This window comes from Nodosilinea nodulosa PCC 7104, from assembly GCF_000309385.1.
Taxonomy (GTDB): Bacteria; Cyanobacteriota; Cyanobacteriia; order Phormidesmidales; family Phormidesmidaceae; genus Nodosilinea; species Nodosilinea nodulosa.
In genome coordinates, this window is the sequence record NZ_JH976537.1 from 4,636,365 (window position 1) to 4,694,035 (window position 57,671).

At 58.2% G+C, this 57,671-nt stretch carries 47 protein-coding genes, 1 other RNA gene and 4 pseudogenes (1 of these 52 only partly in view); 34 read left to right on the forward strand and 18 right to left on the reverse strand.

From position 1 onward, the window contains the following. The 3 genes and pseudogenes from LEPTO7104_RS34805 to LEPTO7104_RS0121565 form a co-directional block, all read left to right on the forward strand. On the forward strand, positions 1–240 hold a 240-nt coding region (locus LEPTO7104_RS34805; protein WP_017300670.1), incomplete at its 5' end, for an IS1 family transposase. Beyond that, positions 224–673, forward strand: a pseudogene (locus LEPTO7104_RS34810) (ISKra4 family transposase); the annotation flags it as partial. The gene LEPTO7104_RS34805 and the pseudogene LEPTO7104_RS34810, both read left to right, overlap by 17 nt. Positions 674–703: 30 nt before the next feature. After that, complete coding sequence (locus LEPTO7104_RS0121565) at positions 704–1,363, forward strand: NAD(P)H-dependent oxidoreductase (protein WP_017300671.1); 660 nt, start codon at positions 704–706, stop codon at positions 1,361–1,363. An 18-nt stretch (positions 1,364–1,381) separates the two neighbouring features. Here the strand turns inward: LEPTO7104_RS0121565 and LEPTO7104_RS0121570 are convergent, their stop codons facing one another. From LEPTO7104_RS0121570 to LEPTO7104_RS0121585, 4 genes are all read right to left on the reverse strand, one after another. Continuing rightward, complete coding sequence (locus tag LEPTO7104_RS0121570) at positions 1,382–1,945, reverse strand: NUDIX hydrolase (RefSeq protein WP_017300672.1); 564 nt, start codon at positions 1,943–1,945, stop codon at positions 1,382–1,384. Between the two features lie 68 nt (positions 1,946–2,013). Continuing rightward, positions 2,014–2,511, reverse strand: a complete 498-nt coding sequence (folK, locus tag LEPTO7104_RS38530) for a 2-amino-4-hydroxy-6-hydroxymethyldihydropteridine diphosphokinase (RefSeq protein ID WP_071527292.1) — start codon at positions 2,509–2,511, stop codon at positions 2,014–2,016. A 3-nt stretch (positions 2,512–2,514) separates the two neighbouring features. Continuing rightward, complete coding sequence (gene trxA, locus LEPTO7104_RS0121580; protein ID WP_017300674.1) at positions 2,515–2,835, reverse strand: thioredoxin; 321 nt, start codon at positions 2,833–2,835, stop codon at positions 2,515–2,517. A 182-nt stretch (positions 2,836–3,017) separates the two neighbouring features. Then, entirely contained in the window at positions 3,018–3,872 is an 855-nt protein-coding gene (locus LEPTO7104_RS0121585) for an alpha/beta fold hydrolase (RefSeq protein WP_017300675.1), read from the reverse strand. 218 nt (positions 3,873–4,090) lie between these two features. Here LEPTO7104_RS0121585 and LEPTO7104_RS0121590 point away from each other — a divergent pair, with 218 nt between their 5' ends. The 4 genes from LEPTO7104_RS0121590 to LEPTO7104_RS42430 all read left to right on the forward strand — a co-directional run bounded on the left by LEPTO7104_RS0121590 (position 4,091) and on the right by LEPTO7104_RS42430 (position 6,808). Beyond that, on the forward strand, positions 4,091–4,870 hold the full coding sequence (locus tag LEPTO7104_RS0121590; RefSeq protein WP_017300676.1) for a DUF1350 family protein: 780 nt from the start codon (positions 4,091–4,093) through the stop codon (positions 4,868–4,870). Between the two features lie 89 nt (positions 4,871–4,959). Next, complete coding sequence (locus LEPTO7104_RS0121595; protein WP_017300677.1) at positions 4,960–5,385, forward strand: ATP-binding protein; 426 nt, start codon at positions 4,960–4,962, stop codon at positions 5,383–5,385. 26 nt (positions 5,386–5,411) lie between these two features. Further along, on the forward strand, positions 5,412–6,221 hold the full coding sequence (locus tag LEPTO7104_RS0121600; RefSeq protein ID WP_051158524.1) for a TIGR00297 family protein: 810 nt from the start codon (positions 5,412–5,414) through the stop codon (positions 6,219–6,221). A 452-nt stretch (positions 6,222–6,673) separates the two neighbouring features. Continuing rightward, the gene (locus tag LEPTO7104_RS42430; protein WP_017300679.1) at positions 6,674–6,808 is read left to right on the forward strand and encodes a hypothetical protein; all 135 of its coding nucleotides are present in this window, start codon (positions 6,674–6,676) and stop codon (positions 6,806–6,808) included. A gap of 84 nt (positions 6,809–6,892) precedes the next feature. On the opposite strand, the gene LEPTO7104_RS0121610 is transcribed toward LEPTO7104_RS42430, so the two are convergent. The 5 genes from LEPTO7104_RS0121610 to LEPTO7104_RS0121630 all read right to left on the reverse strand — a co-directional run bounded on the left by LEPTO7104_RS0121610 (position 6,893) and on the right by LEPTO7104_RS0121630 (position 10,179). Next, positions 6,893–7,465 (reverse strand): ISAs1 family transposase, encoded by a 573-nt coding sequence (locus tag LEPTO7104_RS0121610; protein WP_225887101.1) that lies wholly within the window; start codon positions 7,463–7,465, stop codon positions 6,893–6,895. After that, entirely contained in the window at positions 7,425–7,763 is a 339-nt protein-coding gene (locus LEPTO7104_RS34815) for a hypothetical protein (RefSeq protein WP_017300680.1), read from the reverse strand. Before LEPTO7104_RS34815 ends, LEPTO7104_RS0121610 begins: the two co-directional genes overlap by 41 nt. A 31-nt stretch (positions 7,764–7,794) precedes the next feature. After that, complete coding sequence (locus LEPTO7104_RS0121620) at positions 7,795–8,673, reverse strand: IS982 family transposase (protein WP_017296738.1); 879 nt, start codon at positions 8,671–8,673, stop codon at positions 7,795–7,797. Between the two features lie 55 nt (positions 8,674–8,728). Then, the gene (locus LEPTO7104_RS38535) at positions 8,729–9,022 is read right to left on the reverse strand and encodes a transposase family protein (protein ID WP_071527293.1); all 294 of its coding nucleotides are present in this window, start codon (positions 9,020–9,022) and stop codon (positions 8,729–8,731) included. Between the two features lie 96 nt (positions 9,023–9,118). Then, a protein-coding gene (locus tag LEPTO7104_RS0121630) for an ISKra4 family transposase (RefSeq protein WP_155523727.1) occupies positions 9,119–10,179 on the reverse strand; the annotation gives its coding sequence in 2 pieces (ribosomal slippage) (positions 9,119–10,023 and positions 10,023–10,179; 1,062 coding nt in all). Between the two features lie 1,122 nt (positions 10,180–11,301). Between LEPTO7104_RS0121630 and LEPTO7104_RS34825 the strand changes: the two genes are divergently transcribed. Continuing rightward, the gene (locus LEPTO7104_RS34825) at positions 11,302–14,646 is read left to right on the forward strand and encodes an MHYT domain-containing protein (RefSeq protein ID WP_017300684.1); all 3,345 of its coding nucleotides are present in this window, start codon (positions 11,302–11,304) and stop codon (positions 14,644–14,646) included. Then, complete coding sequence (locus tag LEPTO7104_RS0121645; RefSeq protein ID WP_017300685.1) at positions 14,643–15,818, forward strand: adenylate/guanylate cyclase domain-containing protein; 1,176 nt, start codon at positions 14,643–14,645, stop codon at positions 15,816–15,818. The genes LEPTO7104_RS34825 and LEPTO7104_RS0121645 overlap by 4 nt, the downstream gene beginning before the upstream one ends. 104 nt (positions 15,819–15,922) lie before the next feature. Here the strand turns inward: LEPTO7104_RS0121645 and LEPTO7104_RS0121650 are convergent, their stop codons facing one another. The 3 genes from LEPTO7104_RS0121650 to hisD all read right to left on the reverse strand — a co-directional run bounded on the left by LEPTO7104_RS0121650 (position 15,923) and on the right by hisD (position 20,384). Continuing rightward, entirely contained in the window at positions 15,923–17,122 is a 1,200-nt protein-coding gene (locus LEPTO7104_RS0121650; protein ID WP_026072942.1) for an IS4 family transposase, read from the reverse strand. 183 nt (positions 17,123–17,305) lie between these two features. Continuing rightward, positions 17,306–18,952 (reverse strand): CTP synthase, encoded by a 1,647-nt coding sequence (locus LEPTO7104_RS0121655; RefSeq protein ID WP_017300687.1) that lies wholly within the window; start codon positions 18,950–18,952, stop codon positions 17,306–17,308. 103 nt (positions 18,953–19,055) lie between these two features. Next, positions 19,056–20,384, reverse strand: a complete 1,329-nt coding sequence (hisD, locus tag LEPTO7104_RS0121660; protein ID WP_017300688.1) for a histidinol dehydrogenase — start codon at positions 20,382–20,384, stop codon at positions 19,056–19,058. Positions 20,385–20,598: 214 nt separating this feature from the next. Here hisD and rpsT point away from each other — a divergent pair, with 214 nt between their 5' ends. The 5 genes from rpsT to LEPTO7104_RS0121690 all read left to right on the forward strand — a co-directional run bounded on the left by rpsT (position 20,599) and on the right by LEPTO7104_RS0121690 (position 31,310). After that, entirely contained in the window at positions 20,599–20,901 is a 303-nt protein-coding gene (gene rpsT, locus LEPTO7104_RS0121665; RefSeq protein ID WP_017300689.1) for a 30S ribosomal protein S20, read from the forward strand. Between the two features lie 63 nt (positions 20,902–20,964). Next, complete coding sequence (locus LEPTO7104_RS34830) at positions 20,965–21,807, forward strand: TatD family hydrolase (protein ID WP_017300690.1); 843 nt, start codon at positions 20,965–20,967, stop codon at positions 21,805–21,807. 174 nt (positions 21,808–21,981) lie between these two features. Then, a complete protein-coding gene (rpoB, locus tag LEPTO7104_RS0121680) occupies positions 21,982–25,290 on the forward strand; it encodes a DNA-directed RNA polymerase subunit beta (RefSeq protein WP_017300692.1) in 3,309 nt (1,102 codons plus the stop codon). A 102-nt stretch (positions 25,291–25,392) separates the two neighbouring features. Continuing rightward, entirely contained in the window at positions 25,393–27,267 is a 1,875-nt protein-coding gene (locus LEPTO7104_RS42435) for a DNA-directed RNA polymerase subunit gamma (RefSeq protein WP_017300693.1), read from the forward strand. A gap of 53 nt (positions 27,268–27,320) precedes the next feature. Continuing rightward, positions 27,321–31,310, forward strand: a complete 3,990-nt coding sequence (locus tag LEPTO7104_RS0121690) for a DNA-directed RNA polymerase subunit beta' (RefSeq protein WP_017300694.1) — start codon at positions 27,321–27,323, stop codon at positions 31,308–31,310. A gap of 54 nt (positions 31,311–31,364) precedes the next feature. On the opposite strand, the gene LEPTO7104_RS42440 is transcribed toward LEPTO7104_RS0121690, so the two are convergent. Further along, complete coding sequence (locus LEPTO7104_RS42440; protein WP_264308715.1) at positions 31,365–31,493, reverse strand: hypothetical protein; 129 nt, start codon at positions 31,491–31,493, stop codon at positions 31,365–31,367. Here LEPTO7104_RS42440 and LEPTO7104_RS0121695 point away from each other — a divergent pair. From LEPTO7104_RS0121695 to LEPTO7104_RS0121730, 9 genes are all read left to right on the forward strand, one after another. Then, the gene (locus tag LEPTO7104_RS0121695) at positions 31,492–32,037 is read left to right on the forward strand and encodes a hypothetical protein (RefSeq protein WP_017300695.1); all 546 of its coding nucleotides are present in this window, start codon (positions 31,492–31,494) and stop codon (positions 32,035–32,037) included. The two genes, LEPTO7104_RS42440 and LEPTO7104_RS0121695, sit on opposite strands and share 2 nt — an antisense overlap. A 42-nt stretch (positions 32,038–32,079) precedes the next feature. Further along, positions 32,080–32,456, forward strand: an RNA gene (gene rnpB, locus LEPTO7104_RS37525) — RNase P RNA component class A. Between the two features lie 51 nt (positions 32,457–32,507). Beyond that, positions 32,508–33,236 (forward strand): ribonuclease III family protein, encoded by a 729-nt coding sequence (locus LEPTO7104_RS0121700; RefSeq protein ID WP_017300696.1) that lies wholly within the window; start codon positions 32,508–32,510, stop codon positions 33,234–33,236. Further along, positions 33,211–34,266 carry a Gfo/Idh/MocA family protein gene (locus tag LEPTO7104_RS0121705; RefSeq protein WP_017300697.1) on the forward strand — a complete coding sequence of 352 codons (1,056 nt, stop codon included), beginning with the start codon at positions 33,211–33,213 and terminating at the stop codon, positions 34,264–34,266. The genes LEPTO7104_RS0121700 and LEPTO7104_RS0121705 overlap by 26 nt, the downstream gene beginning before the upstream one ends. A gap of 418 nt (positions 34,267–34,684) precedes the next feature. Continuing rightward, positions 34,685–35,029 carry a hypothetical protein gene (locus LEPTO7104_RS0121710; protein WP_155523728.1) on the forward strand — a complete coding sequence of 115 codons (345 nt, stop codon included), beginning with the start codon at positions 34,685–34,687 and terminating at the stop codon, positions 35,027–35,029. 117 nt (positions 35,030–35,146) lie between these two features. Beyond that, positions 35,147–35,791, forward strand: a complete 645-nt coding sequence (ccmP, locus tag LEPTO7104_RS0121715) for a beta-carboxysome protein CcmP (protein WP_017300699.1) — start codon at positions 35,147–35,149, stop codon at positions 35,789–35,791. A 653-nt stretch (positions 35,792–36,444) separates the two neighbouring features. After that, positions 36,445–37,110: a fasciclin domain-containing protein gene (locus LEPTO7104_RS34835; protein WP_225887025.1), complete on the forward strand. Its 666-nt coding sequence runs from the start codon at positions 36,445–36,447 to the stop codon at positions 37,108–37,110. A 416-nt stretch (positions 37,111–37,526) separates the two neighbouring features. Next, positions 37,527–38,171: a response regulator transcription factor gene (locus LEPTO7104_RS0121725; RefSeq protein WP_017300701.1), complete on the forward strand. Its 645-nt coding sequence runs from the start codon at positions 37,527–37,529 to the stop codon at positions 38,169–38,171. A gap of 115 nt (positions 38,172–38,286) precedes the next feature. Beyond that, complete coding sequence (locus LEPTO7104_RS0121730; RefSeq protein ID WP_017300702.1) at positions 38,287–39,489, forward strand: glutathione S-transferase family protein; 1,203 nt, start codon at positions 38,287–38,289, stop codon at positions 39,487–39,489. A gap of 11 nt (positions 39,490–39,500) precedes the next feature. On the opposite strand, the gene mutL is transcribed toward LEPTO7104_RS0121730, so the two are convergent. After that, positions 39,501–41,165, reverse strand: a complete 1,665-nt coding sequence (mutL, locus tag LEPTO7104_RS0121735; protein WP_026072944.1) for a DNA mismatch repair endonuclease MutL — start codon at positions 41,163–41,165, stop codon at positions 39,501–39,503. A 428-nt stretch (positions 41,166–41,593) separates the two neighbouring features. On the opposite strand from mutL, the gene LEPTO7104_RS0121740 reads away from it, so the two are divergent. The 3 genes from LEPTO7104_RS0121740 (at position 41,594) to nblD (ending at position 43,326) form a co-directional block, all read left to right on the forward strand. Continuing rightward, entirely contained in the window at positions 41,594–41,971 is a 378-nt protein-coding gene (locus tag LEPTO7104_RS0121740; protein WP_017300704.1) for a rhodanese-like domain-containing protein, read from the forward strand. Positions 41,972–42,007: 36 nt separating this feature from the next. Then, positions 42,008–43,021, forward strand: coding sequence for a 7,8-didemethyl-8-hydroxy-5-deazariboflavin synthase subunit CofG (gene cofG, locus LEPTO7104_RS0121745; protein ID WP_017300705.1), 1,014 nt, complete (start codon positions 42,008–42,010; stop codon positions 43,019–43,021). Positions 43,022–43,128: 107 nt separating this feature from the next. Then, entirely contained in the window at positions 43,129–43,326 is a 198-nt protein-coding gene (nblD, locus tag LEPTO7104_RS0121750; protein WP_026072946.1) for an NblD family protein, read from the forward strand. A gap of 172 nt (positions 43,327–43,498) precedes the next feature. Here nblD and mazG read toward each other — a convergent pair whose 3' ends face one another. Then, on the reverse strand, positions 43,499–44,335 hold the full coding sequence (gene mazG / locus LEPTO7104_RS0121755) for a nucleoside triphosphate pyrophosphohydrolase (protein WP_026072947.1): 837 nt from the start codon (positions 44,333–44,335) through the stop codon (positions 43,499–43,501). A gap of 57 nt (positions 44,336–44,392) precedes the next feature. Further along, a pseudogene (locus LEPTO7104_RS43710) lies at positions 44,393–44,572 on the reverse strand (type II toxin-antitoxin system ParD family antitoxin); the annotation flags it as partial. Positions 44,573–45,016: 444 nt separating this feature from the next. Between LEPTO7104_RS43710 and LEPTO7104_RS0121760 the strand changes: the two are divergent. Then, positions 45,017–45,301, forward strand: a complete 285-nt coding sequence (locus tag LEPTO7104_RS0121760; protein ID WP_040695588.1) for a hypothetical protein — start codon at positions 45,017–45,019, stop codon at positions 45,299–45,301. Positions 45,302–45,447: 146 nt separating this feature from the next. Further along, the gene (locus tag LEPTO7104_RS0121765; protein WP_017300709.1) at positions 45,448–46,002 is read left to right on the forward strand and encodes an REP-associated tyrosine transposase; all 555 of its coding nucleotides are present in this window, start codon (positions 45,448–45,450) and stop codon (positions 46,000–46,002) included. Positions 46,003–46,058: 56 nt separating this feature from the next. Here the strand turns inward: LEPTO7104_RS0121765 and LEPTO7104_RS42450 are convergent. Further along, positions 46,059–48,444, reverse strand: a pseudogene (locus tag LEPTO7104_RS42450) (tetratricopeptide repeat protein). A 51-nt stretch (positions 48,445–48,495) separates the two neighbouring features. Beyond that, positions 48,496–49,263: pseudogene (locus LEPTO7104_RS44015) on the reverse strand (NB-ARC domain-containing protein); the annotation flags it as partial. 379 nt (positions 49,264–49,642) lie between these two features. Here LEPTO7104_RS44015 and LEPTO7104_RS0121775 point away from each other — a divergent pair. From LEPTO7104_RS0121775 to LEPTO7104_RS0121795, 6 genes are all read left to right on the forward strand, one after another. Then, the gene (locus LEPTO7104_RS0121775) at positions 49,643–50,845 is read left to right on the forward strand and encodes an argininosuccinate synthase (RefSeq protein WP_017300710.1); all 1,203 of its coding nucleotides are present in this window, start codon (positions 49,643–49,645) and stop codon (positions 50,843–50,845) included. Next, positions 50,821–51,021 (forward strand): hypothetical protein, encoded by a 201-nt coding sequence (locus LEPTO7104_RS40320; RefSeq protein ID WP_155523729.1) that lies wholly within the window; start codon positions 50,821–50,823, stop codon positions 51,019–51,021. The genes LEPTO7104_RS0121775 and LEPTO7104_RS40320 overlap by 25 nt, the downstream gene beginning before the upstream one ends. 166 nt (positions 51,022–51,187) lie before the next feature. Beyond that, entirely contained in the window at positions 51,188–52,315 is a 1,128-nt protein-coding gene (locus LEPTO7104_RS0121780) for a polysaccharide biosynthesis/export family protein (protein ID WP_017300711.1), read from the forward strand. Between the two features lie 157 nt (positions 52,316–52,472). After that, on the forward strand, positions 52,473–54,776 hold the full coding sequence (locus tag LEPTO7104_RS0121785) for a GumC family protein (protein WP_017300712.1): 2,304 nt from the start codon (positions 52,473–52,475) through the stop codon (positions 54,774–54,776). A 91-nt stretch (positions 54,777–54,867) separates the two neighbouring features. Continuing rightward, positions 54,868–56,982, forward strand: coding sequence for a hypothetical protein (locus LEPTO7104_RS37220; RefSeq protein ID WP_017300713.1), 2,115 nt, complete (start codon positions 54,868–54,870; stop codon positions 56,980–56,982). 70 nt (positions 56,983–57,052) lie between these two features. Then, positions 57,053–57,671 carry the 5' portion of a hypothetical protein gene (locus LEPTO7104_RS0121795; RefSeq protein ID WP_040695592.1) on the forward strand. Its footprint extends 416 nt past the window's final position, so the window shows 619 of its 1,035 coding nt (coding positions 1–619); the start codon lies at positions 57,053–57,055; its stop codon lies off the right edge, out of view.

The window sequence follows — 57,671 nt, forward strand, 5'->3', positions numbered from 1 at the left end:
ATTCCGAGCAAACGGCATGAGGCCGTGGGCAAAGACAGCGGCTTGACGAGTTATATCGAGCGCCTGAACAACACCCTGAGGCAGCGAATTGCCCGACTGGTGAGGAAGACCCTGTCGTTCTCCAAGAAGCTCAAGAACCATATCGGGGCGATCTGGCTGTTCATCCATGACTACAATCGCCAAATCAGACAGAAGCTCGCAGAGCAAGGTGACCTCGTCTTTTCCTCTGGCCTGCACTAAAGTGCACTACCACGCTGGGGTGTGGAATTTGTTTAGTCAACTCACCACCGTTGAGACCCGTTGGGAAATCCTCGATTGGTATCACCTCAAAGAAAACCTCTACAAAGTCGGTGGGTCGCTCAAGCGCTTAGCGGCGGCGGAAACGCTGTTATGGCAAGGTGAGGTGGCGTCTGCCCAGGCCCTCTTTGCGGACTGTCGGCGCAAGCAAGCCCGCAACTTTGAAGCTTATCTGAGCACCCATCGGGCTCGCATCGTGAATTATGGAGCCTATCAGAGTGAGCAACTCTGCTCCATTGGTTCAGGAGCCGTTGAGTCGGCTGTCAAACAGATTGGGCGACGTCTCCAAATCTCGGGTGCCCGCTGGAATACGGCCTCCGTCAATGCAATGTTGAGTCTGCGCTGTGCCTACCTCAATGGTCAACTCGCAAGTTGACTATTTTGTCGAAAGTGGGATGCTCCCATTATGACGAACTCCTCAACTACTCCAGACCAAATTATCCAGCAGCTGAACTGGCGCTATGCTACCAAGCAGTTTGATTCAGACCGTAAGGTTCCTGACGATGTTTGGACTGCCCTAGAGCAAAGCCTTGTGCTGTCTCCTTCGTCTTTTGGGCTACAGCCCTGGAAATTTTTTGTAGTGCGCAACCCCAGCCTACGACAGCAGCTGCGCGAGCATGCCTGGGGCCAGGCCCAAGTTACCGATGCCTCCGATCTGGTAGTGCTAGCTATTAAAAAAGACGTTGGGGCTGCCGAGGTTAATCAGTTTGTAGATCGGATGGCTGCGGTCAGGCAGGTCTCACCAGAATCTTTATCCAACTATGGCGATATGGTCAAGGGTTTTCTGGCTCAGCCGCCCTATCCCATCGCTATGGACAGCTGGGCTACCCGACAGGTCTATATTGCGCTGGGGTTCTTGATGTACTCAGCTGCGATGCTCGGTATAGATACTTGTCCTATGGAAGGATTTGACTTAGCAAAGTTTAACGAGCTGCTGCACCTTCCTGAGCAAGGCTACTCGGCAGTAGTACTTTGTGCCGTGGGCTATCGGGCCAATGACGATAAGTATGCCGACTTAGAAAAGGTGCGCTACCCCATCGAAACTGTAGTAGGGTACTGCGACTAAAGCCCCCTGTTTAGTCTGCTAAAGGGCCGCCAGCTTCTCTAGGTAGGGTTTTACCAGGTAGAAGCTGGCGATTGACTTAGCATCTACTGCTTCTCCCGATAAAATGGCCTTTTCTAGCTGAGCTGGGGTAAACAGAACAACTTCTATGTCTTCATCCGCATCAGCCGCTGGAGGAGACTCGATGGCCTCTAGATCGGTGGCGAGAAAAGCATAAATAATTTCGTCAGAATAGCCGGGCGCCAGCGGAAAGTTGCCGATGGGAAGCCAGGTTTGAGCGGTATAGCCAATTTCTTCTTGAATCTCCCGGCGAATCGTGTCGGCAGGGGCTTCATCGGCCTCAATGGTGCCTGCCGGAAATTCTAGCAGCCTGCCCAATAGGGCAAATCGGTATTGACGCACCATGATCAGTTCACCCCCAGCCGTAACGGGCACAGCGAGGGCACCGCCAGGATGGCGGATGCATTCCCAGTCGCCCTCGGCTCGGTTGGGTAATCGCAGCCGATTGACCTCAAAGTTAAATTTGCGACCCTCATAAAATAGGCGCTGCTTTAGCAGTTGGGGCGGCTCTTGACCAAGAGGCATAGGTTAAGGCTCAGAAAGGGCACAAGCGATCACCCCATTGTAGCGAGCTTAAGACCTGTCATTTAAGGTCAACGAATGACTGTGTTGAGACGCTTTACCCCAGCGGGATCGACGGCATCACAAAGGGTCTTTACCGATTGGCCACTCACCGGGTCGCACCAGTTAGGGGCTATTTCAGCTAAGGGAATAAGTACAAAAGCTCGCTCGCGCAGTCTGGGGTGCGGAATGTGCAAATCTGGCTCAGTGATGCGGACTTGGCCGTAAAAGATGAGGTCGAGATCGAGGGTGCGAGGCCCCCAGCGTTGGCGGCGTACTCGGCCAAAGTGCTGCTCTATGTGCAGCAGTCGATGGAGCAAATTTTGGGGGGACAGGGTAGTCTTGATGAGGGCGCAGGCGTTTAGAATATCGGGCTGAACTGGCCCTATGGGCACGGTTTGATAGAGACTCGACTGGGCTACCAGTTCTATCGAGGGTGGGGTTTGAAGTTCAGCTAGGGCGGCCTGGAGGATGCGCTGAGAATCACCCAGATTGCTGCCGAGAGCGATCGCACAAGGTATTGTATCCATGGCCTAGCTCAGCTGGCCGCGGAGTCGAGCCACCAGTTGGTCAGCGGGCAACACCCCTTCAATGCGGTCTATGGGCTGCCCAGCTTTAAATAAGACCAGAGTGGGCAAAGCCGCTACTTGGTATTGAGAGGCAATATGCGGATACTTATCGGTGTCAATTTTGACGATTTTGAGCCGACCTTTAAGCTCGTTACTCACATTAGAGAGAATGCCCGCCATCATCTGACATGGGCCGCACCAGGTAGCGTAGAAATCTACTAAGACTGGAGTCTGAGCCTCGGCCAGGAGAGTTGAAAAACTTTGGAATTGCTGCTTGACTGCCATCAAATGCTCCTTAGGTAAATGCCTGCCACCCAGGCTACAGCAGGGCCTACTTATCTAGCATAAACGATGCCACTAAGCTCTTCGTAATCTCAATTTTATTGCTTGGATTATGCTGCCGTACTGCGGTTTGTCTACGAAGCTTGCTGACGCTGAAGCGAGTTTACGCGTTTAGGTAGCCCAGTTTAAGGAGCCATCTGACGCAAGAAGCGGTTGAGGGAAGCGGCTACTTTCTCTGGCCAGTCTTCTTGAGCATAGTGGCCGACTTCGGTTAAAGTCTCTAACTCTCCGTTGGGCAGATCCTGGACAGCGGCCTTGGCCAAGTCAACCGATAGCCAGGGGTCACTCACTCCCCATAAAACTAGTGTAGGGTGCTCCCAGGCGGGCAGGGCGGCGGCGATCGCACCGCTGACCTCATCTATGGCCATGCGGCGTACCGTGGTCATCAAGGCTCGACCTACGTCTGAGCTTTTGAGAAAAGGACGACGATAAACATCCAAATCAGCATCGGCTACCTGATAGGGGCCACCTCCCTCTAGGGTGCGATCGACCAATAAGGGATCTTGGGTAATCATATCTCCGGCCAGGGGCAGGCCCATCTGGCGAATCTTCCAGGGCAGCTTGGCCCCAGGGCCGATAGGAGCATTGATGATGACCAAGCGATCGACCCGATCGGGGTTCTGTAGAGCGTACTGAATGCCGACTGAGCCTAGAAATCCCTGGGCCACCAGGTGCACCTGCGGCAGATCTAGAGCGTCAAGAAAAGCGTCCAGGGCACTGACGTAGGCCTTGGGGGTGTAGGCAAAGTCGCGGCGGTCGGGCTTATCGGAAAAGCCGTGGCCAATCCAGTCGGGGGCGATCGTGCAAAATCCTTGCTGCGATAGGACGGGCATCACCTGCCGCCAGCTGTAGCTTTGGGACACTAGCCCGTGGAGCAAAAGCACCGGTAGCCGATCTGAGCTGCCAGCAGGCTCGTGCTGCCGATAAAACCAGGTCAGGCCGTCAACCGATATGGTGTGCTCTGCGATCGCGCTGCCCATAGCCTTTTCCTCCTTCGGTCAACCGAGCTTACCGCTCCCTGGAAACGGAAGGCAAGGCCCCTAGTGATAGGTATTCGCAGGAGCGCCGTCGAACTGTTGCTCGCGCCAAGGGCAAACAATAGCTACAGTATAGGGAAAGCATTGACTAGATCGGGGTAGCGTGAGCCGTCCTGATTCGTTTTCTGCCAAAGAACTAAAAGACAAACACGCAGGTCGTCATGAACTGGCAAGAGGTATCTGGCAACTGGATTTTAGTTCCCCCCAATCCCATCGCAATTGTTCATTTTTTAGGGGGCGCCTTTGTCGCGGCGGCTCCCAGCGTCACCTACCAGTGGCTGCTTGAAAACCTGGCCCGCCAGGGCTATGGAATAGTAGCCACACCTTTTGTCAATACGTTTGACCACACCGCCATTGCCCAGGAAGTGCTGATTACCTTTGATCAGGCGATGCGGTACCTCGATAAGCGAGTGCTTACTGACTGTGAACCCCTGCCCATCTACGGCCTAGGGCACAGTATGGGCTGCAAGGTGCATTTATTGATTAACTGTCTGTGGGAGGTGGAGAGAGCAGGCAATATCTACATGAGCTTTAATAATTACCCGGCCAAGCGGTCAATTCCATTTTTAGAGCAGGTAGTGCAGTTTAACCCAGCCTTTAACATCGAATTTGCCCCCGATCCGGAGACAACTCTAGCTTTGGTGCGCGATCGCTACCCAGTGCCCCGCAATTTGCTCATTAAATTTCGCAGCGACACCCTCGACCAGACTCGCCCTCTGTCGGAGGTGCTGGTAAGACGTTTTGCGGAGATGACCACGGTACAAATTCTTCAGGGTTCTCATACCACCCCCATCGCCCAGGAATTTGGCTGGCAGCCGGGAACGTCGTTTAGCCCAATTGATGCCCTTGGGCAGTTTGTGCAGCAGGAGTTCTATCGCGATCTGACTCGCCTGCGCCGCAATCTCCTAGACTGGCTCAACCTCTCCTCTAGGTCAGGGTAATGGAAGATGTAAAACTCTTTACTTCGGGGCTTTTGCCGGGGTGGGCTTAGGCCTATGATGCAAAGTGAGCGATCTAGCCATGGCCTGTTTTGACCTACCAGCACACTAGCCAGATTGAGACCCAAACCGACCCCACAGCCCTAAAGGCGGTCTTGGCATGGTTTGATCAGTTTCAAGCAGCGCCTATCCCACACCATATCTGGTTACAGTGCCAACTCGCCCTGATCGAAGGGTTTACCAATGCGGTCCGCCACGCCCATGCCGGACTGCCCCTGGCTACCCCCGTCCGCATTGAAGTAGCGGTCAGCGATCGCACCATTGACATTCGCATTTGGGATCGGGGTCCTGGGTTTGATTTAGCGGCGGTGCTGCGGCACCGCATTACCGTCAGCAACCCGGACTCAGAAAACGGGCGAGGCCTTAAAATTATGTATCTGGTGGCCGATCGGTTGACCTACGAGCCCGCCGCTGAGCAGGGCAATTGCTTACATTTGCACAAGGCTTTTGCCCTGTAGCCTAGGGACAGCGTATGGGACAACCTATGGTTTTATCCGCAGCAACACTATCGGTAGCCTCCGCCTCCCCCCTGGTAAATGGGTGGCTTGCGGCTGGATTACTAAATACGGCCCTGCTCGCGATCGCTTGGGCAATGCCCAAAAAGCTGCTTACTCCCGCCGGCTATCTGCACGCCTGGGGGTTGGGGGTTATTATTTGGGGCTGCCTGGGGTGGCGGGGCTACCTCGTGATCATGGCCTATTTTTTAGCCGGATCGGCGGTAACTCGCCTGGGTAAGCAGCGCAAGGAGGCTGCGGGCATTGCCGAGAATCGAGCAGGAGTAAGGGGGCCAGAGAATGTTTGGGGGTCGGCCCTGGCGGCCGCAGTTTGTGCGATCGCGATCGCCATTCTCAGGGCCGCTGCTGACTTCAATAGCCAGCAGTTTTGGCTACCACTACTGGCGCTGGCCTACGTCAGCAGCCTGAGTACCAAACTCTCAGACACGACCGCCAGCGAGGTCGGCAAAGCCTACGGCAAGCATACCTTTTTAATCACTTCCTTGAGGCCAGTGGCAGCTGGCACTGAAGGAGCCATCAGCCTCGAAGGCACCCTGGCCGGGGTAGTGGGGTCGGCGGTTATCGCTCTGACGGGTTGGGGCGCAGGATTGATTGGCCTCTGGGGCATAGGGCTTTGCTTAGTAGCCGCTTTTCTAGCCACCACCTTAGAAAGCCTCATCGGTGCAACTCTACAGCCCAAATTCAGCTGGCTTACTAACGAAGTAGTCAATATCATCAACACCTCGGCAGGTGCTTTGCTTGGGCTTCTCCTGAGCCTGGCACTGGTCCAAATAAACTAATGTGGGTTCTCGATTCAGAAAATTTCCGTAGGTTTACCGATGCCAAACCTATAGTCTTTCTAAATCAATCGGGCCAACCGCTGCTCTTAACAATCATATCTACGGCGGTCCGGAAGGTTTTAGGGAAATTCATCAAATCCTTATAAATTTTCTGGAGACGTAGTCAGAAATTCCGTGAATTCCCGTAAGAATAAGTTCCGTGCGTCCGCTGTCGATGCTCTTGCTGGGCTTCGGCCTTAATAGGGTTAGGCTTCGCTGGTTAAATCACGGTCCGCATCTCAGCCGTGGTCAGTGCAGGCCCGGTTATCAATGTTGTTTAGGGAGCGTCTACCCTCAGGTTTGATCGATTGAAACTTGAGGACACAGCGATACATATTATGCAAACTCCGCTAAGGCAAAGAGTTCGTTCTTACTACTCAGTTTTTGCCATTGGAGCGCTATCGTTAGCCGTTATGATTATATTCCAGGCCTTTGGCCTGGACTCTGTTGCCAGCGCCAACAGCCGGGATGAGTTTCCGGGCCGCCGCCAGGGCGGCGGCACCCATTGGGTTGTGCCCAATCCAGCGGAGGCAGACTCCGCTTCTTAACAAACAGATGGTATCTAATCCTTCTGTGTAGGGAATAGGGATTTTTTGTCTCAGGCAAGCACGCAAAAGGGGTGCATCCCAGGGCTATTTCATTCTAAAAATGGTCTTGAGGGTATCTAGGCCAAATTTGCAGAGTCGTTCAGCCTGAGCCATATTGGAGAACTCGTTGGAGCGATAGAGATTGAGCGCGAAGTTACGCGCGACGGCAAAGATTTGCGGCAACTGATGCATGCGGATGCGCGAAGCATCTTCGCCTTGGGTCACATCCCGAACGTGGTGCACTTTGTTTTCGACGCCCCAATAGCCCCGAATGCGCTGAGCAAAGGATTCCGCTGATTCTAAAAACGACGCGATATAATAGCGAGTCTCGGTTTCTCGGCGGGGCTGTCCGCCGTAGTTGAATTGGCGCTCACTCTCGACGCGCACCAGTGTCTTCAGACCTGGCCAGGGCTTGATAGTATCGAGGGTTGTGCAAAGGCTAACGACCCGCTTCTCCAGTCGCCCATGCCCTTTACTAAGCTCGGTATAGCTGGCTTCAGCGATAAAGTTGGCCTGAACGCTTTTGTGCAAGCTACTTTGATTGCCTTTGAGGGCACCCAAGTAATGATTGTTGGTGTCAAGGATGAGTTGACAGGTTTTTTTGGGTGCTAACCGCATCAAAGGCAATCACCACCCCCTTGAGCGCCAGTTGCTCGATGAATTCCGGCAAGGCTTTGATTTCGTTGGTTTTATGGTTGACCTGATAGGGTTCCAGAATCAACCCACGCTCCACTAGATAGGCACTGACCAGCAGAATGGCGGGATGCGGGGGAGAGTCAGGATTGTCACGCTCTAGTTGATACGACCCGCGTAAGACTTTGCCATCTACCGCTAAGGTTTCACCCGGTAACGCTTCAATGCCAAAGAACCGCGCTAAGGCCGCTGAATACTCCCCATAGTCCAGCTTCAGTAGCACTCGGCGAATTGTACTGTAACCTGAGTTCGGGTTAAGCCGATGGAGGAAGAGCGAAGTCAAGATTGAGGGAAGGCTTCTTGGGCTGATGGCAGTAGGCAATCAAGCCACAGATGACATTGACCATGAAGTTGGTAGGGCTGCGATGCCTGGAATGCTCAATCTGGGAGATGTTCTTGAGCTGGTCAATGACGGTTTCGACAATGGCGCGCTTGCGGGCCAGTAACTTGTCGGTGAGCCGCATCAAGTGGTTTGTCATGTTGCGCCTGGGTTTGGCAAAGAACTCGATGCCACAGGTCTCAAAGAGGCGTTCTGCCAGTGCTTTGGAGACATAGCCCCGGTCAGCAAAGACCTTGCCATAGAGGCCTTGAAGCAAGTCACAGGCGGGCTTGCGGTCGTCGGTATTGCCCGGCGTGATTTGGATGTTGAGCAACTCCCCTTGGTCATTAACCACCAGGTGGAGCTTGAAGCCAAAGAACCAGTCAACTGAGGTTTTGCCCCGAGCCGCCAGGCCGCGAAACACCTTGTGGCGTCGAATCCGACGGTTGTGGCACACCTTGAGGCTGCTGCTATCGATAAAGCTGATGCCGCTACAAGCGCCAAAACAGTGCTTCAGGTACACGCATAAGGGCAGCAGAGCCGACGGCATCCACTCCACAAAGCGGTGATAGCTGACCAGGCCAGGAAAGGCCTCTCGCCAGTGCACGCAGACATGCTTGTTGTAGAACGCCTTGAAGTTGCGATAGTGCTGCTGGTGGAAGCACACCAAGATTGTCATCACCTCGCTTAAGCTCAGCGATCGCTGGCGCTGACGGTGTTGAACGCCTTCACCCAGCAGCATCTGGTGCCATTTCGGCTCGAACTGACAGCAGAAATCATCAATGTGGCAAAACAGCTCTTCTAGACTATCCATAGGGGGGCCTGCTGAATCATTTACGTGATATCAGCTTACAGAGCCCCTCCTTTCCTTATCCCGAACTCAGGTTACTGTAGGAGGGCAGACGACCTTTGGGCGGGTCGAAGAGGTCAATCAAATCGTGCTGGTAGCACCTGAGCCAGTCGCCAATGGACAAAAATCCTCGATTGCCTGCCGTCACTGCCAGGGTAAAAAGTGCTAGGCACAGGGCCATGTGATGCCGCTTCCCAGATGCCTTACGCACATCCGGCAGGTCCGCGAAGGCTTCGAGAATCTCAATTCTCTCAGGCCGTGCCTCAAGGCTAGGTTTCGAGCCAACGGCAGGGGATTGCGAGGGAAGATGCATAAGCCTTAGCGAAAAGGTGATCAGCCTGAAACTTTAGCATCCTCAGCCTTCCTTGAGAATGAAATAGCCCTGGGGTGCATCCCAGTCTTGCAAGACTCATTTTGAGAAGTAGCCATTAAGATAAGCACATCGCTGTCTGAGCACTTGTTGCACATTCTCTTCGTCCCAGTGAGCCCCTGAAATTTTGATGCGACGCCCAATTTGCTTGACCGTTGACTCAATTGCGCCCGAGCCAATAGACATACCCTCGGCTTGGTAGTAGGCGTAGTTCACAATACGGTGTCGATGTTTGGCTAGGTAAGCGATAAACCGGTCAACTCGTTCATGGGGCCAGTCATTGAACAGCTTGATAGCTCCTTCAATATCGCCCTGCCACAGATAGGTCTCCACGGCATCCAGTCGGTGTTGTGACCCGCCGACCTGACCCAAATTTTCCATCAAGTGGTACCAGTCTAGAATTTCAAGCCGTTGCACTGGCGGCGCGATCTGGGCAAAGAGATTCCAAATCCCGTCGTGCCCATCGCCTAAGCACACCACCGGAGACGCCAAGGGCTGCTGATTGACCCACTCAACCAGGGCATCATTCGCTCTAAAAAAGGCCGCAACACAGCCTTGATGAAGGTTAACGGCCTTATAGTCGCGCCACTCACTCCGTTGGCCTTTGGGCGTCCGTAAGCGCACTTTGCCCCCGTCAAGGCTCATCTCTTTAACGCCGAAATCGACCAACTCAGACGGAAAATCGTGACGATGCACGAGTCGCTGCTGAGTGCTCTTGGAGACCGATATCCCGGTTAGCACCGCAATATCATGAGCCGTATCGTCGTAAGACTCATTGGCACTTACCAGCAAACAACACTGCTCTAACTGCGGACTCCACTGAGTTCGGGCTTTCAGGCCTAGCCGCTGTCCTTGCTGTTCGCTGATGCTCAATTGGCCAATGATGCTGGTCACGCCTCGCTGCCGGCCTCGCGTTGTGCCGCTGCTTGTGCGGATAAAAAATGACCGAGTTCTGGGCCGACATGCTCGAGCAGATGCCCCCGCACGGCGGTCTCGATGCCTTCGAGGGTCTTGACGTCCTCTGGGTCAGTCTCCTCGTAGAGCAGTTCGGCTAGCTCTTGCGTCAGGGCTTTGAGACGGGCTTCTTTGGAGGCATCCATGGGAGCGAAGTTCCTCTGTTGAACTGCTCAAAGCTTAACGTTCATGAGCCTGGTTAGAGATAAGTATTATTGCTCATTGCATAACTGGGATGCACCCCGCAAAAGCTGCTCTGAGTGAGGTATCCAACCTTTGGGCTACTTCTAAAAAGCCAGCAGAGGCTAAGGGGACAATCGTAAAAATACATCACCAATGGCGGCAGATTCGTATTCGAGTCTGCCGCCATTGGCGTTTAAGCTAGCCCTGAGCCGAAAGCCCAATCAAATATAGCTATGGTCACTTAGGTTCGGACATCCGGAGATGTTTAAACGTTTTAAGGGAAAATGTCTTAATCAGACTGGCTACAGCTATATGGGGCGATGGCCGCTTTGTTATCGACGTACCGGCGGGTGACACGAATCGACAAAATATTAGTCCATGGGATGTCTTTGGCTGGTGGCACCGGCTAGAGATTTATACCCAATATTTCTCCCTCAATAGGGGTTGCCTATGGCTGCAACATTCCTACGAGGGAAAAACCCGTGACCTGATTAAGGCCGAGGTGAGGGTTGAGTCCGGTGTCTAGGGAGAGACAAAAACCTCCCTTATTCTATGGGAAGGCGTAAAGGCCCACAGTTTTGCCCCTGAGCTAACGTCCGTTGAAAAGAAATGGTTGGCGGATGAAATTATAGAATTTTTAGCTGAATTAAAGCTCTTCAATGAACTAGATCGGCAAATCGACGAACTTCAAACAGTCAGACTTGCCAGCACTAGCTAACAGGTAAAACTCAGTTTCAGAGGCGGAGTTTTCCCGAGAAAATTATCGTTCCCAACCTGACCTTAGCGTCTTTTTTACTTGAAAGTTTCTTTGCTCTTGGTTAACCTAAAGTTAGGCAAAAATCTGATTTGAGCCCAACGGTTTTTTGGGTTAATCCTAGCTCTCCAGCCTAAGTGTATCTACCGTCTGATCTCCCTCTTCAGGGTGAGGGTTCTACATCTGATCAGGGCCAGAATTTATCAAAGCAATGTAAATTCGAAAAGTTTGTGCTCTCCGCTACCGTTTTCTGTTGAAAAAGGCGGTCTCTTGGGAAAGCTAGAAATGCATCTACATAAAGTTTTTTAGTCTTTGGGTTGAAACTATCGCGATGACCTATGCCGTGGTGGGGCATTACAACGCTGGTTTGGTCTGTCTGTCCTTGGGTATTGCGGTTCTAGCGTCCTACACTACGCTAAATCTTGGGCGACAGATCTTGGCGACGGTGGGGTGGCGGCAGTGGCCCTGGCTAATCGGGGGAGGAGTTGCCATGGGCACAGGCATTTGGGCAACCCATTTCGTAGCTATGCTGGCCCTCGAAATGCCGATACCGATCACCTACGAGGGGCTTACCACAGCGCTATCGCTGGTGGACGCTGTGCTAGCAGCAGGGGTGGCCCTATGGCTGGTCAGTCGCCTTGGCTTTAACGGGTTGAGTTTTGGGGCGGGCGGGGCGGCTATGGGGCTGGCGATCGCCTCGATGCACTACACCGGTATGGCCGCCATGGTGATGCCAGCCCGCCTAGACTACCGCTGGGAGTTGGTGGCCCTCTCGGTGGCGATCGCAATTGTCGCATCTACGGTAGCCCTGGCCTTCACCCGCTGGCCGAAGCGCGACCAGCGGTGGTTTACGGTCTTAGCGGTACCTTTCCTAAGTCTAGCCATTGGTGGCCTGCACTACGTCGGCATGGCGGCAGCGGCATTTTACCCCGACGCGCTGGCCCCAGATGCCGTTGTAGATGCCGCTGCCCCAGGGCCTTACTCAGAGGCTCGTTGGCTAGCCCTAGCGGTGGGGGCCGGGGCCGCCCTGGTTTTGCTGATTACCCTGATTGTGCTGTGGATCAATCGACGCCTGGCTCAGCGGCGCATAGAAGATGTGGCCCAGGCCAAGAGCGAGCAGCACTTTCGCGATCTGATTCGGGAGATGGGGACTGGGGCACTGTTGCTCAATGACCGGGCTGAAATCTTAATCTACAACCAAGCGGCTCAGCGATTGTTGCACCTGCCTGAGGAAGAGTTCGCCCCGCTGATATTTGGTCAAACTGGCTATATTCAGCAGGAAGACGGTACGCCGCTGCCGCCGATAGATCTGCCGGTGCAGCGCGCCATTGCCCAAAAAGCTCCCCTCGGGGATGTGGTAATTGGGCTTAGCGCTACCGAGGCTGCTCCCCCGCGCTGGCTGCTGGTAAATGTCGATCCTCAGCTCAATGGAGATGGGCAGGTAGAACGGGTCGTGTGCACGTGCAGCGATATTACGGTGCAAAAGCAGGCCGAGGTAGCGGTGCGGGCTGTGGCCAACCGCGAAAAAGCGGTGATGAAAATTGTTCAGCGCATGCGCCAGACCCTTGATCTGGAAACTATTTTTGCTGCCACCACCGAAGAGTTGCAGCAGGCCCTGAGCTGCGATCGCGTTTGGATCTACCGCTTTAACTCCGACTGGAGTGGCACTGTGGTAGCTGAAGCACTCGCAGACCCCGCCGCTCCGTCCACGCTAATGACGGCGATGACGGCTAACCGACTAATCGACCAAAACGATTGCGGCGCTCGCCAGATGCAAAATGGTGGCGGCTTTGACGATGGCTACCTGCTACTCGAAGATACCTACCTGCAAGAGACCCAGGCCGAAACCTATCGCCAGGACCGCACCTATCACCGGGTCAACGACATCCATACCGAAGGCTTTGACAACTGCTATCTCAAATTTCTAGAGCAGTGGCAGGTTCGCGCCTACATAATCGTGCCAATTTTTGCTGGCAGTCAGCTGTGGGGGTTGCTCGGAGTTTACGCCCACCACACGCCCCGCATCTGGACCCGCAACGAAGTCAAAATGGTGCTTCAGGTCGGCACTCATCTGGGCACTGGCGTTCAGCAGGCCGATCTGCTCCGGCAGACTCAGCAGCAGGCCCAGGCCCTAGCCCTGGCCAAGCATGCTGCCGATGCCGCCAACCAAGCCAAGGGCGAATTTTTGGCCAATATGAGCCATGAACTGCGGACCCCCCTCAATGCCATCCTGGGTTTCACCCAAATTCTGCACGACGATGATGGCCTAGATCAGACCCATCGCGACCTGATTGCCATTGTCAACCGCAGCGGCTATCACCTGCTGGGGCTAGTCAACAATGTACTCTCCCTGGCCAAAATTGAAGCCAACAAAATCACCCTAGACGAAGGAGCCTTCGACCTGCATCAGATGCTCCAGGCCATAGACGACATGCTGCAAATTAAGGCAGAAAGCAAGGGCATTCGGCTAGAAATAGCGCAGTTGCCCCGGTTACCCCATTGGCTATGGGCCGACGAAGGCAAGTTCAGACAAATTCTAATTAACCTAATCGCCAATGCCATCAAATTTACGTCCCAGGGCAGTGTGGCCGTGCAATGGGCTTTGACCAAGCTGGGTCCACAGCCTTTGCCACAGCGCTCAAATGAAACGGTTAAAACCTACCGCCTCGAAGTTGTGGTGCGAGATACGGGCGTTGGGATGGACTCAGAAGAAATTAGTCACCTGTTTCAGCCCTTTCACCAAACTCAGTCGGGACGGCGTTCCGCCGAAGGCACTGGACTGGGGCTATCGCTCAGCTACAACTTTGCCCAGCTGATGGGGGGCAACATTACCGTGACCAGTCAGCCGGGGGGCGGATCGACTTTTATCGTCAGCCTGCCTGTGGGTACAGCGGCGATCGCCCCCGAGGCTGGGGAGCCAGAATGCGACATTGTGCGCCTGGCCCCTCACCAGCCTGCCCCCCGCATTTTGGTGGCGGATGACGTGGCCGAGAGTCGGCTGCTAATGCGCCACTGGCTAGAGGGAGTGGGGTTTGAGGTGCGCGAAGCGACCCAGGGGCAGGAGGCGATCGATCTGTGGCAGGCGTGGCAGCCCCATCTCATCTGCCTGGATATGCGCATGCCGGTGCTCGATGGCTATGGGGTCGCCCGCTGGGTGCGTCAGCAGCCTGGGGGCGACCGTACGGTCATCATTGCCGTAACGGCCAGCGTCTTTGAGGAGCAGCGCTCAGTCTGTATGGCAGCGGGCTGTAATACTGTGCTTCCCAAGCCTCTCCAGCGACGAGCGCTGCTCGATCACGTTGGCCATAGCCTTGGCCTTACCTACCAGTACACTGATCCGCCAGAGGCGCCGGGCGAAGGCGCGACGATAGACGAAAACGCCCCTTCAGGATCCATAGTGACCCTATCTTACCGCCCTGGGCAAACCCGCAGCAGAGACCAGCGCCCCCTGACCCAGGATGACTTCATTGCCCTTGCCCCCGACTGGCTGAGTCAAGTTCACCAGGCTGCCCAGGCGGCTGACGATCGCCGCGTGCGGCAGCTGATCGCCCAGCTCCCTTGCGATCAAAACGCCCTCGCGCAGCAGCTAGATCGCCTGGTCAACGATTTTCGCCTCGATGTCATTATCGATCTAACCGCCGCCTTGCCATTTCCCTGTAACCAATCGAACCTATGACTATTGCCCACCTCAATGGAGAAGCAGACATTCTGTTGGTCGATGATATCCCCGATAACCTGCGGGTGTTGTCTACCATTCTGGAGGCCGAAGGCTACCGCTGCCGCAAGGCGATTAGCGGTGCTTTGGCCCTCACTGCCACTGCGCTGGCACCGCCAGATCTAATTTTGCTCGATATTACCATGCCCACCATGGACGGCTTTGAGGTCTGTCGTCAGCTCAAAGCCAGCGCCAGTACCCAGGGCATTCCTATTATTTTTCTGACCGCCCGTGACGCCGAAGCCGAAAAAGAGCAGGCCTTTGGCCTGGGGGCCGTCGATTATATTGTCAAGCCTTTTATGGCCTACGAGGTTCTGCTGCGAGTCAGACACCAGCTCGCCCTGCGGCGGCAGCAGCAGCAGTTGGAAAGCCAAAATCAACAGCTTCAGGCTGAACTCAAAGAGCGCCAGCAAATTGAAGGCGAACTCCGCCGTCAGCGTCAGCGCTCGGAGGAGCTGTTGACCAATGTGCTGCCCTTTCAAATTGCCCAGCGCCTCAAAGAGCACGAGCAGGCGATCGCCGATCAGTTTGACGCGGTCACTATTTTGTTTGCCGATATCGTGGGCTTCAGTCCCGTAGCAGCTCAGCTTACCCCGTGCGAACTGGTGCATCTGCTCAACCAAATATTTTCTCGATTCGATGAGCTGGCGTCCATCTACAAGCTCGAAAAAATCAAAACCATTGGGGATGCCTATATGGTGGCGGCTGGGGTGCCCGCCCCCCGCCCCGATCACGCCCAGGCGATCGCCCAGATGGCCCTGGATATGCAAACTACCATCGGCGACTTCCACCGGCCCGACGGCCGTCCCTTTCAGCTGCGCATTGGCATTAACTCAGGCAGCGTAGTAGCCGGGGTAATTGGCATTCGCAAGTTTATCTACGACCTGTGGGGAGATACCGTCAACATTGCCAGTTTTATGGAGACAACGGGCGAAGCGGGCAAAATTCAGGTGTCAGAGCTCTCCCATGCTCACCTCAAAGAGCACTTCATCCTAGAGCCGCGAGGCCCAATTTGTTTAAAGAATGGAGATAGAGCAATCACCTATTGGTTAGCCGGACGCAACCAGGCTGCCCCCTATCCTCCCATGGTGGCCCCGGAGTATCCAAGCTGCTCGACCCTGTGCTGCGGCTAGGCCATCACTCTTTTGCATCTGACAGGGAGCGATCGGGCGACCGTCTCACTGTATCTCGGCAAATGCGTAGGCCATCTAGAAAGCCTTAACGGGTGACAACATACCTAAAGCGCTTGCTGCATCAGGGATAGAGCATAGAAACCTCGCTGAAAATAGCGGTGTTTGTGGGGTTTGAGTGCTATCAGGTGGCGCGCCCAGTCGGCCCATAATTCCATGGCATAGATCCAGCGATGGCCATAGAGGCCGAGACTAAAATCACTCTGGCGAGGCGTCTTGTCGTGGTGCTCTTGGATACGCCCAGCATACTGCTCTACCCCGAGGTGTTTCATCTGCTGCCCATGCATTGTGGCCCAGCTGTAGGCCAAGGCGATCAGCAACACTAAGGCTAAAAACCGAGTGTCATTCACCTTGGCATTTTCCAGGTGATAGCCGCCCGTCTTGCAATCTTTGAAGAACTGTTCAATGCCCCAGCGACACCGATAGACCGCTAAGGTTCGTGCCAAGGTAGGCAAATTAGACAAGATATACCAGGGCTCTTTAGGCCCCTTTTGGCGGTACTTTCGCTTCCAATAGACGGCTAAGTTAAAGGGGCCAAGGCCATCGCCTTTATTGCACAAAATGCCCTGATAAAACCGAGACTGTCCTGGCTGGAAGCCCAGGTCTCTGAGCACACGGTAGTCGCCTTCAGAATCGGTTTGGAAATGAAGCGCTTTTTTCTGCCGGAGCGCAAAGAACACCCCTCGCTTATCCAACCAGGCCGCCAGTTTAGGGCTATGGAACTCCCGGTCACCCAGCACGAGCACCGGATAAGACTTGAACAAGGATAGGGCCGTTTTGAGGAGTCGCTGTTGCGTTGTTAGGTCACTACTGCCCGTCTGCCCTAACAACTCCCAATAGACGGGTAAGGCGTGAGTCCCCCATACCACGCTGACCATAAAGATATTCCGTCCTCTCCATTCCGTGCGGTCGATAGCCAGAATCCAATAGCCATATTGATGATGTTTGAGCGTTCTTAGACGGCGGCGTTGGTCGCGGTTCAACCCCCGTCCCGTTTGCACTTGCCGAATCCAATACTTGAGCAGTGGAAACCACAGCACCTTGAGGGTAAGTTTTGGCAGCGCTAAAAATCGCTGTAAGTTGCGTTTTCGACTTTGATACTGAATCGGCTGAGGAAAGACGCTGGCTAACACCGAGAGTTTGACCTGTCGGTGGGCCTGTAGCAATAGCAACAACAGCTGCAAGGTCAAGTACTGGGCTTCACTCAGGTGGGTGCGAAGGGTGGTTTGGTAGAATGCAGGAAACATATTGATTAGGGGGAGCCGCATTGGGGTTCCCTATTTTTTTGCCCCTCCATTGTCTCAAACCCTTATACCGTATGATGTTGATGGCCCTTGTCACCCGTTAAGCTAGAAAGCTATAGCCTGGCCGCATCCTAAAGTTTGGCGATGGAGGAAACGGCCTGAGAATGTTTGGACGACCGCACTGGCTCAAACTTCAGCGGTAGCGCCCACTTCCACCGATACTGGTACTACCGTTTTAGTTGTGTTCAGTGCGGCGTTGACTAGTCCTAAAAACAGCGGATGAGGGGCGCTGGGCCGCGACTGGAACTCGGGGTGAAACTGGCTAGCGATGAAGAAGGGATGGCTGGGCAACTCGATAATTTCCACCAGGCGACCATCGGGAGAGGTGCCGCTGACGGTATACCCCGACTCTACAAACAAATTGCGATAGGCATTGTTAAATTCGTAGCGATGGCGATGGCGCTCGTAGACCACCTCTTTACCGTAGAGGTGCTTGGCCAGGGTGTCGGGGACCAGGCGACAGGGGTAAAGTCCCAGGCGCATGGTGCCGCCCAGATCCACCACATCCTGCTGCTCAGGCAGCAGGCTGATGACGGGGTTGGGAGTTTCGGGCGTAAATTCTGAACTGTCGGCCCCGTCTAGGCGGACGACATGGCGAGCCCACTCCACCACCGAGCACTGCATGCCCAGGCAAAGGCCCAAAAAGGGAATGCCCCGCTCGCGGGCGTATTCGATCGCCTGCACCTTGCCGCCAATACCACGGGCCCCAAATCCGCCCGGCACCAGTATGCCATTGACGCCGCTGAGGTGCGCCTCCGGGCCGTTGATTTCAATATCCTCGGAATTGACCCAGCGCACGTTGAGGGCCGCACGATGGGCGATCGCAGCGTGCCGCAGTGCCTCCACCACCGACAGGTAGGCATCGTTGAGGCTGACATACTTGCCCACAATGGCAATATCGACGGGGTGACTGGAGCTGTAGAGCCCTTCCACCAGGGTTTCCCACTGGCCCAGGTGGGGCGGGCGCTGCTCCAATGCCAAAATCTTCAACGCCTGGTGGGCCAGACCTTCCTGTTCGAGCTTGAGGGGCACCTCGTAGATGCTGCTGGCATCCTGGCAGGTGACCACGGCCTCGGCGGGCACATCGCAAAATTCGGCAATCTTTTCCTTCATGGGCTGGGGCAGCGGGCACTCGCAGCGGCACACCAGAATGTCGGGCTGAATGCCGATCGATCGCAGTTCCTTTACCGAATGCTGGGTAGGCTTGGTTTTGAGTTCCCCCGCCGAAGCAATCCAGGGCACTAGGGTGACGTGCATGTAGAGCACGTCCTGGCGACCGACGTCTTTGCGAAACTGGCGAATAGCCTCTAAAAACGGCAAAGACTCAATATCGCCTACGGTACCCCCAATTTCGGTAATGACCACGTCGGGGTTAGTGTTGCGGGCGACCCGGTGAATCCGCTCTTTAATTTCGTTAGTAATGTGGGGAATCACCTGCACGGTGCCGCCCTGGTAGTCGCCTCGGCGCTCCCGGTTGATCACCGCCTGGTAAATTGAGCCGGTCGTAACGCTGTTGAGCCGCGACATGGCGGTGTCGGTAAAGCGCTCGTAGTGTCCCAGGTCGAGGTCGGTTTCGGCCCCGTCCTCGGTGACAAACACCTCCCCGTGCTGAAACGGGCTCATGGTGCCGGGGTCAACGTTAATGTAAGGATCGAGCTTGAGAATTGAAACAGAATAATCCCGCGACTTCAGCAAGCGCCCTAGGCTAGCAGCCACAATACCCTTGCCAATACTCGACACCACGCCGCCGGTTACAAACACAAACTTTGTCATAGCAGCCCAACCCAGACCCCAGGAGCGTTAACCCGTTAATTGTGCCACAGGGGCCAAGGGATTCGTGCTGAACCTTCCCGAACGTCGCCTACGGAGGGCTGGCTTAAACGCCGGCAGAATCTTCGCTGCTGCCCAGCTCAGGCTGTACTCGCCGCTGTACAGAGTCGCCATGGGAGGGTAGCCCCTCGGCCTCAGTCAGGACCGCGATTGCATCCGCCACCCCCCGCAGCGCTTCCGGAGAATACTGGATTAAGCTGGAATGCTTCATAAACGTCTCGGTTGAAAGGGGCGAAGCATAGCGGGCAGCACCTGAGGTCGGCAGAGTATGGTTTGGGCCAGCTAGGTAGTCACCCACAGCTTCGGGCGTGGAATGGCCTAAGAAAATAGCCCCGGCGTGGTGAATGTGCTCCAGCAAATCCCAAGGCTCGGCCACCTCTAGCTGCAAATGCTCAGGGGCAAAGCTATTGGAGAGATCTGCGGCGGTTTCAAGACTGTCAACGACAACCGCCAGGCCGTAGTTTGCGATCGCCTTTTCGGTGAGCGTCTGGCGCGGATGGCCAGTCAGCTGGCGATCGACCTCAGCCGCCACCCGTGCCGCCAGGGACTCGCTGGTGGTGAGCAAAATGGCGGCGGCCATAGGGTCATGCTCCGCCTGAGCCAGCAGGTCCGCGGCTACGTGGGCAGGGTTGGCGGTGTGGTCGGCAATCACCAGCACTTCAGAAGGACCGGCCAGGGAGTCGATGCCCACGGTGCCGAACACCAGTTTTTTCGCCAGCGTGACGTATATATTGCCAGGGCCAGTAATCACATCCACCGGCGTTATGGTCTCAGTGCCGTAGGCCAAAGCCCCAATGGCCTGCGCTCCCCCCACGCGGTAAATTTCGGTAATTCCCGCCTCCTGGGCCGCTACCAGCACCGCCGGGTTAACCGTGCCAGTCTTACCGGGCGGAGTGACCATAACCACATGCTTAACCCCCGCCACTCGGGCTGGAATGGCGTTCATAATCACGGTGCTGGGGTAGGACGCCCGCCCCCCGGGCACGTAGATCCCCGCGCGATCGACGGGGGTATAGCGCTTGCCCAGGACCACGCCATTGTCTTCAAACCTGACCCAGCTCTGGGGTACCCGCTGCCGGTGAAACGATTCCACATTCTTGCAGGCTAAACGAATGGCGTCCAGCAGCCCCTTGCTCACCTGCTGGTAAGCTGCATCCAGCTCAGCTCCTGTAAAACGCAGCCCCTCAGCGGCTAGGGTAACTCCGTCAAAATCCGCCGTATACTGCACCAGGGCCTGATCCCCCTGACGACGCACGGCGTGTAAAATCTCTCGGACCGTTGCTTCTTTGTGGACGACCTGGTCGTCGTGGGTGCGGGCACAGATGCGTTGCAGCTCTGTCTTTGCCTCGGGTAGCTGATGGGTGATGCGCAGCATTACAGCCAGGAATCCAGATAAGCCAGCAAGGTGCGGTTCGCTAGACCAACCACCTGAGAGCAGTGAAACACCCTCGAAAGGCAGTCAACACCAGCGTCCTAACATCCTAGTCGATCTACAGACTAATTTGGCAGCAAACTAAAGCATTCAATTACAGCATTTGGTGCTAACATGTTTTATCCAGTCAATTAATCTTGTTAAGCTAGGGCGAACTGTGGCAAACATTAAGTCTGCACTAAAGCGAATTGAAATTACCGAGCGCAATCGGTTGCACAACCGATCCTATAAGTCGGCGGTTAAGACCCTGACCAAAAACTACCTCTCAGCTGTTGATGCCCATCGGGCTGACCCTAGCGCCGATACTCAAAAGCAGGTTGAGGCCACAATGGCTGCCGCTTACAGTAAGATTGATAAAGCTGTCAAGCGGGGAGTGCTTCATCCCAACACCGGTGCCCGGAAGAAATCTCGTCTGGCTCGGGTGCTCAAGGCTCAAGAGGCGACAGGGGCGGCGTCCTAGGGTTTCTCTCCCTGGATATGAATACGCTGGGCTGCCTTCCGTTTTTCGTCGCTGCACTTGCTTATGCCTTTGGTTGATACCCACGTACATCTCAATTTTGATACGTTTGCTGGGGATCTCGACGAACTAGCCCAGGCCTGGAGACAGGCCGGGGTTTTGGCTTTGGTGCATTCTTGTGTCGAGCCTTCGGACTTTCCGGCGATGCAGGCGATCGCCAATGGCATTCCGGAGCTGTACCTATCCGTAGGGTTGCACCCCCTCGATATGGACAAGTGGTCATCTACTACGGCGGCGCAGATTGCTGAGCTGGCCGCTTCAGACAGGCGAGTAGTTGCCATTGGAGAAACCGGTCTTGATTTTTTCAAGGCGGATGATGAAGCAGCACAGCGCGATGCCTTCTGGCAACAGCTAACCATTGCCTACAATCTAGGATTGCCGGTTATTGTCCACTGCCGAGATGCCGCTCAGGCTACCGCTGAAGTGATTGAGGCCTTTCAGCGTCAGGTTGGCCCCGTTACAGGGGTTATGCACTGTTGGGCAGGTGCTCCGGCAGAGACTCAGTTATTTCTAGATTTGGGCTTCTATATCAGCTTCAGCGGTATTGTTACGTTCAAAAATGCCCACCAGGTTAAAGCTTCAGCTCAGCTAGTGCCTGCCAATCGTCTGCTGGTCGAAACCGACTGCCCATTTCTCTCCCCAGAGCCTCGCCGAAAAGAGCGCCGCAACCAGCCTGCCTTTGTGTATCATGTGGCGGCTTGCCTGGCCGAGCTGCGTCAAGTCGAATTTGAGGCCTTAGCCCAAACAACTACCCACAACGCTTTCACTTTGTTTAAGTTACCCGAGCCATCCTCCTTGCTTCCCGTTCCCTCTGATTTACGCTGCGCATCCTTCCCGGCGGGCAGCTAGGTAAGGGGTCTAATGCGTTGGGGCGATCGCCGCTGGCACCACTTCTCTTCAACGTATTAGAGCGACCTTTGTGGTCAACCCACTTTACTGCCCTGATTTGCCCCCTTGCTCAGTTCGATACGCGTCGTTACATCCTGGCCCATCTGCACCTGGCCGACCTGCACTAGGAGACCCATGACTGAAACCACCGTTTACCAAACTACTCCAAACTTTGTTCTGCCAGACCTGGTAGAAATTCAGCGGTCTAGCTTTCGCTGGTTTCTAGAGGAAGGGCTGATTGAAGAGCTGGAAAGCTTCTCTCCGATCACCGACTACACCGGAAAGCTAGAGCTGCACTTCCTGGGTAAACAGTACAAGCTCAAGAGCCCCAAGTACGACGTCGACGAGGCCAAGCGGCGGGATGCGACCTATGCCGTGCAGATGTATGTACCCACCCGGCTAATCAACAAAGAAACCGGTGAAATTAAAGAGCAGGAAGTTTTCATTGGCGATCTGCCTCTGATGACCGATCGCGGCACCTTTATCATTAACGGGGCAGAGCGGGTCATCGTCAACCAGATCGTCCGCAGCCCTGGGGTCTACTACAAAGCCGAAACCGACAAAAACGGGCGTCGCACCTACAACGCCAACTTGATCCCCAACCGAGGAGCCTGGCTTAAGTTTGAGACCGACAAAAACGACTTAGTCTGGGTACGCATCGACAAGACGCGCAAGCTTTCGGCTCAGGTACTGCTGAAGGCGCTGGGCCTCACCGACAACGAGATCTTCGACTCTCTGCGCCACCCCGACTACTTCCAAAAAACCATCGAAAAAGAGGGCCAGTTTAGCGAAGAAGAGGCTCTGCTGGAGCTTTACCGCAAGCTGCGCCCCGGCGAACCCCCCACCGTCGCTGGCGGGGAACAGCTGCTGCACTCGCGATTCTCCGATCCCAAGCGCTACGACCTGGGTCGGGTAGGCCGCTACAAGCTCAACCGCAAACTGCGCCTCAACGTGCCCGATGCCACTCGGGTGCTCACCCCCACCGATATTCTGTCGGCGATCGATTACCTGATCAACCTGGAATTCGACATCGGCTCCATCGATGACATCGACCACCTGGGCAATCGCCGGGTGCGCTCCGTGGGTGAGCTGCTGCAAAACCAGGTGCGGGTGGGCCTCAACCGCCTGGAGCGGATTATTCGCGAGCGCATGACCGTTTCCGACTCCGATTCGCTCACCCCGGCGTCGCTGGTCAACCCTAAGCCCCTGGTGGCGGCTATCAAGGAGTTCTTTGGCTCCAGCCAGCTGTCCCAGTTTATGGATCAGACCAATCCTCTGGCGGAATTGACCCACAAGCGACGCATCAGCGCCCTCGGCCCTGGTGGCCTGACTCGGGAGCGGGCAGGCTTTGCCGTGCGCGACATTCACCCTTCCCACTACGGGCGCATTTGCCCGATCGAAACGCCGGAGGGTCCCAACGCAGGTCTGATTGGCTCTCTAGCGACCCACGCGCGGGTGAATGAGTTTGGCTTTATCGAGACCCCCTTCTTTCGGGCCGAAGGTGGGCGCGTCTTCAAGGATGTCGAGCCCATCTACATGACCGCTGACGAAGAGGACGACCTGCGGGTCGCTCCTGGGGATATTGCCACCGACGAGGAGGGCTACATTCTCGGCGACACCATTCCGGTGCGCTACCGCCAGGACTTCACCACCACCGACTCTACCGAGGTGGACTATGTGGCGGTGTCGCCGGTGCAGATTATCTCTGTGGCCACATCGCTGATTCCCTTCCTGGAGCACGATGACGCCAACCGTGCCCTAATGGGCTCCAACATGCAGCGTCAGGCGGTGCCTCTGCTACAGCCCGAGCGCCCCCTGGTGGGAACGGGCCTTGAGGCCCAGGCCGCCCGCGACTCCGGCATGGTCATTATTAGCCGCACCGATGGGGAGATTGTATACCTCGATGCTGACCTCATTAAGGTGCGCGATCCCGAAGGCAACGTCCACGAGTACGAGCTGCAAAAGTACCAGCGCTCTAACCAGGACACCTGCCTGAACCAGCGCCCCATCGTGTTCCCAGGAGAACAGGTGCGATCAGGCCAGGTACTGGCCGACGGCTCGGCTACCGAAGGCGGTGAACTAGCCCTGGGGCAAAACGTGCTGGTGGCCTACATGCCCTGGGAGGGCTACAACTACGAGGACGCCATTCTGCTCAGCGAGCGCCTGGTGTACGACGACGTCTATACCTCCATCCACGTGGAGAAGTTTGAGATCGAGGCGCGGCAGACCAAGCTTGGCCCCGAGGAAATTACGCGGGAAATCCCCAACGTCGGGGAAGATTCTTTGCGCCAGCTCGATGAAACCGGCATTATCCGCATCGGTGCCTGGGTCGAGTCGGGGGATATTCTGGTCGGTAAAGTCACCCCCAAAGGTGAGTCAGACCAGCCCCCGGAAGAGAAGCTGCTGCGGGCTATCTTCGGCGAAAAAGCACGGGATGTGCGGGATAACTCGCTGCGGGTGCCCAACGGTGAGAAGGGTCGTGTAGTCGACGTACGGGTGTTTACCCGGGAGCAGGGAGACGAGCTACCCCCCGGTGCCAACATGGTCGTGCGGGTCTACGTGGCCCAAAAGCGCAAGATCCAGGTGGGCGACAAAATGGCCGGTCGCCACGGCAACAAGGGGATTATTTCCCGCATTTTGCCCATCGAAGATATGCCCTATCTGCCCGACGGTACGCCGATTGACATTGCCCTTAACCCCCTGGGGGTGCCCTCCCGGATGAATGTGGGGCAGGTGTTTGAGTGCCTGCTGGGGTGGGCGGCTGAAAACCTCGACGCTCGCTTTAAGGTGATTCCCTTCGACGAGATGTACGGGGAAGAGGCCTCCCGCAACTCTACCCATGGCAAGCTGATGGAGGCTCGAGAAACCACGGGTAAAGACTGGATCTTCAACCCCGACGACCCCGGCAAGATTGTTCTGCGGGACGGTCGCACAGGTGAGACCTTTGACAAGGCCATTACCGTGGGCAGAGCCTACATGCTGAAGCTGGTGCACCTGGTTGACGACAAGATCCACGCCCGTTCCACCGGCCCCTACTCCCTGGTGACTCAGCAGCCCCTGGGCGGTAAGGCTCAGCAGGGCGGCCAGCGGTTTGGCGAAATGGAAGTGTGGGCTCTAGAAGCCTTTGGCGCAGCCTACACCCTCCAAGAACTCCTTACGGTCAAATCTGATGACATGCAGGGGCGCAACGAAGCGCTCAATGCGATTGTCAAGGGCAAGTCAATTCCTCGGCCGGGTACCCCTGAGTCCTTCAAGGTGTTGATGCGAGAGCTGCAGTCTCTCTGTTTAGACATTGCGGTGCACAAGGTTGAAACCCGCGAAGACGGCACCAGCCGCGATACCGAGGTGGATCTAATGGCCGATGTCAACAGCCGCCGCACCCCCTCTCGTCCCACCTACGAGTCGATTGCGCGGGATGAGGAACTAGAGGAAGTCGAAGATTAGCCCATCCCCATCTATGCCTTTGGGACTGTGTCTAGACCGTCCCAGAGACAGCCTTAATTCCCCTTACCTAGACCGAGCGCCCTTTCAAGGAAAACACTCAGCATGGCCAAGCTAGAACAGCGGTTTGACTACGTCAAAATCGGAATTGCCTCCCCCGAGCGGATTCGCCAGTGGGGAGAGCGTACCCTACCCAACGGGCAGGTTGTGGGCGAAGTTACCAAGCCCGAAACCATCAACTATCGGACTCTCAAGCCCGAGATGGATGGACTGTTCTGTGAGCGCATTTTTGGCCCCGCCAAGGACTGGGAATGCCACTGCGGTAAGTATAAGCGGGTGCGCCACCGGGGTATTGTGTGCGAACGCTGCGGCGTTGAGGTTACCGAGTCGCGGGTGCGCCGCCATCGCATGGGCTACATCAAGCTGGCGGCACCGGTGGCCCACGTGTGGTACCTCAAGGGTATTCCCAGCTATATCGCTATTTTGCTCGACATGCCCCTGCGCGATGTGGAGCAGATTGTCTACTTCAACGCCTACGTGGTGCTCGATCCGGGCAATGCCGAAAATCTCAGCTATAAGCAGCTGCTGACTGAAGACCAGTGGATTGAGATTGAAGATCAGCTCTACGATGAGGAGACTGAGCTCTCTGGGGTTGAAGTCGGCATCGGTGCTGAGGCGCTGCAGCGGCTGCTGGAGGATCTGGAGCTAGAAACCACGGCGGAGAAGCTGCGGGAAGATATCGCCAATTCTAAGGGCCAGAAGCGAGCCAAGTTGATTAAGCGCCTGAGGGTAATCGACAACTTTATCGCTACGGGTTCTAAGACCGAGTGGATGGTGCTGGACGTGATCCCGGTAATTCCGCCCGACCTGCGACCGATGGTGCAGCTAGACGGTGGTCGCTTTGCCACCTCTGATCTCAACGATCTCTACCGTCGGGTGATCAACCGCAACAACCGACTGGCTCGCCTGCAGGAAATTCTGGCCCCAGAGATCATCGTTCGCAACGAAAAGCGGATGCTGCAGGAGGCCGTTGATGCCCTGATCGACAACGGTCGCCGGGGACGTACCGTGGTGGGGGCCAACAATCGCCCGCTCAAGTCCCTCTCTGACATCATTGAGGGTAAGCAGGGGCGCTTCCGCCAAAACCTTTTGGGTAAGCGGGTTGATTACTCCGGCCGTTCAGTGATTGTGGTGGGTCCCAAGCTGCAAATTCACCAGTGCGGACTGCCTCGGGAGATGGCGATCGAGCTATTTCAGCCCTTTGTTATCCATCGGCTGATTCGCCAGGGCTTGGTCAACAACATCAAGGCAGCGAAGAAGCTGATTCAGCACAATGACCCCAGCGTGTGGGACGTGCTTGAGGAGGTAATTGAAAGCCACCCGGTCATGCTGAACCGAGCACCCACCCTGCACCGACTGGGCATTCAGGCCTTTGAGCCGATTTTGGTGGAGGGCCGCGCCATTCAGCTGCATCCACTGGTTTGTCCGGCCTTTAACGCCGACTTTGACGGCGACCAAATGGCGGTCCACGTGCCCCTTTCGCTGGAGGCCCAGTCGGAGGCCCGCTTGCTGATGCTGGCGTCCAACAACGTGCTGTCGCCCGCGACGGGACAGCCAATCATCACCCCTTCCCAGGATATGGTGCTGGGTTGCTACTACCTGACGGCAGAAAATCCGGATGCCACTAAGGGGGAGGGCCACTACTTTGCAGGCATGGAGGATGCCATTATGGCCTTTGAGCAGGGCATAGTAGCGCTTCACGCCAAGGTATGGCTGCGGTTTGATGGCGAAGTCGAATCCGATCAGCCGAAGACAGTGGCGCCGGAACGTATGGAGTCTGAAGACGGCACCATTACTGAAATCTATCCCGATCGCCGCGTGCGTTTAGACAGCGAAGGTAACTTGATCTCTCAGTACATCAAGACCACGCCCGGCCGCATTATCTACAACAAGGCCGTGCTCGACGCGATCGCAGGCTAGGGGCCACACCAACCACCACAGCACGAACATCACCACTACAAAGGGCAAGACCTATGGCTGAGCAAGGGGCACCTCAATCCTCTCACATCTTTCGGAACCGCATCATTGACAAGAAGCAGCTCAAAAAGCTTATTGCCTGGTCGTTTACCCACCACGGCACCGCTCGTACCTCCCAGATGGCTGACCGCATTAAGGAGCTGGGCTTTAAATATGCGACTCGGGCCGGGGTTTCCATTAGCGTGGAAGATCTCCAGGTGCCCCAGGAAAAGAAGGGCATGCTGGCCGCCGCCGAAGAGGACATCCGCATTACCGAAGAGCGCTATACCCGCGGCGAAATCACCGAAGTAGAGCGTCTGACCAAGGTGATCGACACCTGGAACGACACCAGTGAAGAGCTGAAGGACCAGGTAGTCAAAAACTTTAAGGAAAACAACCCGCTTAACTCGGTCTATATGATGGCCTTCTCCGGCGCCCGGGGAAACATCTCCCAGGTGAGGCAGCTGGTGGGTATGCGCGGTCTGATGGCCAACCCCCAGGGGGAAATTATTGACCTACCCATCAAGACCAACTTCCGCGAGGGGTTGACCGTTACCGAGTACGTAATTTCTTCCTACGGTGCTCGCAAGGGCCTGGTGGATACGGCGCTGCGCACCGCCGACTCGGGCTACCTGACCCGCCGCCTGGTCGACGTCTCCCAGGATGTGATTATCCGCGAGCACGACTGCGGCACCGAGCGCGGTATTCCCCTGCGCAGCATGACCGACGGCGAGCGAGTGCTAATTCCCCTGGAAAATCGCCTGCTGGGCCGGGTCGTTGCCGAGGATGTTGTGCACCCCAAAACCGGCGAGGTGCTGCTGGAGAAAGATCATCCGGTATCCCCAGAAACGGCGGAAATGCTGGCTGAGGCCGGTGTGGAAGGGGTAGTAGTGCGATCGCCCCTCACCTGTGAGGCCACCCGCTCTGTCTGCCGCCTCTGCTACGGCTGGAGTCTGGCTCACTCGGAAATGGTCGACCTGGGCGAAGCAGTGGGCATCATCGCCGCCCAGTCTATCGGCGAACCCGGCACCCAGATGACCATGCGGACCTTCCACACCGGCGGTACCTTTACCGGCGAAGTGGCGCCCCGCATTCGGGCTACCAAAGATGGCACCGTCAAACTGCCCAAAAACCTCAAGACTCGGGCCTTCCGCACCCGCTACGGTGAAGAGGCCCTGATGATGGAGGCCAACGCTGACATCGTGATCGAAGGCAGCGGCAAAAACAAAACTGAATCCCTCCCCCAGGGCACCATTTTGTTTGTCAACAACGGTGAAACGGTGGAGAAAGAGCAGCTCCTAGCCGAACTGCCCTCCGCCGGGCGCACCCGCAAAGTGACAGAAAAGGCTACTAAAGATGTGACCTCTGACCTGGCCGGAGAAGTAAAATTTGCCGGCCTTGTTCAGGAAGAGAAAACTGACCGCCAGGGCAATACCACCCGCCTGGCTCAGCGGGGCGGCTTGTTGTGGGTGCTGGCTGGCGACGTGTACAACCTGCCCCCCAGCGCAGAGCCGGTGGTGCGCAACGGTGACTACGTCAACGCCGATGACACACTGGCTGAAACTAAGCTCACCACCGAGCGGGGCGGCCTGGTACGCCTGCCCGAAGCCGACGATGAAAAGGGCACCCGCGAGGTCGAAATTATTACCGCCTCGGTGATGCTCGATCAGGCTCAGGTGCGCAAGGAGCAGGGCCAGGGTCGCGAGCACTACTTCATCGAGACTGCCCAGGGCCAGCGGTTCTCTCTAATCGCGACGCCTGGGGCTAAGGTTACCAGTGGCCAGGTTATTGCTGAGCTGGAGGACGATCGCTTCCACACTCAAACCGGCGGCATCGTCAAGTTTTCTGGCGTTGATGTGGCTAAAAAGGGCAAGGGCAAGCAGGGCTACGAAGTGGTGCAGGGCGGTACCCTGCTCTGGGTCCCCGAGGAGGCCCACGAGGTCAACAAAGACATCTCTCTGCTAATGGTGGAAGACGGCCAGTACCTGGAAGCAGGCACTGAGGTTGTCAAAGACATCTTTTGTCAGAACAGTGGCGTGGTCGAAGTCACTCAAAAGAACGACATCCTGCGGGAGATTTTAATTAAGCCCGGCGATATCCACATGGTGGATGCCCCTGAGGATGTGATGGACCGTGACGGCACTCTGGTGAACGCCGGTGAGGAAGTCATGCCGGGTCTGGTGGCCGATGCTCTGCGCTACGTAGAGTACGTCGAAACCCCCGACGGTCCTGCACTGCTGCTGCGTCCTGTAGAGGAATACGTGGTGCCTAACGAGCCTGCTGTGCCCAGCCAGGACAGCGCTGCCGATGCCGCCGGATCGATCAAACTGCGCGCTATCCAGCGTATTCCCTTTAAAGATGGGGAGCGGGTGAAGTCGGTGGATGGCGTTGAGCTGCTGCGCACCCAGCTCGTACTCGACATTGAAGACGAGTCGCCCCACGTGGTCGCCGACATTGAGCTGGTGCCCGATGACCAAGACACTGACCTGATGCGTCTGCAAATGGTAGTGCTCGAAACCCAGGTCATTCGCCGCGACGTGGTGGCGGATCAAACCCAGGGTAGAACCGTGACCCGCTTGCTGGTGGAAGACGGCCAGCAGATTGAGCCTGGGGCAGTAGTTGCCCGGACAGAGATTCGCTGTAAAGAGTCTGGAGAAGTCCGTGGTATTCGCGGCGGGCAAGAGGCCATCCGGCGGGTGCTGGTGGTGCGAGAAGCCGATCGCATGAAGGTGGATTTACAGGGCAAAGATCCCAGCGTGAAGGTGGGCGATTTGGTGGTGGCCAACACTGAACTGGCTCCTGGCCTAACCCACGAAGAGTCTGGGGAAGTAACCGCCATTGAAAACGGCCAGGTGTCCTTGCGTCTGGCCCGTCCCTACCGAGTATCTACCGGGGCCGTTTTGCACATTGAAGACGGCGACCTGGTACAGCGGGGTGACAACCTGGTGCTGCTGGTGTTTGAGCGGGCCAAGACCGGCGATATCATCCAGGGTCTGCCCCGGATTGAAGAGCTGCTAGAAGCCCGTAAGCCCAAGGAAGCCTGCGTGCTCTCCGAACGTCCGGGCAACGCTCAGGTGGTCTACAGCGATGACGAAACCGTAGAGGTCAAAATCATCGAAGACGATGGTGTTGTCACGGAGTACCCAATCAGCCCTGGGCAAAACGTGCTGGTGTCTGATGGTCAGCGGGTCAGCACCGCTGAGCACCTGACCGATGGCCCGGCTAACCCCCACCAGATTCTGGAGGTGTTCTTCAAGTACAACCTCAGCCAGGGTATGGGCATCCACGATGCCGCCCTGGGGGCACTGCAAAAGGTGCAGTCGTTCCTGGTCAATGAAGTGCAGTCGGTGTATCAGTCCCAGGGTATTGATATCTCCGACAAGCACACCGAGGTGATCGTGCGGCAGATGTCCTCGAAGTGTCGCATTGACGACGGTGGTGACACCACCATGCTGCCCGGTGAACTGGTCGAAATTTACCAGGTTGAGCAGGTAAATGAGGCGATGGCGATTACCGGTGGCGCTCCGGCGGAATACACCCCGGTGCTGCTGGGCATCACAAAGGCCTCGCTGAACACCGACAGCTTCATCTCGGCGGCTAGCTTCCAGGAGACGACCCGAGTGCTGACCGAGGCGGCGATTGAGGGCAAATCTGACTGGCTGCGCGGCCTGAAAGAGAATGTCATCATCGGGCGTTTGATCCCAGCGGGTACCGGCTATAACGCCTACGAAGAGGCTCCGGCTCCGGAGCTTGACTCGGGCTACGAGTCGGCCATTTTAGATGATGACCTGGTGCTGCAGGATGTGGTGCTGGATGACTTTACCGCCCGTAACTACGATCTGGAGGGCAACCTCAGCATGCTCAACGACGATGAGATGATCGGCGGCATGTCCATTGATGAGGGTGGTGCTCGCGGCAATGCGGGCAATGGCGACTCAGCAGGGTTGGGCAATGGTGCTGGCCTTGACGATGACGACCTCCTGATCGACGACCAGACCGCTCTCTAGGGGCCGCCTGGGGCGATCGCCCCAAGTCCCTCTAAAGCCAAAGCCCCGGCGGATTTAAATTCGCCGGGGCTTTGGCTTTTTGGCGTTGTAGCGTCGAGATTGTGGGCTGAAGAACAGTGTATTGTCGAGGTACTGCGATCGCGCCATATTCCCAGATCGCCAAACGTTTTGCAGCTGAACCATGGCTATCTCCATCTTTCTCAGTGTTCCCACTCCCTGCTTCCAGCGGCAGGAGCAATTCATCGGGCAGATTCGCACCTACCTCAAGAACCGGGGCCTAGAACCACGCACGGTGGGAGTGACCGACTATGACATGGATGCCCCCTTAACCGCCATCCGTCGGCTGATGATTGAATCTAACGGGCTGATAACCGTAGCTTTTCGCCGCACTTTTGTCGAAAAGGGCACCGCTCGCCTGCGCACCGACATCGACACCCTGAGTGAACAATCCATAAATGGTCAGTGGTTGACTGCCCCATGGGCCCACATTGAACCAGCCATGGCTTTTCAGCTAGGGCTGCCAATTTTGATTCTGCGGGAGAAAGGTGTCATGGCCGACGGCATTTTGGAGAAGGGCATTGTCGGCACCTACATGCCCGAGTTTGACTTAGATCAGCAGGTCGAGCAATACTTTGGCACAGGGGAATGGAACGGGATGATTGGCCGATGGGAAGGCTACGTCAGAGCAGTTGTGGAGAAAAAAGGCCGCCCGCCGCTGCTGTTTTAGGGGCAGCGTTCTCGACTGGGGGGTCTAAACTAGATATCAGAGGGAGGTAGCGCAGGCGGTTGCGGGCTGGCTGGCGTCAGCCTGAGGAAAGTCCGGGCTCCCGAAAGACCAGACCTGCTGGGTAACGCCCAGTGCGGGCAACCGTGAGGACAGTGCCACAGAAACATACCGCCGATGGCCCAGGGCAATAGTCCCAGGACACAGGTAAGGGTGCAAGGGTGCGGTAAGAGCGCACCAGCAGCATCGAGAGGTGCTGGCTCGGTAAACCCCGGTCGGGTGCAAGGTCAAGGGGCAAGGTTGGTCTTTTTCCGGCCCCGCGTTTGAGTACCGCAAGAGGCGTTTGGTAACAGGCGTCCCAGATAGATAACCGCCCCCCCGCTAGCGGGGGAACAGAACCCGGCTTATGTCTACCTCCTTCCCCAATTTTTGCCTGCTGCTTTTGCCCCCGCACGTTTCGTCCCAACTTCCCTGTGGCTGATCTCTCTTCGCCCCGCCAGGGGCAGCTTCGGCGCTGTGCGCAAATCCTGGGTCTCCCCGTCCCCCAATCCTTCAGCTGGAGTCGGTTCGACCAGGCCCTGACCCACCGCTCGGTAGATGCTGCCTATAACTATGAGCAGCTGGAGCTCTTGGGAGATGCGGTTTTGCGCCTGGCGGCTACGGAGTGCCTCCAGGAGATCTGGCCCGAGGCTTCGGTGGGCGAACTGTCAGCGGTGCGCTCGGTGTTGATCAGCGATCGCAGTCTAGGGCAACTGGCGCAGGATCTGGGCCTTGCCCCCTACCTGCTGGTTGGCCCAGGGCTGACGGTGCAGCCCACCCACCTGGCCGATGCCCTAGAAGCCGTCGTGGCGGTGCTCTACCTGGAAACCCGCAATTTAAGTCTGGTGCGCCCCTGGCTGGATCCGCCACTAAAGCAGCTAGCGGCCACGGTGCGACAAGATCCCGCCCGCCACAACTACAAGGCGGCCCTGCAAGAACTCACCCAGGCCCACAGCAAAGCCCTGCCCCAGTACCATACCGCCGAGCATCACGCTGTTGACGGCGCCCCCCAGCGATACCAATCGACCGTATGGTTTCGGGAAACCTGTTGGGGTACCGGCTGCGGTCCAACCAAAAAACAGGCCGAGCAAGCCGCCGCCGCCGCCGCCTACGATCGCCTCCGTCAAACCCTTGACCATGATCCCCTGTCTGCAGTCCCTTAACCTCGCCATCTTTGGTCTAGGCCGCTGGGGCACCCACCTGCTGCGCAACTTCCTGGCCCTGCCCGAGGCGCGGGTGGTAGCCATCGTAGATCTCGATCGCCAGCGGTTGACGGCGGTGCGCGATCGCTACGGCCTGGCCGCTACCGTTGTCTGCTACGACGACTGGCTTCAGGCCATGGCCCACCCAGGCCTGGGGGCGGTGGTGATCGCCACTCCCGCCAGTACCCACTACCCCATGATTCGGGCGGCCCTAGAGGCAGGCCTGCACGTGCTGAGCGAAAAGCCCCTCACCCTGGAGGGTGCCACCAGCACTGCCCTGTGCCAGCTGGCAGCCACCCAGCAGCGCCAGCTCATCGTGGACCACACCTACCTGTTCCATCCGGCAGTGCAGCACGGACGAGACCTGTGTCAGCGGCTGGGCAGCCTGCGCTACGGCTACGCGGCCCGCACAAACTTGGGGCCTGTGCGTCCTGATGCTGATGTCTTTTGGGATTTGGCCATCCACGACATCTCGATCCTCAACCACTGGCTGAACGCAAGGCCCATAGCCGTGGCCGCCTGGGGGCAAGCCTGGTTGCAGCCCCAGCCCCAGGAAAACTTTCCCTCAGGACTCAGAGATGTGGGCTGGCTGCGACTCATGTATGCCAATGGGGCCAGCGAGGGCGGTTCCTCTCCCCTGGAGGTGATGGTTCACGTCAGCTGGGCTAACCCCGACAAACAGCGGCGTCTATCGCTGGTGGGCGATCGCGGCACTCTAGTGCTTGACGAAAGCCCTGGAACTAAGCTGCTAACCCTCTACCGGGGAGAGTTTCAGCCCCAGGTGTTCCCCTTTGTACCCGTGGGTCCCCAGGCCGAGGCGATCGCGATCGCCCCGGCGGAGCCTCTCCATGAAATGTGCCGCCACTTTCTGCACCAGGCGATCGCCAATCAGCCCTCCTCTATCTCCTCAGGTCCTATGGCGGCTGATCTAGTCGACCTCATGGCTGCTATTACCCTTGCCGCCGAGACCGGTGAAATCACCCCTGTTTAGTTGGTCAGAGTCCGCAGGGTACGGCCAACCCGTACGGCCCAAGGTCAGAGCCAAAGGCGGCCTGCCCGCCATCGCCGTTTGCAAACCCGCCTTCACTGGCTCACCCCCTCCGTGTGGGCGTGGCCATACCTAACCTTGGGCAAAACTTGAAGGCCCTGAACCCGGTAATTTTACGCAGACATCGGGCAACCTACACCGGTAGACCGATGTCTACATACCTAGTTGCAGGCTACTTTAGACACGTTACTTAATGAACCTGCAACTTAATGAACCCAAAATTAAGCTTGCTTTGACAATTCAACTCGACGGGCTATACCTAAGAAAACTCGTTGCCTTTCTGTCAGGGCTGAGGTCTGTCAAGACTAAGGGTTTAAGTTCCTGGTCGTCAACCTTTGTTTACCCTCACACACCCATAACTATGCATTATTCATACTGGCTTGCGGCGGCAGCGGTCCTAGGGATCTGCGGCACATCTACAGCGGCTATGGCCGCCTCCCAAGATTTAGAAACCACTCCTCAAACCATGGCCGATGCCCTAAGCGTCGAACGGCACAGTCAAGAAAGCCTTAACCGCCTGGCCGATGAACTAGGCCAGCAGGTGGGACCCCAGGAGAATGCTGACTCAGGGAACCAGGCCAACTCGCTGCAAATTCCTTTTTTAGACAATTTTTTAGATGAGTCTGGAGAGCTGAAATTGCCCTTAGGGTTAACCGTTTACGATGCCATGGGCGCGACTTCAGTTGGGTTTGGCTCTAAGTTTTGACGGGCGGCTTGCCACAGCCCGGGGCCAGTTGAACCCCACCTTTGGCGCCAGACCGCCGCGCTACGTTGTTGCCCCAGCCCGGTATACTACCAAGGAAGGAAAGTGGGATACCGGGATTTGGGCGTCGATCTTCGCAGCTATGTTTACATTGACAATCTTCAACCCCAGCATGCGGCCTATATGGGCACCGTATCGCTGGGGTTTTTGCCATTGCCCGGCGATGCCTCCCTGTGGATAGAAATCTCCCCCGGCATTGAGATCAACCGCATTCTGGATATTGGGCTTAAGGCCGCCGTGGTGCGCCCCGGCACGCTGATTGTGGAACGCCTCTACGGCCTGCTCGAGATTCACGCCAGCAAGCAGGGCGAGGTCCACGCCGCAGGCGGCGCCATGCTCCAGGCTTTGGGGCTGTCTTCCTATCGCGAACGGCTCAAGCCCCGGATTATTTCCAGCCAGGTGATTCGCAACCTCGATCCGCACCATGTGCAGCTGATCAATCGCACCCGTCGGGGCAACATGATTGTGGCAGGTCAAACCCTCTACGTGTTTGAGGTAGAACCCGCTGCCTACGCCTCCCTGGCGGCCAACGAAGCCGAAAAAGCCGCCCTGATCAATATTTTGCAGATTAGCTCGGTGGGCAGTTTTGGGCGACTCTACCTGGGGGGTGAAGAGCGCGATATTTTGGCCGCCCAGCAGGCGGTGCTGGCCACGATGGAAGCCGTCCCTGGGCGCGAGCAGAAAGATAGCCAGCGCAACGAATAGTGAGCTACTGAACGGAATCTAGAAAATTGGGCGCTTTGACCGAAACGCTGGCTAGAGCTGGAAGGCTGAAATATACCGACTATTCCAGATTGCATGGCTCCCTATTTCCCCTGCTCCCTTGCCGTTGGCAACAGTCACCACATTGATGCCGCCATTGATGCCACAGTCAACTAGATTCAGGGCATTTATCCTCCAGGCGTTTTGCGCAGCAGGCTGCGCTGCGCTGTGAGTCGTCTCGACCGGGTGTTGTGGAGAATCTTTTTTCGAGGCGAATCACTAACTTTTTTCTCCATTTTTTCTGTCTTCGCAGCGCTGGCTGTGGCGAGAAGATCAGGCTGTCTGATGGCTGCCCAAGAGCTTAGAGCAGAGAGTTATAGCAACAGTCACGTTGGTTAGGACATCCAGAAACCCTATGAACGTTCAAACGTTTGAACGTTCATAAGAAACATGTCTTAACCAGACTAGCCACAGCCATAGCTCGCCAAAACCTGTGACGCCGAAAGGCATTTTTTGGCAATTTGGGGAACGAATGAGTTCTATCGTTAGATAGATAGTCGCCCTTTTCTACCGTGTTACAACTCTTCAGGTCTGGTAAAGCAATGTAAATTTGCTTTGCCAGTTAGTTTCTAAACCCTGTTAGGACGTAACTTAAAATGACTCCGAACACAATTCGCATGGCGCTGGGTCTGCTGCTATTTGGTGCCGCCCCTGTAGCGATCGCCGCGTTTCCCCAACAGGCCATCTCCGACACTCAACCGATGGCCCAGTCAATGTCTCAGCCCGAGGCTCCCGATGCCATGGAGCAGCCCGAGGCCTCTGACACTGATGCCCCTGGCGCTATGGAGCAGCCCGAGGCTGCCGATGCTATGGAGCAGCCCGAGGCCACCGATCAGGCTACGGACACCAGTGAGCAATCGATCGCCGAGATCGCCGCTGGCAACGACAACCTCAAGATCTTAACCGCTGCGATCGAAGCCGCTGGTCTTACCGACGCTCTGAACAACGACGATCTCTCAATCACCGTGTTTGCGCCGACCGACGAAGCCTTTGAAGCCCTGCCCGAAGGTACCCTGGATGCTCTGATGCAACCCGAAAACCGCGATCAGCTGGCTCAGCTTTTGTCCTACCACGTCGTAGATGGGGAAATGCTCTCTACCGATCTGAAGTCTGGAGAAGTAGATAGCGTCACGGGTGCTCCCATCACGATAATGGTCGACGATGGGTCGGTTAAGGTAAACGACGCCAACGTGGTGGCTAGCGATATCGAAGCTAGCAACGGCGTTATCCACGTGATCGACTCAGTTCTGCTACCGATGTAGTTCGCTAAAACACTGTCTTTGGAAGCCTTTCCTGGAACGCTGAGAAAAGGCTCCTAAAGGCAGGAATTGCACCTTTAGGGGTCGCTGAGCACCCCTTCCAAACGGTTGTCCTGGGTTTTGGGGACAACCGTTCTTTGGTCGAGGCTGAAATGCTTGCAGCGGTTTGACGCTAAATTTGGCCGCCAGAGCGCGATCGCCTGGGGCCGGTCTTAGGCCAACGCACGCTGATATTAGTTTGTTGAAGTATCATCAGCAGTATGGGCAGAGCCTTTATCGGCCAAAGATTTAAAAGGTATGGCTCAAAATGGTCAGTGCTTCGTCATCGGTGTGAATACACAGATGGCGAACGGGCATACTGTGCCCCAGGGGCATAGATTTGATTTCAACGATAGGCTAATCGCGGTGATTGTCAGAGCATGAAGGATTCTACTCCCGGCGACCAGAAGCAGCTTCTGTTAATTGACGACGACCCCAACTTGATTTTATTGGTCAAGGATTATTTGGAGTTTCGTGGCTACGAAGTCAACACAGCGGGCAACGGTCGCGAAGCGCTGGACATGCTGGAAGACACCATCCCAGACATGATTATCTGTGATGTGATGATGCCGGAGATGGACGGCCACGCCTTTGTGCGCCACGTTCGGGAAAATCCTTCGACCGAGTGGATTCCCATTCTGTTTTTATCGGCTAAGGGACAAAGCCAGGATCGGGTGAAAGGGCTCAATACCGGTGCCGATGTCTACATGGTCAAGCCCTTTGAACCAGAGGAACTGGTGGCCCAGGTAGAGTCTTCGCTAAAACAGGCATCGCGGCTGATCAAGCAGCAAATCAAAGGCGGCGGCAGCCCAATGATTCAGGTGCCCTTCGATGTCGAGCTGACCCCCACCGAGCTGCGGGTAGTGCAGTTTGTGGCGCGGGGCATGGCCAACCGCGAGATTGCCAACGAGCTTCAGGTCAGCCAGCGCACCATTGAGAGCCACGTCAGCAACATGCTGGGCAAAACCGGCCTCAACAACCGCACCGAACTGGCCCGCTGGGCGATTGAAAACAACAAGGCTTAACCCTACCTGGGCCATCTCTGACCGTGGATGGGTGGATGAGTTGGCGGGTAGATGAGTAGGGATGGAGCGATGTCTGTCAAAATCAAACCGAAGACCTACTAGCACTTGCGTTTGTATGACCTCTGCCCCTCTGAGCTGGTCGGCCCTGGAAGACATGGCCGATTTCTCCGTTGACTACGCCAATGGCCCCACCAATGCCCAGGCTCAGCTGCGCCTGTTTGGCCAGCCCGAGTCGGCGGTGCGCGTGACCCTTTACCGCGACAACCACGCCTGGTGCCCCTACTGCCAAAAAGTCTGGCTGTGGCTGGAAGAAAAGCAGGTGCCCTACCGGATCAAAAAGGTCACGATGTTTTGCTACGGCGACAAAGAGTCTTGGTACAAGCGCAAGGTTCCTTCGGGAATGCTGCCCGCCCTAGAGCTAGATGGGCAGATGATCACCGAAAGCGACGACATTCTGCTGGCGCTAGAAAGCGCTTTTGGTCCACTGGTTTGGGGCATGAAAGACCCGCAGGTGGTGCCCCTGCGCCAGCTGGAGCGGCTGTTGTTTCGGGCCTGGTGTATGTGGCTGTGTCAGCCGGTCCGTTCAGCTGCCGCCGACCAGCGGGCGGGCGAGCAGTTTGTGGGGGTAGTGCAGCGGGTTGAGCAGGCGTTGGCCAGCACCCCCGGCCCCTTCTTTTTGCCGGAGTTTAGCACCGCCGATGTGGTGTTTGTGCCCTATGTGGAGAGGATGAACGCCAGCCTCTACTACTACAAGGGCTATTCCCTGCGGGAGGAGAACCCTCGCCTGGGCGACTGGTTTGATGGCTTAGAGAGTCGCCCCACCTATCGCGGCACCCAGAGCGATTTTCATACCCACGTGCATGACCTGCCGCCGCAGATGGGCGGCTGCTACGAGAATGATTTGCCCCAAACCCGTCGCAACCAGGCCCAGGTAGACCTCGGCCCCTGGTTTGGCCTGCCCGATGTGGCCTACCCCGAACCGGAAACCTCTTGGGCTGAGGCGCTGGCCCGTACGCTAAAGCACCGAGAAAATATTATGAAGGTGAATCCGGCCGATCGCGAGGTAATTGATCCGGCCCTGCGCTGTGCGCTGACCCATTTGATCACGGGGGATGTCTGCAACCCTCCGGCGGGGAGCGATCGCGCCCTCCGCTACCTGCGCGATCGCATCAATGTGCCCCGCGATATGTCGATCTACGCCGCCAAGCGCCTGCGCGAAGCCCTGGAGGCCACCGCTGCCCTGGCGGGGGATGCCCAGCCCGATCCGCTGCCCACTCGCCACCGCCGCGACCAAGACCCGGCCAACTTTGCGGCGTAGGTGAGGGGTGATTAAATCCCGTGGCTTTTGCCCACCACCCAGCTGCGCCGAAAGAAGCGGGCCAGGCTGGTTTCACTCAGCGTCAGGCAGATCGGCCTGCCGTGGGGGCAGGTGCGGGGGTTGCGGGTGCGCTGCCAGTCGTCCAGCAGCGTTTGCATGGTGGCCACATCCAGGGGGGTGCCGTTGCGGATGGCGGTGCGGCAGGCGATCGCCACCTGAGCCGTATCCAGGTTGCCGCCGAGGCTGAGTTCAAGCAGCGCGTCGGGCAGGTCGTCGCGATCGCACAATGGCTCCGGGGCTTCCCGAATAGCCCAGCGATTTGGCCCAAACTCTTCGGGAACCAGCCCTAGTCGCTGAAGCTGCTCTAGCTGTTTCTCCCTCAGCCCCTCTAGCACGACTGGCGTAGTTAACGGCACCAGCTGCCACCGAGCTTGCAGACGCTCGTAGAGGACGCGCTCGTGGGCAATGTGCTGTTCGATCAGGCAAAGCCCGTCGGTCTGTTCGGCCAAAATATAACGGTTGTGGACTTGCGCGATCGCCCGCAAACTCCCCGGGCGATCGCGATAGGGCAACGCATCCGACAACTCGGCCACGCCATAGGCGCTACTCGGTTCCGCTGCTTTAAGCAGCTGGGTGATGCGCTGCTGCTGACCGGCATCGGGCAGATCGGCAGCGTGCCGTCCGAGCAGAGCCTCAATATGACCTTGGCAGAGTGTCGCCCAATCTTCGAGGCGGTGAAGGTAGAGGGACGATTTGTCGGGGCGGCGGTTCCAGTCGATGTCGCTGGGGGCAACGGTGAGATGCACAAACGCCAGGGGATAGCGGTGGCGGGGCAGGGTATGGCGAAAGGCATTCAGAATGCCCTGCTCTAGTTCGGGGACCGTTACAATTCGCCCGTTGACCGCAACTTTGACCCAGTCGGGTCGGGGGCGGTGGCAGCGATCGGGCAGGCCGACTAAGCCATAAATGCCGGTATCCATGCCGATCGCGTCGGCCCCAGGAGCAGGCCGCCAGCCCTCGTGTAAGTCGGCCTCAGCCACCGATCGCACGATCTGGGGCACCAGGCCCCGAGCGCTGGAGCCAGGGGTAAGGGCCAGCCAGGGGCGATCGTTGAGCTGGGCGGCCCAGGTCACCGCAGGGTGGGCCAGGGCGCAGTGGTGAATCACCCGCTGCACCTGGGCAAGCTGGCGGGGGATGGCGGGCAGCCGCTGGCGGCGAGCGGGCCAGCGGCCAAACAGGTTTGCCAGGGTAACGACGCTGCCGGTGGCCATGGCCACCGGATAGGTTGTCAGTGGTTCTCCCTGGGGCAAGTAGGCGACCCGCCAGCCCGACTCATCGCCGGGGGGGCGGCTGCAAATCTCAAGCTGGGCGGCCTGGGCCAGGCTGTGCAGGGCTTCGCCCCGAAACCCCAGACTGTGCACCTGCCACAGGTCGGCCTGGGTGCGAATTTTGCTGGTGCTGTGGGGTATGGCCGCCCGGTGCAGATCTTCCAAAGCCATGGCTGTGCCGTTGTCGGCCACCTGCACCCGCCCCTGCTCCGGCCAGAGGTCAATGGTAATGTGGGTGGCCTGGGCATCGAGGGCGTTTTCGACTAGCTCGCGCACCGCTGCGGCCAGAGAATCAATCACCTCTCCGGCAGCAATGCTGTGAATGACCTCCCCCGGCAGCGGTTGAATAGATTGGCCGGGGAATGAGCTAGGCGGGCGGGCAGCGGTGATGGGAACAGATCTCCGAAGGCTACTCCTTTAATGCTACTGCGAGAAGCCTGGACCAGTACAAAGGATCGAGGGCAGTCTTGGCATCCTCCAGGCTGTGCGTTGGATAAGGGTTAGCCAGCGCCCGGAGGCCCTGAAAAGCCCACCTAACATCCGAAAGCTGAAATATACCCACCGTTCTGGCATCCCCCGCCCCCTAGCTCTCAGGCAAAGTACTCAAACTTCCGCCCCAGAGCGCCAGGCTTCTCTCAGGGCAATCAATTGAATTTGTTCAATCAATTTGAGCAAATCAAGGGATGGCTTTGTCTACGTTTCGCCACAAAAGTTTGCGAGACCCATTAAGGTTTGTTACATTGCAGGAGCATGCCTTCCCTAGGATCCTCCTCACCATGAATCGCATTTTTGGCTTACTGCCCAAGCCTTCGCCCCTGCGGCCTGAGTCGCGCGTCTACGACCTCAAGGAGCGCCTCGACTGGGGCGAACCAGCCCTGACGATTATTGATGTGCGCGATCGCGCCGACTTCAACCAGAGCCACATCACTGGCGCTATTTCCATGCCGGTAGACACGCTAATGGCCACGGCATCAAACTGCTTTGAGGTCACCCGCGATCTCTATATCTATAGCAACACTGACGATGAGGCCACTGCGGTGGCCGAGCAGCTGCGGGCGACGGGGTTCTCCCGCGTGGCCATCGTGCGCGGCGGGGTAGCCGCCTGGAAGGCCGCCGGGTTTCCGGTGGAAGTGATAACCTCACCGATCGCCTAAACTGGCAACGTTAGAGATTGGCACGGGTGCGGTGGCATGGGTACGGAGCAGCCTATCGGCGTAGGGCAGGGCAGCGATCGCCCTGCGGCAGTGGGCAGGTCTCACCAACGGGTAGCAACCTACAGCCGCGCCCATACCCTGGTGCCCACCTACGAATGCTTCAACCGCTGCACCTACTGCAATTTTCGAGCTGAACCGGGTCAGTCGCCCTGGCTCAGCCTGGACAGCGTAGCCCAGCTGCTGCCGCTTCTGCGCCGCCGGGGCGTGTGTGAAATTTTGGTGCTCAGCGGTGAGGTGGCCCCCGGCAGCCCCCGCCGCACCGACTGGCTGCACCACATTTACCGCATTTGCGAGCTGGCCCTGGGGGCCGGGCTGCTGCCCCACACCAACGCCGGTCCCCTAAGCCAGGGCGAAATGGCCCAGCTCGCCCAGGTGAATGTCTCCATGGGGCTAATGGTGGAGCAGGTGACGCCCAAACTGCTCGATACCGTCCACCGCCACGCCCCCAGCAAGCGCCCTGAGCTGCGCCTGAGCCAGCTCATTCAGGCGGGGGAACTGGGCATTCCGTTTACCACCGGGCTGCTGCTGGGCCTGGGCGAAACCGAGAGCGACTGGGTCGATGCGCTGGGGGCGATCGCCGCCATCCACGATCGCTATGGCCACATTCAAGAAGTCATCTTGCAACCCCACAGACCGGGGCAGCGCCAGCTTCAGTCGGGGATGGCGCTGAGCGAAGCGGCCCTGATCCGGGCGGTGACGCTGGCAAAGGCCGCGCTGCCAGCAGGGGTGACGATTCAGATTCCCCCCAACCTGGTGAGCCAGAGCGGGCTGCTGGCCTGCCTGGCAGCGGGTGCCACGGACCTGGGCGGCATTAGCCCGGTGGATGAGGTCAACCCCGACTACGACCACCCCACGCCGGAGTCGCTGGCGGCGGCGATCGCCCCGGCGGGCTGGCAGCTGCGGCCCCGGCTGCCAATCTACCCCCAGTACGACGTCTGGCTGCCAGACGACCTGCGATCGCTGGTGCAGAACTGGCGATCGAGCAGCTAAACCCGACCAGTTATCGTTTAGTTGCAAAGCCTTGCGGGCCAATCCGCAGAATAGGATGCTGAAAATAGAAGGCTGCGCCCTTCCCCAGTTGTCTACGGTTGATGGCGATGGCAGATCCTCCGCAAACTTGCCCCTTGTGCAATGTCAAAATTTTGGTGGGCTGCGTGGGGGGCGATCGCGTCCTGTTTTCTGTGGGGCCGCCGGGCACCCGCAAATCGCTGTACGCCAAAGTCTGCCGACATATCGATCGGCCTGGCTGCATCAACAAAAGTGGCGGGAGCCAAACCGCCAGCCCCAAATACTAAAGCAAGCCCCTTGCGCCGAAGTCGTTCAGGCCCAGGGCATCGTCCACCCCTAGATCTAGCTAGTAGACTGCGGCATAGGGGTGGCGACTATGGCCAATTGCGAGGGAGCAGGGGAGCTAGGGAGCCAGGCGAGCTGGAAGAGTCGGCATATTCCAGCCTTCGAGTACTGGCCTCAAGACTCTGCTAGCTGCGCCTTGGCTCGCTGCCACAGTGCCTCTAATTCCTCAATCGAATACTCATCCAGGGGCTTCTCGGCTACCCCCTCCACCAGCGCAAAGCGCTGAATGAAGCGGCGGTTGGTGCTTTGCAATGCCTCGGAGGGGTCGAGGTCGTACCAGCGGGCCAGGTTTACTAGAGTAAACAGTAAGTCGCCCAGCTCCGCCTGCTGATTTTCTTTGGGCTCATTTGCCAGGGCCGCCCGAAACTCGTCCAGCTCTTCGTGAAACTTGTCCCATACGCTGGCGATGTTGTCCCACTCGAACCCGGCCTTGGCAGCTTTGACGGAGATTTTGCTGGCGGCCATCAGCGGCGGCAGGGTGCGGCTGTATTTGGTCAGCTTGGGGGTGAGCTTATTGGGCTCGTGGGCAATGCCTTTTTCTTCGGCTTTGATGCGGTCCCAGTTTTGGTTGACTTCGGCGGGGGTGGTCGCGCTGGTATCGGCAAAAACATGGGGATGGCGGCGCACCATTTTGTCGGCAATGCCGGTGGCCACAGTACCTAGGTCAAAGTCGCCGCTGTCGCTGGCCACCTGCGCCTGCAGCACCACTTGCAGCAGCAGGTCGCCCAGTTCTTCCGCGATCGCCTCCTGATCCCCCCCCTGAATGGCATCCACCACCTCGTAGGCTTCTTCAATGACGTAAGGAATCAGGCTGGTGGGGGTTTGGGCCAAATCCCACGGGCAGCCGGTTTCGGGGTGGCGCAGCTGGGCGATCACGTCGATCAGGCGCTCCAGGGCGGCGAGAATATCGGCGCGATGGGTAGAGAGGGGTTCGTCATGTCGCTGGCGCAATCGCTGGCGGATAGCGCTAATTTCTTCAGACGTATTTAAGAGCAGGCCTTGCTCAGCCTGGGCTGCACCTAGCAAAATGTCGTGGCGCAGTTCCTCAAACCGCCCCTGGTACAGTTGCTCGCGTTCGACTAAAGCCTGTAGGCCGGCCAGCAGCACCTCGTCTAGGGAAGTGTATCGACCGCTGGCAATTTGGCGTTCTGCAAACTGTTGTAATTCAGGGGGCAAGGACAATGCCATAGCAGAGCCAGAGTGATTGTTAGGTGCTTTTTAGTCTAGCTCACCCCCCTGCCGGAGTCGGCAGTTGGTATCGCGTCGCTGTACCAAAGGTGCGATGGCTGAATGGAGTGCTGCACAACGGCATATTAAAGGCGTTACGGAGGAATACAGCCATTCCCATAGTGGCCCTAGCTTCCAAACTCTGTAGCAATTTTGACTTGATTTAGGGGTCTGAATGGAGTAAGTTACTGAGCTAAGGCTGTGTGCGTGCAGCTGTGCTTCCCAAAAATTTGGTCAAACGCCACTGGAAGGTGTGGGGACACCAACCAGCGGCTAACCCCTTCAACAGGTAGAGCTGTCTCGGAGGCTAGGGCTATTATTGCCCAGGCCGTCCTGAACTGCACCAGTTTAGGGCGGCCAAGTTTTTGGGATTCCTTACCCATCGTTAAAAGGAATCCCTGAACTATGTTGTGTTTGCCATATTTGGTGTCGTCGGCCCAGAACCGGGCGGCGACCAGTCCGCTGCTGCTGGCTAACCCAGAGGCGCAGCCGGGGCGCGATCGCCTGCGCCATCTGGTGATTGGCTCGCCTGAGGGGGTGCGTGCCACCATTAACTTGCTGCATGTACTGCGCTATGCCGACCAGGCAACCTGGAGCCAGTTGGTGACAGTGCCGCGATCGGGGATTTTGATTACCCCAGAGCAAGGGGAGGTGTTTAGTCTGCTGAGGCGCGATCGGCAATTAGGTTAACGCCAAGGGGTCAGGTGCCTTTGATGCTGCGATAGATAACTGTCGTGACTTAAAAGGCACCTGACCCCTGAGTTAAAGGCACCTGACCCCGAGGCACCTGACCCCTGATGTGGGGAACTCTAGCCATGACATTCAAAACGTGAGCCATGCCTCGACCTCAGCGCAACCTGGTGTCAGGGGAGTACTACCATCTCTATAACCGAGGTAACAATCGCCAAGCCATTTTCTTTGAGCGTGAAAATTACCTCTACTTTCTTAAGCAGTTCCGCTACTTCGTGGCAGAAGAAACGGCCCATGTGGTGGCCTATTGTCTCATGCCAAACCACTACCATGTGCTGGTTCACCTGCGCGAAGATACGTTATCGAAGGCGATGCAACGGTTTACGATGTCTTACACCAATGCCATGAACCGTCGTTACAAACGATGTGGGGCGCTGTTTCAGGGCAGATTCAATACTATCCATGTCGATAGCGATGCTTATCTGCTGCAACTGACTCGCTATATTCATTTGAACCCGGTGAAGGCTGGTTTGGTGAAGCGCCCAGAGGAGTGGGAGTTTTCGAGCTATTGCGACTACGTGAATTTGCGCCAGGGCACGCTGCCGCAGATGGAGTGCGTGCTGAAGCAGGTTAGCTCGGTGGAGGCGTATCGAGAATTTGTTGAATCTCACGACACAGAGGCCTTTGAACCCTGGATGTAAGGGACGCTTGGCGAGAGGACAGCTCCCTTAAGATTGGCCCAAATCCTGATTCCCTATTACCCACCATCCAACTTTGCCAGGTTTTCGCGGCAGCGCATCGTCCAGGGATGCTCGGCCCCCAGCTTGGGTTCGAGAATGGCGAGGGCTTGCTGGTAAAGCGATCGGGCTTCTTCCGTACGGCCCTGGGCGGCGTAGAGAATGCCTAAGTTCTCAGTGACTCGGCCTGTAAGATGATGCTCATTTCCCAGTGATTGACGCCAAATACTCAAAGCATCAATTAAGTATGGCTCTGCTTCGCCGTAACGCCCCTGGTCACGATAAAGTGTCCCCAGATTGTTGAGGCTGTTGGCTACATGAGGATGCTCGTCGCCCAACAAGCGTTTCTGCAACGCCAGAGCCTCTTGATAGAGGGGTTCGGCCTCCCCATAGCGGCCTTGACTGTGGTAAAGCGTCGCCAGATTATTGAGGCTAGTGGCGACATCGGGATGCTCGTCACCCAAGAGCCGTTTTCTCATCGCCAGGGCGTCTTGGGTAGAGGGGTTCGGCCTCCCCATAGCGGCCTTGATCGTCGTAGAGCGCCGCCAGATTATTGAGGCTAGTGGCGACATCGGGATGCTCGTCACTCAAGAGCCGTTTTCTCATCGCCAAGGCCTTTTGGTAGAGGGGTTCGGCCTCCCCATAGCGGCCTTGATTGTGGTAAAGCATCGCCAGATTATTGAGGCTTTGGGCAACATCGGGATGCTCGTCACTCAAGAGCCGTTTTCCCATCGCCAAGGCCTTTTGGTAGAGGGGTTCGGCCTCCCCATAGCGGCCTTGATTGTAGTAAAGCATCGCCAGATTATTGAGGCTTTGGGCAACATCGGGATGCTCGTCACCCAAGAGCCGTTTTCCCATCGCCAAGGCCTTTTGGTAGAGGGGTTCGGCCTCCCCATAGCGGCCTTGACTGTGGTAAAGCGTCGCCAGATTATTGAGGCTAGTGGCGACATCGGGATGCTCGTCACCCAAGAGCCGTTTTCTCATCGCCAGGGCGTCTTGGTAGAGGGGTTCGGCCTCCCCATAGCGGCCTTGATCGTCGTAGAGCGCCGCCAGATTATTGAGGCTTTGGGCAACATCGGGATGCTCGTCGCCCAAGAGCCGTTTTCTTATCGCCAGGGCGTCTTGGTGGAGGGGTTCGGCCTCCGCGTAGCGGCCTTGATTGTGGTAAAGCATCGCCAGATTATTGAGGCTAAGGGCGACATCGGGATGCTCGTCACCCAAGAGCCGTTTTTTCATCGCCAGGGCGTCTTGGTAGAGGGGTTCGGCCTCCCCATAGCGGCCTTGATCTTTGTAGAGCAAGGCCAGATTATTGAGGCTAGTGGCGACATCGGGATGCTCGTCACCCAAGAGCCGTTTTTTCATCGCCAGGGCGTCTTGGTAGAGGGGTTCGGCCTCCCCATAGCAACCTTGCAGTTCGTGGGTTCTGGCCGCTCGATCTAGGCTGGCGGCAATATCTTCGTGTTCATCCCCCAGAAGATTTCGACGTAGGTCCAGCGCCTTTTGCAAGAGGGGTTCAGCCAGAGGGTACTGCCCCCTTTCTAGTAGATAAGCACCCATGGCGTGAAAAACATCGGCTGCATCGGTAGAGGCAATATCGCGCTGCTGGCAATGGCTAGCCAGTTCCTGTACGTGGTTCACCAGTGAGGCTAGGGCGGGCCAGTCTTGGTATTCAATGTCTTTGCCTTTCTCTGGAGTTAGCTGCGCGATTGTCTTAAACAGCGGTTCTGCCCAGTTCTGGCAGCCCTCATCCCCTAGTTCCGCCCGTATCACCTCCTGCACTAGGCGATGCAGGCTCAAGCTCTGGCTCTCCGGCTCCACCCGTATCAGCGAATAGCTGCCCAGCGGGTTCAGCAGGTCGTAGAGTTCCAGTGGGTCGTCTGCAGCATCGGCCAGGGCCGTGGCCAGGGGTTCCCCCAGCTCTGCCGCTCCCTGGGTGAACAGGGCAAAAGGAATCGCGTCGGGATGCAGAAAGGCGCAGTAGTTCAACAGGGCGGCAGCGGCGGGGGCGGTCTTCTGCACTTCTTTCAGGTTCAAGGCCCAGGTGGTGGCAATCGAGTCGGGGTAGTTGCCCAGCTTGGGTTTGGCTTTTTCCAGCCGTTTGAGCCGCTGTTTGCGGTAGCTGGCGAGGTAGGCGGCAAAGGGCACCCGGTTGGTGACCATGTAGGCAGCGGCCTGTTCCAGTGCCAGGGGCAGGTAGCCCAGTTCGGCGGCGAGGTCGGCGGCGGCAGTATGCTCGATGTCGGAGATTTGATCCCCCCTAGCCCCCCTTATCGAAGGGGGGAACGAGGGATCTATGGTTGCACCAGCTCTACTGCCCCCCTTTTCAAGGGGGGTTGGGGGGATCGAACCCTGGCGTTGAACCGTCTGCCCATCGGGATAGTCTGTCGATAGTTCAATTTCTTGCATTGGGCGAACGCCATTCGCCCCTACGGGGTTCGTTTTGCCGGTGCGGTTTAACAGAAATGCGATCGCCTCGTCGCGGCCCAAGGTTTCCATTTCCAGCGGTTGCACAATGCCCAGGTCTTGAAAATCCTGTGCGCGGGAGGTGACGAGAATGTGGCCGTTGATGTCCTGGGGCAAAAAGGGCTGCACGAGTTCGGGATGGTCAGCGTTATCGAAAATCAGCAGCCAACCGTCCTCTCGGCTCAGCCACAGCCTCACCGATCGCACGGTGTCGTCCTGGTTTTCGGCATCCTTCAGCGGCAGGTTTAGGGTCTGGGCCATAGCCACATAGCTCGTGGTCAGCTCCAGTTCCGTATCCGCCCGCACCCAAAACACATAGCGATAGTCATCGCGATAGCGGTAGGCATATTCCACTGCCGTCTGGGTTTTGCCAATGCCGCCCAGCCCGCTAATCGCCTGGGTCTGGGAAATGGCGGCGGTTCGGCTGTCGTGCAGTTGCTGGTATAACGTGGCGAGAACATCTTCACGCCCGGTGAAGTAAGGATTACGACCATAGGGCACCAGCCACGGCGGCTCCCCTCCACCCTCTCCATCTCCCAAAACTCCCGGACAAATCTCATCCAAAACCTCCTGCAACCCCTCCAGCCCGCAGCCCGTCGCCCCCTCCACCCAGCTCAGCAGTGCCGCCACCCGGTTGCCCTGGGCCGCCATACCCTCGGGCACAATTCCTGGTGGCGGGTTGAGGGTAAACCGCAGTTGCTCAAACTGCGGAGCCGGTAAAGCGCTGAGCGTTTGAAACAGCGTCAGCCTGGAATTAGGCATAGCGGGGTGGGGCAACTACTGAGCTAATCCTAGCCGAAGATATTTATAAGAAAGCTCAGGTGGCAGCAGGCTCAAAACTATTGCGCCTAATTTTTTATCCTTGCTCTGTCCCTGCTGCTGCGCTGCGTCAATATGGCAGATCACGTTGAGACAATGAAGACGTTTCAGCGATCGCTGCTGTCATAACCCCGCGCCGCATGTCATCAGATCTTGCTAAATCGCCGTGGTGCAGGGCGGGCAACACCCGATAATATAGCCTTGGCCAGATTGCCAGAGCCTCACGATACCTATAGAGAAGTTGAGCTGTGGTAAGTTTGGCGGGTCGTCCTGCCGGGACGGCGGTTGACTAACCCCCTTAGCGGAAAGCAGGAAGTTGCCCATGGGTCGCGCAGAGAAAGTCGTCTTAGCCTATTCCGGTGGCGTTGATACCACCGTGTGTATTCCCTATTTAATGAATGAGTGGGGCGTAAAAGAAGTGATTACCCTGGCGGCGGATCTGGGCCAGGGCGATGAGCTAGAGCCGATTCGCCTCAAGGCGCTCAAGGCCGGGGTAAAAGAATCGCTGGTGGCCGACCTGACCGAAGAATTCATTACCGACTACGCCTTTCCGGCCATTCAGGCCAACGCCCTGTACGAAAACCGCTACCCCCTCTCCACCGCCCTGGCCCGCCCGCTGATCGCCAAGGCCCTGGTGGAGGCCGCCGATCGCTACGGGGCCGATGCCGTGGCCCACGGCTGCACCGGCAAGGGCAACGACCAGGTGCGCTTTGACGTAGCGATCGCCGCCCTCAACCCCCACCTCAAGGTGCTGGCCCCCGCCCGCGAGTGGGGCATGGGCCGCGAAGAGACCATTGCCTACGGCGAAAGAACGGGGCTTGAGTTTCCGGTGAAAAAATCCAGCCCTTACAGCATCGATCGCAACCTGCTGGGCCGCAGCATCGAGGCCGGGCCGCTGGAAAACCCCATGACCGAGCCGCTGGAAGAAGTGTTTTTGATGACGGAGGCGATCGAAAATACCCCCAACGAGCCGGAATACATCGAGATTGGCTTTACCAAGGGACTGCCTACCCACCTGAATGGCCAGGCCGTTGGCCCGGTGGAGCTGATCACGCAGCTGAATGCGATCGCCGGTCGCCACGGCGTCGGTCGCCTCGACATGATCGAAAACCGCCTAGTGGGCATCAAGTCGCGGGAAATCTACGAGGCCCCCGCCCTGCTGGTGCTGATCGACGCCCACCGCGACCTGGAAAGCCTGACCCTGACGGCAGATGTCACCCAGTACAAGCGCGGCATTGAAGAAACCTACAGTCGCCTGGTCTACAACGGCCTCTGGTACAGCCCCCTAAAGCTTGCCCTCGATGCCTTCATTCAGCAGACCCAGGAGCGGGTGACGGGCACCGTGCGGGTGAAGCTGTTTAAGGGCACCAACCGGGTGGTGGGTCGCCAGTCTGACCTGGCGCTGTACAGCGAGGCCCTGGCCACCTACAGCTCCGACGACGCCTTTGACCACAGAGCCGCCGAGGGCTTTATCTACGTGTGGGGCCTGCCCACGCGGGTGTGGTCCGAGAAGCTGCGCGGGTAGCCCCTGGCCCAGTCGGCCAGCGCGATCGCCACACCCCACAGCCCACCGTTGCCGAGCATTTTCCGCTGGAGATGCTCGGCGATCGCCGTACCATGGCCCCGCCTGAGGCTCCATATCCATCCTTGGGCAGATTTGCCCCGCCCTTGGGAACAGTCCCCACCGTCACCCGTCCGTAGTCCATGGCCCGTGCCATGGCAGCGCCGCCCTCAGCCGCTTTTTCCACCCCAGGTAAACCTTTACAAACTACGGAGGCCAAATCCAGGTCAATCCACCATGATGGGCTATCGCGGTGCTGTTATAACGTTTTAATGCGGTTGTCCGGACAGCCTGAGGAAGCCAGTTATGAACCGCTTTTGCCTGATGGGCTGGGGCCTGGGTGCCCTGGCCGCAACCCTGACCTCAACGTTTCTAGGGGGTGAACCAGGATTTGCCCAAAGCCAGCCCCTGCCCCTGAGCAGTGAAACCGCATCCCCAGCCCTGCCGATCGCGCCGCCGGGGTCTGAGGCCAGCTTTCCTGAGTCCTACGTGCTGGGACCGGGCGATCGCATTCGCATTGACATCTTCAACATCCCCGAGTTTAGCGGTCCCGAAAATGGCGTCCACGAGGTTCTCGTCGACGGCACCCTGACCCTTCCCCTGGCGGGGACCGTGGCCGTCCAGGGCCTTACCCTGGCCGAGGCCCAGCGCGCCCTGGCCGCCAGCTATGCGCCCCTGCTGACCCGGCCCCCCCAGCTCACCGTAACGCTGCTGTCGGCCCGCCCCGTGCGGGTGGTGGTGGCCGGGGAAGTCAACCGCCCCGGCACCTACACCATCAACCTGGAGACCGAGGCCAGCGGCAGCGGCGGCGGCACCGGGGCGGGCCGCCAGTGGCCCACCCTGACCCAGCTGATTCAGGAGGCCGGGGGCATCACCCAGCAGGCCAACATCAAGGATATTCAGGTGCGGCGACCCCAGCTTCAGGGCGATGCCGTGATCACCACCAGCCTGTGGGATCTGATCCGCACGGGCGACATCAGCCAGGACATTCGCCTGCGCGACGGCGACACCATTGTCATCCCCAAGGCTGTGGCTATTTCGCCCGAGGAGTCGGTGGCCGTTTCCAGCGCCAATTTCTCCCCCGCAGAAATGCCCGTGCAGGTGGTGGGTGAGGTGGCGAGCCCCGGCGGCGTCACCCTACCGGCCAACGCTACGCTAAACCAGGCTATTTTGGCGGCGGGAGGTTTTGAGAACAGCCGCGCCCAAACCTCCACGGTGAAGCTGGTGCGGCTCAACCCCGACGGCAGCGTAGACCAGCGCACAATCGATGTGAACCTGGCCGCCGCCGCCAACGACACCACCAACCCCATTCTGCGCCCCAACGACGTAGTGATTGTGGACCGCAACATTGCCGCCGCCGCTGGCGATACCCTGGGCCTGCTGCTGCGGCCCTTCACCTCGCTGACGACCGTGCTGCGAATTTTAGGATTTTAATTCGCTGCCCCGGGGCAGCGGGCCACAGCTGTACCCAAAGCCTGAAAATCCCACGACTTTGGCACAACCTTGGAGTAATTAGCCCCCGTCCAGACCAGACTTTGAGTTTTGAGCTATAAGTTTATGAATTCTTGGGAGCATCTCCCAGATTTACCCTATGCCCTTTCCTCCCACATCCCCCGAAACCAACGGCAATGGCAACGGCCACGGCCCTGTCAGGCAGGCGTTTGTGCCGGTCATGGCTCCTCCCTCCCTAGTCGATAAGACCGATGACGCTGACCTGAGTCACCTCGTGGAAGTGCTCAAGCGCCGGATCGGAATATTTCTCGGGGTGGCAGCCCTATCCTTTGGTGGCCTGACCCTCTGGTACCTGACCCGTCCCCCGGCCTACACGGGCAGCGTCAATCTGCTGGTCGAGCCCGTTACCAACGTCACCCCCGCCGGGCTAGAGGCCGTAGTGGGCCTAACCGGAGCCAAAGGCAGTTCAGGACTCGACTACAACAGCCAGATTCGGGTGCTGCGCGGCCCGGCGGTGATCAACCCAATTCTGGCGAAGATTCAGAAGCGCTACCCCGCTATTACCTACAACTCCCTGCTCAGCCGTCTGACCATTACCCAGGAGGGGGAGTCCAAGGTGCTGCGCATCACCTACAACGATGCCGACCCCGAGGTGGTCTCCTTTGTGCTGACCCAGGTGATTCAGGGCTTTGTCGACTACAGCGTGCAGGACCGCCAGGGAGACTTGCGCCGGGGCCTGACCTTTTTGGACGAACAGCTGAAGGAAAAGTGGCAGGAAGTGGCCTCTATTGAGGGCGACCTCAGCGATTTTCAGAAACGCTACGACCTGGTCGATGTCAATGCCACCAGCGAAAGCGTCACCCAGCGCCTCAACCAAATGCTGTCCGACCAGGAGCAGCTGCGGGTAAAGCTGGCGGCCCTGGGGCCGCTGTACAAAAACCTGCGCGGCCAGGTGGGGTTTGACCCCGACACCGCCATTCGGGTGGCCAACCTGAACGAGTCGCCCACCTACCAGGCGCGGCTGGGAGATTTGCGCGAGCTAGAGCAAAAAATTGCCGCCGAGCGGGCCCGGTTTCAGGCCAATACGCCAATGATCGAGGCCCTGGAGGACCAGCGACAGAAGCTGCTGCCGCTGCTGGAGGTCGAGGCCCAGCGGGTGGTGGGCGCCTCAATACCGGCTGACGAGGCCGACAACCTGGGCTATCAGGGATCGGTGAGCCGGGGGTTGATGCAGCAGCTGGTGGATACCGCCAACCAGATTCAGGTGCTGCAAACCCAGGACCAGGCGATCAGTCAGGCGGTGCAGCAGCTCCAGGCAGAAATTCAGCGGCTGGCGGATTTGTCCCGGTCGTTTCAGCAGATCGATCGCCAGCGCACGGTGGCCGAAAACAGCCTCAACCAGCTCCTGGCCAGTCGCCAGGAGCTGCGCTTGCAGATGGCCCGCCAGGCGTCTCCCTGGGAAATTATCTCGCCCCTCAACGAGTCGGGCATTACCAAAACAACCAATTTACCCCGCAAGCTGCTGCTCAGCACCGTGGTGAGCCTGCTGCTGGGAGGGGTGGCGGCCCTGGTGCGCGATCGCATCGATAAGGCCTTCAACAGTGTTGATGAGCTGGTCAAAGTGACCCAGCTGCCAAACCTGGCAACGGTGCCCAATGCTCCCGCTCTGCAAAAGCAGCCTTTGCTGATGGTGCCCAACCTGGCGGCCACCATGGCCGATGTACTGACCCAAAACCAGAGCCCGGACAGGCTCTACAGTTCCTTTAGCTTTGCCGAGGCGTTTTACTCCCTCGAAGCCAACCTGCGCATGCTCAGCTCGGATACGCCCGTGCAGGTGGTGGCCCTCACCTCCTCGGTGCCGGGGGAGGGCAAATCGACCATATGTGCCCACCTGGCGATCGCGGCGGCCAACATGGGCCGTCGGGTGCTGCTGATCGACGGCGACCTGCGCAAGCCCACCCTGCACCTGATCTTTGGCCAGCCCAATCGCCAGGGGCTGAGCGACCTGATTACCCAGGCCACCACCGACCCCAACGATCTGGTGCAGACCCTGCCGGGCAACCCCAATCTGCACCTGCTGACGGCGGGAGCGCGGCCCCCCGCCCCCGGTCGCCTGCTGTCTTCGCGCAAGATGCAGCAGATTACTGAGCAGTACCGCCGCCACTACGATCTAATTATTTTCGACACGCCGCCTCTGGCGGGCATGATCGACGCTAAACTTACGGCGGCTCACGCCGACGGGCTGCTGCTGGTGGTGCGGCTGCATCGATCCGAGCGATCGGAAATTCAGCGGGTGCTGGCCGATCTGGGCAATACCGCCCAGGCACCGCTGCTGGGGTTGGTGATCAACGGTGCGCCCCAGAGTCGGCAGAGCAGCTACGACGACTACTACGGCTACTACGGTCGCGCTCCGGTGGCGGCTGGGCTGGAAGGGCGCAGCTAGTCCATAGCTGCACCAGTGGCTGTCGACACAAGAGTACGGCTAAACCAGCGGCGGGTGCGGCAACGGCAACGGGATGTGAGGAGTAGGGGTAATGAAGCGCAAGTCAAAACCACTGATTACGGGCGGACTATTGGGACTGGCCGGACTGGGGCTGCTGCCCCGAAGCGCCCAGGCAAGCGCCGATCTGCCGCCTGTGGTGCCCGATCCGAGCCTGGGGACGGCCCTGGCCAAAGATCCCCATCCGGTCGTGGTTCCCGAACCTTCGGCCCAGACCACAGAACCCCAAACCGACGATCGCGGTGCTGCCCAGCCCGCCTGGACCCCGGAGACCGATCAAGCCGTGGTGACAGCGGCGGCCACCGCAGCGGCAAAACCCGCCGCCGCCGTTCCCCAGCCTGCGCTGGCTGAGCCAGAGGTAATTGCCCCCAAGGTCGCGATCCCCGATGTAGCGGCCCCCGATGTCGCAGTCCCCGATGTCGCGGCTTCCGACCGCAGCGCCCTGGCCAGCGATGAGACGGATAGGGCCAGCCCAGGCCATGGGGGCAGCGCGATCGCAGCCCCCGCGCCCTCCCCTGCGGCGACCCCCGACTTGGAGCCCGCCGCAGAGCCAACCACCACCGCTTTGGCCGACGATCTGGGCGAGCGATCGCCAGCTACGGCCCCGGCCCCCCGACCCGATGTAGCTCTGGCAGCCCCCGGTCTAACTCTGGCCGAGCCAGCTTTGCCTGCGGCGGCGGGTACTGCGGCTCCCGCTGATGCGGCGGCCGCGATCGCCAGCCCTGCCGCCGCCCCCCTTCCGCCGCCAACCGCACCGTCTGGGGCTGCCGCAGCTCCGGCCCATGCCCCGTCCTCTGCGCCCACCCCCGCCCCAGTGGCCACTCGCTCGGCGCCCTCCGAGGCGGTGCCCTCGGCTCAGCCATTGCCGACCTCTGCGCGGCAGACCGCTCCAGATCTGGCGACGCTGCGATCGCGGGCTGCTACCGTGCAGGCGCTGCTCCAGGATCTGCGATCGGCCTACGGGATCGAGGACTCGCTCGCCGCCAGCGATTCAACCGCTGCTCCGGCCAGTCTGGCTGGCCAGGTCTCCCAGCCCGAAACCCTACATCGCGAGCCGCAGCTACCGCCGCTGCCGTCGCGATCGGTGCGGCGGAGCAGCGCTGCTCCATCGCAAAAGCCCGTCGCCGCAGCGATCGCCCCACCCGCTGCCAACCCCTCCCTGAGTGAGCGGCCCAGGCCGGCAGCGCAGTCGCCGCAGCTGCCTGCGCTGCCGGAGAAATCTCCCAATGTGGCCCTGGCGCTGCCAACCCCTCAGCCGGTAATGTCCTCGGGGCGGGCCGCTGTGCCGCCCTCAGCAGCGTCATCTGCTGAGCCTCGGGCCGAAGACTTGTTCGCTGTACCCGCCCTGGCCGAGGGAACAGCCCAGGAGATAGGTCAGGAAACAGCCTCAGACCAGTCGCCCAACCCCGATGCTGGCCAGCTGCGCAACGATCTGCGGATTGAGCCGCTGACCACCGCCGCCGCCCCGGCCCAGACTTTCCCCCCTTCGCCCAATGCGGGCATTCCCTCGGCCTTTGGAGCCAACGGGGGCGATCTGTTCTTTAGTGCCTCTTTGGCCGGGGCCGATCGCCTGCGGGCCGAAGCCGACGGCAGCCTCTCCATGGGGTTTGGCCTGGGCGATTCGCGCCACACGGTGGGGGTAGAGCTGACCTACAACTTGCAGAGCATTCGACGGTTTGGCCAAAACGGCGGCTTTGATGTCAAAGTACACCGCGAGGTCTACAGCAACGACGACACCCAGGTAGCTGCCGCCGTGGGGCTAAATAACTTTGCCGCCTACGGCTCTAATGCGGCAGGTACCGCATCCAGCCTCTACGGCATCGTTACCGTAGCCCACCTGCTCCAGCCCGAGCACCCCAGCAACCGCCTGCCCATCACCGCCTCCCTGGGGCTGGGGGGCGGCAACTTCTCGGGCGACAATCACGATGTCGGCGTCATTGCCGGCGTGGGCCTTCAGGTGCATCCCCAATTTTCAATCAACACGGCCTGGAGCGGCGTGGGCGTAAATGTCGGGGCATCGATTGTGCCCGTGGCCACGATCCCGCTCACCCTCAACCTGCTCTACGGCGATGTTGGCAACAATACCCGCGCCGGTTCCGTCGCAGTGCTTAGCGTTGGCTACGGCTTTAATTTTGGGCCTCGATTTTAGATCGCCGGACCTGGGTTTTACCTTTGGCTCAGCACCCAACGACATCCCGTTCCATTTAAGGAGAACAACTGTGGAGAAACTAGCGGGCCGCCTGCGGCAACAACTCTGGTTCATGCTGGCCCTGGTGAGCGGTGGCCTGGCGATCGCCCTGCCTGGCGCCCTGCCTGGCCACGCCGGGTCGGTGCCGACGGGGCAGGGGAGCGGGGTAACCGTGGGCGGGTCGTCGATTTTATCCATAGGCGCGTCGTCTCTGGGGGGCGGCACCCAGATTGAGTCAAACAGCCCCAACGCCACCGTAGACCCGGTTACGGGCGAGGTCCTGCTCACGAGTACGGCTCAGCAGTCGCTCAATCAGTCGGCCACCGAGATTTCCCAAGGGCTGCAGAACAGTAACCCAGTATTGGCCACCGCCCTAACTACACCGGGCGAAATCGCCCTCGATAGCCCCAGCCCCGTAGGCGCCAGCGGCGCTAGCGAAGATGGGGCGGAGCAGACAGTCAATGAAATTGCGGCGGCGGTGGTCGCCGCCATCCTGCGGGGGGAGAGCGTCTCGCTGACCAGTACCCAGGGCAGCCTGGGCATTGCGGCCCCCACCGGAACTGCCGCTGTTTTGCCAGTCCAGTCCTTAGCCAGCATTAGGGCCAGCACTAAAGGAAGCCCCCTCGCCCAGGCCACCCCTGCCCCTGCCG

What these genes read in the sequence shown, in the direction of transcription:
- LEPTO7104_RS0121585 (WP_017300675.1), bottom strand. Translation starts at nt 3,872, where the DNA reads ATGGGCAGCGCGATCGCAGAGCACACCATATCGGTTGACGGCCTGACC.
- LEPTO7104_RS0121740 (WP_017300704.1), top strand. Translation starts at nt 41,594, where the DNA reads ATGAATCGCATTTTTGGCTTACTGCCCAAGCCTTCGCCCCTGCGGCCT.
- LEPTO7104_RS0121710 (WP_155523728.1), top strand. Translation starts at nt 34,685, where the DNA reads ATGCATTATTCATACTGGCTTGCGGCGGCAGCGGTCCTAGGGATCTGC.
- nblD (WP_026072946.1), top strand. Translation starts at nt 43,129, where the DNA reads ATGGCAGATCCTCCGCAAACTTGCCCCTTGTGCAATGTCAAAATTTTG.
- hisD (WP_017300688.1), bottom strand. Translation starts at nt 20,384, where the DNA reads ATGCTGCGCATCACCCATCAGCTACCCGAGGCAAAGACAGAGCTGCAA.
- cofG (WP_017300705.1), top strand. Translation starts at nt 42,008, where the DNA reads ATGGGTACGGAGCAGCCTATCGGCGTAGGGCAGGGCAGCGATCGCCCT.
- LEPTO7104_RS34830 (WP_017300690.1), top strand. Translation starts at nt 20,965, where the DNA reads ATGCCTTTGGTTGATACCCACGTACATCTCAATTTTGATACGTTTGCT.
- LEPTO7104_RS42440 (WP_264308715.1), bottom strand. Translation starts at nt 31,493, where the DNA reads ATGGTTCAGCTGCAAAACGTTTGGCGATCTGGGAATATGGCGCGATCG.
- LEPTO7104_RS0121695 (WP_017300695.1), top strand. Translation starts at nt 31,492, where the DNA reads ATGGCTATCTCCATCTTTCTCAGTGTTCCCACTCCCTGCTTCCAGCGG.
- LEPTO7104_RS0121725 (WP_017300701.1), top strand. Translation starts at nt 37,527, where the DNA reads ATGAAGGATTCTACTCCCGGCGACCAGAAGCAGCTTCTGTTAATTGAC.
- LEPTO7104_RS34835 (WP_225887025.1), top strand. Translation starts at nt 36,445, where the DNA reads ATGACTCCGAACACAATTCGCATGGCGCTGGGTCTGCTGCTATTTGGT.
- LEPTO7104_RS0121620 (WP_017296738.1), bottom strand. Translation starts at nt 8,673, where the DNA reads ATGGATAGTCTAGAAGAGCTGTTTTGCCACATTGATGATTTCTGCTGT.
- LEPTO7104_RS0121780 (WP_017300711.1), top strand. Translation starts at nt 51,188, where the DNA reads ATGAACCGCTTTTGCCTGATGGGCTGGGGCCTGGGTGCCCTGGCCGCA.
- LEPTO7104_RS34825 (WP_017300684.1), top strand. Translation starts at nt 11,302, where the DNA reads ATGACCTATGCCGTGGTGGGGCATTACAACGCTGGTTTGGTCTGTCTG.
- LEPTO7104_RS0121565 (WP_017300671.1), top strand. Translation starts at nt 704, where the DNA reads ATGACGAACTCCTCAACTACTCCAGACCAAATTATCCAGCAGCTGAAC.
- LEPTO7104_RS0121760 (WP_040695588.1), top strand. Translation starts at nt 45,017, where the DNA reads ATGTTGTGTTTGCCATATTTGGTGTCGTCGGCCCAGAACCGGGCGGCG.
- rpoB (WP_017300692.1), top strand. Translation starts at nt 21,982, where the DNA reads ATGACTGAAACCACCGTTTACCAAACTACTCCAAACTTTGTTCTGCCA.
- LEPTO7104_RS42435 (WP_017300693.1), top strand. Translation starts at nt 25,393, where the DNA reads ATGGCCAAGCTAGAACAGCGGTTTGACTACGTCAAAATCGGAATTGCC.
- LEPTO7104_RS38535 (WP_071527293.1), bottom strand. Translation starts at nt 9,022, where the DNA reads ATGCATCTTCCCTCGCAATCCCCTGCCGTTGGCTCGAAACCTAGCCTT.
- folK (WP_071527292.1), bottom strand. Translation starts at nt 2,511, where the DNA reads ATGGATACAATACCTTGTGCGATCGCTCTCGGCAGCAATCTGGGTGAT.
- LEPTO7104_RS0121765 (WP_017300709.1), top strand. Translation starts at nt 45,448, where the DNA reads ATGCCTCGACCTCAGCGCAACCTGGTGTCAGGGGAGTACTACCATCTC.
- LEPTO7104_RS0121610 (WP_225887101.1), bottom strand. Translation starts at nt 7,465, where the DNA reads ATGCGGTTAGCACCCAAAAAAACCTGTCAACTCATCCTTGACACCAAC.
- LEPTO7104_RS42430 (WP_017300679.1), top strand. Translation starts at nt 6,674, where the DNA reads ATGATTATATTCCAGGCCTTTGGCCTGGACTCTGTTGCCAGCGCCAAC.
- LEPTO7104_RS0121655 (WP_017300687.1), bottom strand. Translation starts at nt 18,952, where the DNA reads ATGACAAAGTTTGTGTTTGTAACCGGCGGCGTGGTGTCGAGTATTGGC.
- trxA (WP_017300674.1), bottom strand. Translation starts at nt 2,835, where the DNA reads ATGGCAGTCAAGCAGCAATTCCAAAGTTTTTCAACTCTCCTGGCCGAG.
- LEPTO7104_RS0121600 (WP_051158524.1), top strand. Translation starts at nt 5,412, where the DNA reads ATGGTTTTATCCGCAGCAACACTATCGGTAGCCTCCGCCTCCCCCCTG.
- LEPTO7104_RS0121650 (WP_026072942.1), bottom strand. Translation starts at nt 17,122, where the DNA reads ATGTTTCCTGCATTCTACCAAACCACCCTTCGCACCCACCTGAGTGAA.
- LEPTO7104_RS0121730 (WP_017300702.1), top strand. Translation starts at nt 38,287, where the DNA reads ATGACCTCTGCCCCTCTGAGCTGGTCGGCCCTGGAAGACATGGCCGAT.
- LEPTO7104_RS0121775 (WP_017300710.1), top strand. Translation starts at nt 49,643, where the DNA reads ATGGGTCGCGCAGAGAAAGTCGTCTTAGCCTATTCCGGTGGCGTTGAT.
- LEPTO7104_RS0121785 (WP_017300712.1), top strand. Translation starts at nt 52,473, where the DNA reads ATGCCCTTTCCTCCCACATCCCCCGAAACCAACGGCAATGGCAACGGC.
- LEPTO7104_RS0121690 (WP_017300694.1), top strand. Translation starts at nt 27,321, where the DNA reads ATGGCTGAGCAAGGGGCACCTCAATCCTCTCACATCTTTCGGAACCGC.
- LEPTO7104_RS0121570 (WP_017300672.1), bottom strand. Translation starts at nt 1,945, where the DNA reads ATGCCTCTTGGTCAAGAGCCGCCCCAACTGCTAAAGCAGCGCCTATTT.
- LEPTO7104_RS0121705 (WP_017300697.1), top strand. Translation starts at nt 33,211, where the DNA reads ATGATCCCCTGTCTGCAGTCCCTTAACCTCGCCATCTTTGGTCTAGGC.
- LEPTO7104_RS0121645 (WP_017300685.1), top strand. Translation starts at nt 14,643, where the DNA reads ATGACTATTGCCCACCTCAATGGAGAAGCAGACATTCTGTTGGTCGAT.
- LEPTO7104_RS37220 (WP_017300713.1), top strand. Translation starts at nt 54,868, where the DNA reads ATGAAGCGCAAGTCAAAACCACTGATTACGGGCGGACTATTGGGACTG.
- LEPTO7104_RS0121590 (WP_017300676.1), top strand. Translation starts at nt 4,091, where the DNA reads ATGAACTGGCAAGAGGTATCTGGCAACTGGATTTTAGTTCCCCCCAAT.